Annotated in this window: 52 protein-coding genes (1 of these 52 running past the window's edge); 16 read left to right on the forward strand and 36 right to left on the reverse strand. The window is 41.7% G+C overall.

Translation table 11 applies throughout. The annotated features are described in order from the left end of the window. Positions 1-1550 precede the first annotated feature (1550 nt). The 3 genes from HG263_RS00005 to HG263_RS00015 all read right to left on the reverse strand — a co-directional run bounded on the left by HG263_RS00005 (position 1551) and on the right by HG263_RS00015 (position 4184). Positions 1551-1934: a hypothetical protein gene (locus tag HG263_RS00005; RefSeq protein ID WP_171624046.1), complete on the reverse strand. Its 384-nt coding sequence runs from the start codon at positions 1932-1934 to the stop codon at positions 1551-1553. Between the two features lie 376 nt (positions 1935-2310). Next, on the reverse strand, positions 2311-3024 hold the full coding sequence (locus HG263_RS00010) for a metal-dependent hydrolase (protein ID WP_171624047.1): 714 nt from the start codon (positions 3022-3024) through the stop codon (positions 2311-2313). Positions 3025-3440: 416 nt separating this feature from the next. Further along, positions 3441-4184: a YciK family oxidoreductase gene (locus HG263_RS00015; protein ID WP_171624048.1), complete on the reverse strand. Its 744-nt coding sequence runs from the start codon at positions 4182-4184 to the stop codon at positions 3441-3443. Positions 4185-4370: 186 nt separating this feature from the next. On the opposite strand from HG263_RS00015, the gene HG263_RS00020 reads away from it, so the two are divergent. Beyond that, the gene (locus tag HG263_RS00020; RefSeq protein WP_171624049.1) at positions 4371-6815 is read left to right on the forward strand and encodes a VolA/Pla-1 family phospholipase; all 2445 of its coding nucleotides are present in this window, start codon (positions 4371-4373) and stop codon (positions 6813-6815) included. A 78-nt stretch (positions 6816-6893) separates the two neighbouring features. Beyond that, positions 6894-7898, forward strand: coding sequence for a protease SohB (sohB, locus tag HG263_RS00025; RefSeq protein ID WP_171624050.1), 1005 nt, complete (start codon positions 6894-6896; stop codon positions 7896-7898). Between the two features lie 79 nt (positions 7899-7977). Here the strand turns inward: sohB and HG263_RS00030 are convergent, their stop codons facing one another. The 4 genes from HG263_RS00030 to HG263_RS00045 all read right to left on the reverse strand — a co-directional run bounded on the left by HG263_RS00030 (position 7978) and on the right by HG263_RS00045 (position 11987). Then, the gene (locus HG263_RS00030) at positions 7978-8352 is read right to left on the reverse strand and encodes a PH domain-containing protein (protein ID WP_171624051.1); all 375 of its coding nucleotides are present in this window, start codon (positions 8350-8352) and stop codon (positions 7978-7980) included. A gap of 4 nt (positions 8353-8356) precedes the next feature. Further along, the gene (locus HG263_RS00035) at positions 8357-9259 is read right to left on the reverse strand and encodes an ABC transporter ATP-binding protein (RefSeq protein WP_171624052.1); all 903 of its coding nucleotides are present in this window, start codon (positions 9257-9259) and stop codon (positions 8357-8359) included. Next, positions 9256-10065: an ABC transporter permease subunit gene (locus HG263_RS00040; RefSeq protein ID WP_171624053.1), complete on the reverse strand. Its 810-nt coding sequence runs from the start codon at positions 10063-10065 to the stop codon at positions 9256-9258. The genes HG263_RS00035 and HG263_RS00040 overlap by 4 nt, the downstream gene beginning before the upstream one ends. A 101-nt stretch (positions 10066-10166) precedes the next feature. Further along, positions 10167-11987 (reverse strand): M2 family metallopeptidase, encoded by a 1821-nt coding sequence (locus HG263_RS00045; RefSeq protein ID WP_171624054.1) that lies wholly within the window; start codon positions 11985-11987, stop codon positions 10167-10169. Between the two features lie 146 nt (positions 11988-12133). Between HG263_RS00045 and HG263_RS00050 the strand changes: the two genes are divergently transcribed. Continuing rightward, positions 12134-14398 carry an acyl-CoA dehydrogenase gene (locus tag HG263_RS00050; protein ID WP_171624878.1) on the forward strand — a complete coding sequence of 755 codons (2265 nt, stop codon included), beginning with the start codon at positions 12134-12136 and terminating at the stop codon, positions 14396-14398. A 2-nt stretch (positions 14399-14400) separates the two neighbouring features. Here the strand turns inward: HG263_RS00050 and HG263_RS00055 are convergent, their stop codons facing one another. From HG263_RS00055 to metG, 4 genes are all read right to left on the reverse strand, one after another. Beyond that, positions 14401-14838 carry a hypothetical protein gene (locus HG263_RS00055; protein WP_171624055.1) on the reverse strand — a complete coding sequence of 146 codons (438 nt, stop codon included), beginning with the start codon at positions 14836-14838 and terminating at the stop codon, positions 14401-14403. 127 nt (positions 14839-14965) lie between these two features. Next, positions 14966-18112: an efflux RND transporter permease subunit gene (locus tag HG263_RS00060; protein ID WP_439331976.1), complete on the reverse strand. Its 3147-nt coding sequence runs from the start codon at positions 18110-18112 to the stop codon at positions 14966-14968. A 5-nt stretch (positions 18113-18117) separates the two neighbouring features. Continuing rightward, complete coding sequence (locus HG263_RS00065) at positions 18118-19293, reverse strand: efflux RND transporter periplasmic adaptor subunit (RefSeq protein ID WP_171624056.1); 1176 nt, start codon at positions 19291-19293, stop codon at positions 18118-18120. A 222-nt stretch (positions 19294-19515) separates the two neighbouring features. Then, positions 19516-21543, reverse strand: coding sequence for a methionine--tRNA ligase (gene metG / locus HG263_RS00070; protein WP_171624057.1), 2028 nt, complete (start codon positions 21541-21543; stop codon positions 19516-19518). Between the two features lie 170 nt (positions 21544-21713). Here metG and apbC point away from each other — a divergent pair, with 170 nt between their 5' ends. From apbC to HG263_RS00085, 3 genes are all read left to right on the forward strand, one after another. Beyond that, entirely contained in the window at positions 21714-22787 is a 1074-nt protein-coding gene (gene apbC / locus HG263_RS00075; protein WP_171624880.1) for an iron-sulfur cluster carrier protein ApbC, read from the forward strand. Between the two features lie 3 nt (positions 22788-22790). Further along, positions 22791-23384 (forward strand): dCTP deaminase, encoded by a 594-nt coding sequence (gene dcd, locus HG263_RS00080; protein WP_171624058.1) that lies wholly within the window; start codon positions 22791-22793, stop codon positions 23382-23384. Positions 23385-23526: 142 nt separating this feature from the next. Next, positions 23527-26001, forward strand: a complete 2475-nt coding sequence (locus tag HG263_RS00085; RefSeq protein ID WP_171624059.1) for an EAL domain-containing protein — start codon at positions 23527-23529, stop codon at positions 25999-26001. On the opposite strand, the gene HG263_RS00090 is transcribed toward HG263_RS00085, so the two are convergent. Together HG263_RS00090 and HG263_RS00095 are read right to left on the reverse strand one after the other, a co-directional pair. Beyond that, positions 25961-26755: a CLCA_X family protein gene (locus HG263_RS00090; protein WP_171624060.1), complete on the reverse strand. Its 795-nt coding sequence runs from the start codon at positions 26753-26755 to the stop codon at positions 25961-25963. The genes HG263_RS00085 and HG263_RS00090 overlap by 41 nt on opposite strands. Positions 26756-26757: 2 nt before the next feature. Further along, positions 26758-27351 carry a tRNA-uridine aminocarboxypropyltransferase gene (locus HG263_RS00095; protein ID WP_171624061.1) on the reverse strand — a complete coding sequence of 198 codons (594 nt, stop codon included), beginning with the start codon at positions 27349-27351 and terminating at the stop codon, positions 26758-26760. 115 nt (positions 27352-27466) lie between these two features. Here HG263_RS00095 and HG263_RS00100 point away from each other — a divergent pair, with 115 nt between their 5' ends. Together HG263_RS00100 and HG263_RS00105 are read left to right on the forward strand one after the other, a co-directional pair. Beyond that, complete coding sequence (locus HG263_RS00100) at positions 27467-27811, forward strand: Hpt domain-containing protein (protein ID WP_171624062.1); 345 nt, start codon at positions 27467-27469, stop codon at positions 27809-27811. 90 nt (positions 27812-27901) lie between these two features. Beyond that, the gene (locus tag HG263_RS00105; protein ID WP_171624063.1) at positions 27902-29119 is read left to right on the forward strand and encodes a pyridoxal phosphate-dependent aminotransferase; all 1218 of its coding nucleotides are present in this window, start codon (positions 27902-27904) and stop codon (positions 29117-29119) included. Between the two features lie 32 nt (positions 29120-29151). On the opposite strand, the gene HG263_RS00110 is transcribed toward HG263_RS00105, so the two are convergent. The 7 genes from HG263_RS00110 to HG263_RS00140 form a co-directional block, all read right to left on the reverse strand. Further along, a complete protein-coding gene (locus tag HG263_RS00110) occupies positions 29152-29826 on the reverse strand; it encodes a M15 family metallopeptidase (protein WP_171624064.1) in 675 nt (224 codons plus the stop codon). Between the two features lie 8 nt (positions 29827-29834). Next, entirely contained in the window at positions 29835-30977 is a 1143-nt protein-coding gene (dapE, locus tag HG263_RS00115) for a succinyl-diaminopimelate desuccinylase (protein ID WP_216628320.1), read from the reverse strand. Further along, positions 30974-31321: an ArsC family reductase gene (locus tag HG263_RS00120; RefSeq protein WP_171624065.1), complete on the reverse strand. Its 348-nt coding sequence runs from the start codon at positions 31319-31321 to the stop codon at positions 30974-30976. The genes dapE and HG263_RS00120 overlap by 4 nt, the downstream gene beginning before the upstream one ends. A 20-nt stretch (positions 31322-31341) precedes the next feature. Further along, positions 31342-31842 carry a PTS glucose transporter subunit IIA gene (locus HG263_RS00125; protein WP_171624066.1) on the reverse strand — a complete coding sequence of 167 codons (501 nt, stop codon included), beginning with the start codon at positions 31840-31842 and terminating at the stop codon, positions 31342-31344. Beyond that, positions 31843-32223 (reverse strand): ACT domain-containing protein, encoded by a 381-nt coding sequence (locus HG263_RS00130; RefSeq protein ID WP_171624067.1) that lies wholly within the window; start codon positions 32221-32223, stop codon positions 31843-31845. An 87-nt stretch (positions 32224-32310) separates the two neighbouring features. Beyond that, complete coding sequence (gene pta / locus HG263_RS00135) at positions 32311-34467, reverse strand: phosphate acetyltransferase (RefSeq protein WP_171624068.1); 2157 nt, start codon at positions 34465-34467, stop codon at positions 32311-32313. Position 34468: 1 nt separating this feature from the next. Further along, on the reverse strand, positions 34469-35665 hold the full coding sequence (locus tag HG263_RS00140) for an acetate kinase (protein ID WP_171624069.1): 1197 nt from the start codon (positions 35663-35665) through the stop codon (positions 34469-34471). Between the two features lie 151 nt (positions 35666-35816). Between HG263_RS00140 and yfbV the strand changes: the two genes are divergently transcribed. After that, positions 35817-36263, forward strand: coding sequence for a terminus macrodomain insulation protein YfbV (gene yfbV / locus HG263_RS00145; RefSeq protein WP_171624070.1), 447 nt, complete (start codon positions 35817-35819; stop codon positions 36261-36263). Positions 36264-36286: 23 nt separating this feature from the next. Here the strand turns inward: yfbV and rlmA are convergent, their stop codons facing one another. The 5 genes from rlmA to HG263_RS00170 form a co-directional block, all read right to left on the reverse strand. After that, positions 36287-37096 carry a 23S rRNA (guanine(745)-N(1))-methyltransferase gene (rlmA, locus tag HG263_RS00150; RefSeq protein WP_171624071.1) on the reverse strand — a complete coding sequence of 270 codons (810 nt, stop codon included), beginning with the start codon at positions 37094-37096 and terminating at the stop codon, positions 36287-36289. Continuing rightward, complete coding sequence (locus tag HG263_RS00155; RefSeq protein ID WP_246239848.1) at positions 37093-37701, reverse strand: energy-coupling factor ABC transporter permease; 609 nt, start codon at positions 37699-37701, stop codon at positions 37093-37095. Before HG263_RS00155 ends, rlmA begins: the two co-directional genes overlap by 4 nt. 20 nt (positions 37702-37721) lie before the next feature. After that, the gene (xthA, locus tag HG263_RS00160; protein WP_171624073.1) at positions 37722-38531 is read right to left on the reverse strand and encodes an exodeoxyribonuclease III; all 810 of its coding nucleotides are present in this window, start codon (positions 38529-38531) and stop codon (positions 37722-37724) included. Between the two features lie 445 nt (positions 38532-38976). Continuing rightward, positions 38977-40116, reverse strand: a complete 1140-nt coding sequence (locus HG263_RS00165; protein WP_171624074.1) for a porin — start codon at positions 40114-40116, stop codon at positions 38977-38979. Between the two features lie 14 nt (positions 40117-40130). Continuing rightward, complete coding sequence (locus HG263_RS00170) at positions 40131-40571, reverse strand: substrate-binding domain-containing protein (protein WP_171624075.1); 441 nt, start codon at positions 40569-40571, stop codon at positions 40131-40133. A 444-nt stretch (positions 40572-41015) separates the two neighbouring features. On the opposite strand from HG263_RS00170, the gene HG263_RS00175 reads away from it, so the two are divergent. Then, a complete protein-coding gene (locus HG263_RS00175; RefSeq protein WP_171624076.1) occupies positions 41016-41450 on the forward strand; it encodes an exonuclease III in 435 nt (144 codons plus the stop codon). Between the two features lie 102 nt (positions 41451-41552). Here HG263_RS00175 and HG263_RS00180 read toward each other — a convergent pair whose 3' ends face one another. After that, positions 41553-42842, reverse strand: a complete 1290-nt coding sequence (locus tag HG263_RS00180) for an anti-phage deoxyguanosine triphosphatase (protein WP_171624077.1) — start codon at positions 42840-42842, stop codon at positions 41553-41555. Positions 42843-43053: 211 nt separating this feature from the next. On the opposite strand from HG263_RS00180, the gene HG263_RS00185 reads away from it, so the two are divergent. The 6 genes from HG263_RS00185 to ttcA all read left to right on the forward strand — a co-directional run bounded on the left by HG263_RS00185 (position 43054) and on the right by ttcA (position 49647). Further along, on the forward strand, positions 43054-43872 hold the full coding sequence (locus HG263_RS00185; RefSeq protein WP_171624078.1) for a glucosaminidase domain-containing protein: 819 nt from the start codon (positions 43054-43056) through the stop codon (positions 43870-43872). Next, complete coding sequence (locus tag HG263_RS00190) at positions 43865-44527, forward strand: DUF2987 domain-containing protein (protein WP_171624079.1); 663 nt, start codon at positions 43865-43867, stop codon at positions 44525-44527. The genes HG263_RS00185 and HG263_RS00190 overlap by 8 nt, the downstream gene beginning before the upstream one ends. Before the next feature lie 420 nt (positions 44528-44947). Beyond that, positions 44948-45562 carry a PDC sensor domain-containing protein gene (locus HG263_RS00195; RefSeq protein ID WP_171624080.1) on the forward strand — a complete coding sequence of 205 codons (615 nt, stop codon included), beginning with the start codon at positions 44948-44950 and terminating at the stop codon, positions 45560-45562. Between the two features lie 75 nt (positions 45563-45637). Continuing rightward, complete coding sequence (locus tag HG263_RS00200; RefSeq protein ID WP_171624081.1) at positions 45638-46246, forward strand: PAS domain S-box protein; 609 nt, start codon at positions 45638-45640, stop codon at positions 46244-46246. Beyond that, positions 46209-48401 carry a hybrid sensor histidine kinase/response regulator gene (locus HG263_RS00205; protein ID WP_171624082.1) on the forward strand — a complete coding sequence of 731 codons (2193 nt, stop codon included), beginning with the start codon at positions 46209-46211 and terminating at the stop codon, positions 48399-48401. Before HG263_RS00200 ends, HG263_RS00205 begins: the two co-directional genes overlap by 38 nt. Positions 48402-48753: 352 nt before the next feature. After that, a complete protein-coding gene (gene ttcA / locus HG263_RS00210) occupies positions 48754-49647 on the forward strand; it encodes a tRNA 2-thiocytidine(32) synthetase TtcA (RefSeq protein WP_171624083.1) in 894 nt (297 codons plus the stop codon). Positions 49648-49702: 55 nt separating this feature from the next. Here ttcA and uspE read toward each other — a convergent pair whose 3' ends face one another. From uspE to ccoN, 10 genes are all read right to left on the reverse strand, one after another. Beyond that, positions 49703-50626 carry a universal stress protein UspE gene (gene uspE / locus HG263_RS00215; protein WP_171624084.1) on the reverse strand — a complete coding sequence of 308 codons (924 nt, stop codon included), beginning with the start codon at positions 50624-50626 and terminating at the stop codon, positions 49703-49705. Between the two features lie 101 nt (positions 50627-50727). Continuing rightward, the gene (locus HG263_RS00220; protein ID WP_171624085.1) at positions 50728-51462 is read right to left on the reverse strand and encodes an FNR family transcription factor; all 735 of its coding nucleotides are present in this window, start codon (positions 51460-51462) and stop codon (positions 50728-50730) included. 33 nt (positions 51463-51495) lie between these two features. Continuing rightward, the gene (locus HG263_RS00225; RefSeq protein ID WP_171624086.1) at positions 51496-52167 is read right to left on the reverse strand and encodes a sulfite exporter TauE/SafE family protein; all 672 of its coding nucleotides are present in this window, start codon (positions 52165-52167) and stop codon (positions 51496-51498) included. Further along, complete coding sequence (gene ccoS / locus HG263_RS00230) at positions 52154-52327, reverse strand: cbb3-type cytochrome oxidase assembly protein CcoS (protein WP_070987092.1); 174 nt, start codon at positions 52325-52327, stop codon at positions 52154-52156. Before ccoS ends, HG263_RS00225 begins: the two co-directional genes overlap by 14 nt. Further along, a complete protein-coding gene (locus tag HG263_RS00235) occupies positions 52324-54699 on the reverse strand; it encodes a heavy metal translocating P-type ATPase (protein WP_171624087.1) in 2376 nt (791 codons plus the stop codon). Before HG263_RS00235 ends, ccoS begins: the two co-directional genes overlap by 4 nt. A 5-nt stretch (positions 54700-54704) precedes the next feature. Further along, the gene (locus HG263_RS00240; RefSeq protein ID WP_171624088.1) at positions 54705-55196 is read right to left on the reverse strand and encodes a FixH family protein; all 492 of its coding nucleotides are present in this window, start codon (positions 55194-55196) and stop codon (positions 54705-54707) included. Between the two features lie 115 nt (positions 55197-55311). Then, complete coding sequence (gene ccoP, locus HG263_RS00245; RefSeq protein ID WP_171624089.1) at positions 55312-56277, reverse strand: cytochrome-c oxidase, cbb3-type subunit III; 966 nt, start codon at positions 56275-56277, stop codon at positions 55312-55314. Then, a complete protein-coding gene (locus tag HG263_RS00250) occupies positions 56274-56459 on the reverse strand; it encodes a cbb3-type cytochrome oxidase subunit 3 (protein ID WP_152085754.1) in 186 nt (61 codons plus the stop codon). The genes ccoP and HG263_RS00250 overlap by 4 nt, the downstream gene beginning before the upstream one ends. Before the next feature lie 5 nt (positions 56460-56464). Further along, positions 56465-57088: a cytochrome-c oxidase, cbb3-type subunit II gene (gene ccoO / locus HG263_RS00255; RefSeq protein ID WP_171624090.1), complete on the reverse strand. Its 624-nt coding sequence runs from the start codon at positions 57086-57088 to the stop codon at positions 56465-56467. Positions 57089-57100: 12 nt separating this feature from the next. Next, a protein-coding gene (gene ccoN / locus HG263_RS00260) for a cytochrome-c oxidase, cbb3-type subunit I (RefSeq protein ID WP_171624091.1) crosses the window boundary here: on the reverse strand, positions 57101-57671 show its 3' end. The gene runs 863 nt beyond the window's last position; 571 of the gene's 1434 nt are visible here — the last part of the coding sequence; the start codon falls outside the window, past its right edge — the gene reads right to left on this strand; its stop codon occupies positions 57101-57103.

A 57671-nucleotide genomic window follows, 5' to 3' on the forward strand; every position in this document is an offset into this window, starting at 1 on the left:
TGGTGCTAAATCGTCTCTTGGGATGCTGAGGTTATGCACTTCGATAAAGAGACGAATTAGCGCAAGGTGAAGGTAGCCAGTTTATAGAACGCAGACCTGTTGATGGCTGTGAAGTAAGCAACCTTCATAGTTTAATCACCCTTCACGGTTTTTGCGCTTTTCCAAGCTACCACACTGTTTTAACCCTTTTCACCACGTAGGTCGTGATAAGCGAAGCGCCATCCGACGCTTGAGGCGTGAGTCCCTCAACAGAGTTAAACTGGTTCAGGTGGCGAGTCCCTTAGCAGCGGTTAAACTGGTTCAGGTGGCGAGTCCCTCGGCAGCAGCTAAACCTGCTCATTTCACCTTGCGCAAAGGAAACGCACTCACTGCGTTCGTTGTCGTTAACCCTTTGCACTGTAGCGTCGATGATAGTGTGGCAGCTGCCATGTGAAAGTAGAACATCCTATTCCATAGCGGCTATTCCATAGCGGCTATTCCATAGCGGACCAATGCCCTTATTAAGAGAAAGCCCGATTCGAAAGAGTCGGGCTTTTTTGTGTTTGGTGCTAAATCGTCTCTTGGGATGCTGAGGTTATGCACTTCGATAAAGAGACGAATTAGCGCAAGGTGAAGGTAGCCAGTTTATAGAACGCAGACCCGTTGATGGCCGTGGAATAAGCAACCTTTTTAATCACCCTTCACGGTTTTTGCGCTTTTCCAAGCTACCACACTGTTTTAACCCTTTTCACCACGTAGGTCGTGATAAGCGAAGCGCCATCCGACGTTTGAGGTGTGAATCCCTCAGCAGCAGCTAAACCAGCTCACTTCACCTTGCGCAAATGGAATGACTTCGCTTCGCTCACTGTCATTAAACATTTGCACCTTAGCTTCGCTCATGTCGCTAACCTTTTGCACTATACTTCACCTTGCGCAAAGGAAACGTACTCACTGTGTTCGTTGTCGTTAACCCTTTGCACTGTAGCGTCGATGATAGTGTGGCAGCTGCCATGTGAAAGTAGAACATCCTATTCCATAGCGGCTATTCCATAGCGGACCAATGCCCTTATTAAGAGAAAGCCCGATTCGAAAGAGTCGGGCTTTTTTGTGTTTGGTGCTAAATCGTCTCTTGGGATGCTGAGGTTATGCACTTCGATAAAGAGACGAATTAGCGCAAGGTGAAGGTAGCCAGTTTATAGAACGCAGACCCGTTGATGGCCGTGGAATAAGCAACCTTTTTAATCACCCTTCACGGTTTTTGCGCTTTTCCAAGCTACCACACTGTTTTAACCCTTTTCACCACGTAGGTCGTGATAAGCGAAGCGCCATCCGACGTTTGAGGTGTGAATCCCTCAGCAGCAGCTAAACCAGCTCATTTCACCTTGCGCAAATGGAATGACTTCGCTTCGCTCACTGTCATTAAACATTTGCACCTTAGCTTCGCTCATGTCGCTAACCTTTTGCACTATACTTCACCTTGCGCAAAGGAAACGTACTCACTGTGTTCGTTGTCGTTAACCCTTTGCACTTTAGCTTCGCTCACTGTCATTAAACATTTGCACGAGCATTAGTTAAAGGTGTTTACACTTTGCAAGTAGGCTAGCCATCGCTTCTTTTTTTAGTTGCTTAGACTGAATGTATTCTTCACGAGTGCACTTCACTTTACCGTAGTAGTCTTTTTTGAGCATAGTTTCAGCTAATTGCATTTTAGGCTGATAGACTTTCCGGTAGGTATTAAGCACGGCTTTACCATCTCTGCCAAGCTTGGCTATCACAATACTAATGTCTTGCTCTGTGATTGGCTCGTCTTTCATCAATGCAGTGCGTATAGGCTCAATCGCCTCGTTGAATTCGGCCCTTCTATCCCTACCTATGTTAAGTCTATAGCCAAGCCAGGCGCCAATCACCATTCCAACTAAACAACCAACCAGTAACGCTAATAGTACTTTTGACATTACTAACCCTCATAGCAAGTCGTAAAGAAAATTACTCCTTGGCTACTAAGTTTAATCTGAAAATTCAGATGTCGCTTTTTAATTTCATTAATGACAAAAGTTGAACGTGGTATAGAAACATACAGATAAGTAACTCACTAAGTTGTGTCGGAAAATGTGTATGTGATAAGAGCACAAAAGAACAGTGAGTTCAGTTGCAAGGGAGCGTTATGTTTGAGTGTTATGCTTAGCAGACTTAGTGCATGACTGTTAAGGCTAATTGCAAAGGCAATGGCAGGCAAAATCACATGAGTTCACTTTGGGCTGAGATGACGAAAGAGCAGTATTTCCCAATGAATACTCGTCTAGGCTAAATAATCAACTCAGACTCATTTATTTAAACCCAAATTTTTAGTGCTTCTAAGTTCGGCATCAAAGGCACCGCTGCTAATTTATATTGCCATGATTGAACTACTGTAAGTAATTTTTCTTTGTATGGAACCAATAAATATAGAGCTCCACCGATAATGCATAATTGTATTAAACTTGCCCAAGGTGCACCCAGTGCTATTGGTTTTAACGCACTACCAAATGACGCTTTGATCTCGTTATTACTAATATCCACACTGTAGCATTCATCTAATATAAGGTGGGTTAGCATGCCTATACCAACAGAAAGAGATAATAGCACTGAAAACGACAATGACTTGCCAAGTAGTAGAGCTAAGTGTATAGAAATTAGCGAGCACATAAGCACAAATAGTAATGAGTGCATCGCGCCACGATGCACGGTTAAGCTTTCAAAAAGAGGTTTAACAATATGCATCAATACTGTATATACACATAGAGCGCTACCCCAAAGGGTTAGTAGCGAATCAAATTTGATCATTAATGGTAAGCCAATTGCTGCGCATAAAGAGAGTACTGAAAATAAACTATTTAGAGACCGTGATTTATCAGCGTCTAAGTCTGGCAGTAAGCCCGATAAGCTGCCTATGATAAATAGAATAAAAGTATCAAGGGGATTGGCAAGTGAGGTAGCTAGAACAGTAGAGCTAAAAGCAGCACTTGTGATTATGGACGATTGAAAATGTGTTTCAAAATTAGCCAATGTGAGCCTATATAATTTTGGTAAATAGTTGATTTACTTATTTGTTAATTTTATAGCAAGTTAGTCAAATTATATAGTGGTATTATTTTGTATGTGATCGATAATTGCTCTTGACAAAGCAGGGTACTATTTATTTTAACATTCCGGTTAAAAAAGGAAGGCATTGTGGAAGTTGGGATAAATATATTATCAATATAAAGTACTTATAACTATACGACTAACAGCTAAGCCACTTTTTATAATCCAGAAAGTATGCCAGTAATTTCACGCGGAAAAACTGAAAAGGCGAGTGAATAGAAAAATTATTCAAAGACGAATGATTCGCTTTTGTTGTGACTTATTCGGAAGAAGCGAGATAGCAACGTTGTATTCACAAAGTGATAAGGCTCAAGGCTTATCACTTTGTGAATATCAGCTTATTTAGGCTGGGCGTCGATAGATTGACCGTTTACACCAGACGAATCATCACTCATTAAGTATAAGTACGTATTCATTAGTTCTTCAGGTGTTTTTAGTGCATCTCTATCTTCACCTGGGAATGCAGAAGCACGCATACTTGTGCGGGTTGCACCTGGGTTAATACAGTTGATGCGTATATTGGTTCTGCCTACTTCACTGGCCCAAGTTTGCATCATACCCTCAGTTGCAAATTTTGAAATAGCATATGGACCCCAGAATTCACGCCCTTTGCGACCCACACCTGATGAGGTGAAAATCACGGATGCTTTTGGCGCTTTACGTAACAATGGAAACATATATTTGGTGATCATCGCTTGGGCTGTCACATTCACTTTCATAATGTTTTCAAACGTGGATACACAGAAGTGTTCAAGTGGCCCTAGTGAGCCTAATATTGAGGCATTATTGAGTAATCCATCTAGTTTACCAAATTGCTGCTTAATAGTGGCGGCTAAATCACGATAATTTTGCTTGGTCGCGCCGCGCATATCTAACGGCACAATAGCTGGCTTAGGATAACCATTGTTGACTATTTCATCGTATACACACTCTAATTTTTTAGTTGTTTTGCCAAGTAAAATAACGGTTGCGCCATGTTTTGCATAGGTAAGAGCCGCCACTCTTCCGATACCGTCACCAGCACCGGTTATTAAAATTGTTTTGTTCTTTAGGGCGTCTGCCGGGGCTTGATAATCGTGCATTTTTAACCTCAACTGGTAAATTTTTGGCATTTTATCACAAGTTATCGAATTTATTGTAAATATAGGTGGCGAAAGGCTACACTTTACGTTAAGTTTAACTGGTCTAATGTCTTATTAAAAACACAATTACATAGTTTTAACGAATTAGAGCACTAATAATAATAAGATTATGTCGGAGCCTATAAAATGAAAAAAATGCTACTCTCACTCGCGGTTTCTTCAGTCCTCGTTGGCTGTGGTGGCGGTGAAACATTAGAAGATGTAAAAAAGGAATCTACCCCAGTACTTCCCTCAGCGAGTATTAAATTTGATCCATCCAACAGTGTGATTTCTGTTCCTAACGATTTATTACTTAATGGTACAAAAGATGGCACCCTTAATCTTCCTGGTGAACTTGATCAAAACGGTAATGTAGCGCTTGCGCGTGCTAATTACGCATCACCTTCTTTGTCTCTAGGTGCGTTAGATGGCTGGTCAACGCAGATGCCTTATGTGATTAATTTGGATGTACCTGCTGGACACCCAATCAGTGCACAATCTGCAAGTGATCCTTCTTCGGTTCGAATATTTGAAGTTGTAATGGGCGCAGATCAAAGCGATGAGCAATGTAAGTCTGTTCCTGCGGGCATTGCTTGCCGTGTTGTTGGCGAACTGACCAACGGTATTACGGGCGATTTTATTTCAGTGCTCAATAGCACTAAAGATGGCATTGCCATTCAACCTCTTAAACCTTTCAAAGCGGGTAAAACTTACATTACAGTTTTAACTGACTCGCTAACAATGGAAGATGGGCGCTCGGTACAATCCTCGTCTACGTATACATTATTGCGTCAAGAGGCACCGCTGGTAACCGATACTCAGTTAAAGTTGCAGGCTGTGATTAGAAGCTACGAAAATGCAGTAACTTCTGAGGGTACTTTAAGTAAAGAAAATATTATTTACACCGCAGCGGCAACAATGCAATCGGTTGGCCCAGTTGTTGGCACGGTTAAAAAGTTGATGGCGGCAAGTATAGCGACTGGCAGTAACCCAAAGCTAGCTGTTCCTGAACAACCTATGATGACCGTGGCTGATGTGCTTGCTGCAGTTATTCCTGACCCACAAACAAGAGCGCCGTTCCAAGCGGTACAGTACATGCGCGGCAGTATTCAATTACCAATGTATTCAGCTAAACCGGCTACAAAAAACATCAGTAGTGCAGCAGATACCTACTGGCGTGCTCAGTGTGATAGTGCGGTAATGGTGCAAGGTTACAAAGCGGCGATAGGTGGTACACTTCCAGCACCTCAAGCAGACACAAATGACGCGGCATGTGCGGCTATGTCTGGCGGTGTATTGCGTGATTTTGGTTTAGATCAAACGCGCTTTTTAACTAAATACAACACTATCCCTCAAGTACAATGGTTGGCAAACGTACCAGTTCAAATTACTAAGCCTATTCCTCAAGCGTTAGGAATTGAAATGCCTGCGACAGGTTGGCCTGTTGTTATCCTTCAGCATGGTATCACAACGAGCAAAGAAGCAATGCTTGGTTTAACGCTTGCACTGAGTGCTCAAGGTTTTGCGACAGTGGCTATCGACCATCCAATGCATGGTGAGCGTGGCTTGGATATAGATGGTGACGGTATTGATGACTTCAATGCGACTTCAGGCAAAGGCTCAGTGCTGTCTTACATGAACTTAACGTCATTATTGGCTGCACGTGACAACTTACGTCAATCATCAGTGGACTTACTGGGTCTTCGTTTAGGCCTAAACTTTGTTAATCCTGCTCTGGGTTTAAATCCAACTCAAGTGAGCTTTGTTGGTCACTCTTTAGGCTCTATAGTTGCACCAAGCTTTATTGCTCATGCCAATCTACCACTAGACCCACAAGTCGATTCTTTGTTTAAAGTACAAAGTGCAGCGCTTGCTAGTGGTGGTAGTGGTATTGCAAGTTTCTTAGCTGAGTCGGAAGAGTTTGGTCCTTTTGTACAAGGCTCGGTATTACTTGCTGCGAATAACTTAGCAACGAAAGGGTTTGTTTCGTTTATTGCTACGGATGCGGTGTCACAATGTCCAGTGCCTGATGGCATTGAAGTTAATCCACAAGACTCAACTTACTTATCAGCGGTAGCGCCATGCGCATTTGTTTATTACACAAAACACTTAGCTGAGACGGGTGATACGCAATCTCTAGCAGCGATTAAGAGCATCATTCAGCAGTTTGTTTATGCAGCTCAAACAGCATTGGATAGCGCAGATCCGTTGAATTACGCAGGTTTAGTTCAAGCAGTGCAAACACCAATATACATGAGCGTGGTTACGGGCGGTGTTGATGGAAATAAAGCAGATACTGTCATTCCTCCAACAACAACAAATCCGCTTTCAGGCAGCACACCACTTGCTCGTATGATGGGACTGCAGACGGTTACCGAAACTCAAATGTCACAAACACCAATGAGCTATGTTGTTAACTTTAGCCAAGGTAACCATGGTTCAGTTGTTACTACGACATATCGCGAAAATGCCGGTGGTACGCAACAGGGTCATGCAATGGCAACGGTTGAAATGCAAACTCAAATTGTGTCTTTCTTGAAATCAAAAGGGCTCTATTTGCAGATTACTAACCCTGCGGTTATTGCTAATTGATTTTAATTGCTTCACTATTAAAAGCCGCTAATTAGCGGCTTTTTTATTGGTTTTAAATTAGATATCAGGGAGTCAATATTGGCATTTTTATTTGAATACGGTTTGTTCTTGGCAAAAGCTATCACAGTAGTATTAGCGATAGGTGCAATTATTGCCTTAATAGTCGGCGCAAGCCAAAAGCCAAAAAGCGAGTCAGGAGAAGTCGAGCTTAAAGACTTATCGGCGCAAATGGCGCAAACAAAAGAACGCTTTATCGAACAGGCATTGGACAAAAAGGCGTTAAAAGCGCATAAAAAGGCGCAAAAAAAGCATGAGAAGGAAGAGCCTGAGGGACGAATCTTTGTGGTCGATTTTGTAGGCAGTATGGATGCACACGAAGTAAAAAATCTACGAGAAGAGATCAGTGCCATTTTAAATATTGCTGACAAAAGCAAAGACCAAGTGCTGATTAACTTGGAAAGTGGTGGTGGAGTTGTGCATGGTTATGGGTTAGCAGCTTCGCAATTAAACCGAGTTAAGCAGCAGGGTCTACCTTTAACGGTGTGTATTGATAAAGTGGCTGCCAGTGGCGGTTATATGATGGCTTGCGTTGCTGATAAAATAGTGGCCGCTCCTTTTGCTATTGTAGGCTCCATAGGGGTAATCGCACAGATCCCTAACTTTAATAAGATTTTGAAGAAAAACGATGTCGATTTCGAGCAAATTACGGCAGGGGAATACAAACGCACCCTAACTATGTTCGGTGAAAATACTGACAAAGGGCGTGAAAAATTTAAAGAAGAAATTGAACATACTCATGGGTTGTTTAAATCTTTTGTGGCTGAACACCGCTCTAAGCTTGATATCTCTGAGGTAGCGACAGGCGAGCATTGGTTTGCGACACATGCAAAAACTTTTAATTTGGTGGATGAAATAAATACCAGTGATGATGTACTCATGTCGCTAGATAAAACGCACCAGTTGTATAAAGTGAGTTTTCGTAGCAAAAAAACGTTTGCTGAGAAAGTTGGGCTAGGTTTTAGTGCCGCTATTGAAAAAGTAGGGTTGTCTCTTTGGAGTAAATTAAACAACGCTCGCTTTTAAAGTTTGTTGATAAGCGCAACAGGCTAACAGCAAATAGATACATTTGAAAAAGCACTTGGAACGACCAAGTGCTTTTTTATTAAAGCGCATACGTGCTGATGATACGGTAAACCTCGTTGATATTGTCGCCAGCTTTAAACTCTTTGGCAATTGGAGTTGGATCTGAGCCGACCCAAATTTTTAGTTCAGAGTCTAAGTCGAAGTGACCAGCACTCTCTTTGCTAAACTTCGTGATTTTACTGTAAGGAATGCTCAATATTTCCACTTTAGAGCCTGTTACCCCTTGTTTATCAATGAGCAATAAGCGTTTATTAGAAAAAACAAACATGTCACGGATAACTTGGTAGGCTTTTTCAATATGTTCTCCCTCGACCAATGTATCATTCAGTAGCTTGTCGAGCTTTTCGTTATCCACTTCACTGGCGTTACCTAAAATACCGCTCAATAGTCCCATGATATTAATCCTTCTGGAATAGTTGATTCTCTAATGTATGGCCGTTGACCAATTGACGATACTGCCAGTTATTTTTATAGCAGTACTTAAGTAAGTGTATATCAAATTGATCATGGCTAGCCTGATATTCAATAATAAATTCTTTGTTCTGACTTTGTGACACGTAGAGTACGCCGCTAAGTTGTTTGAGCAGCTCCTTTGCATCTTTATATTGATCTTGCAATTGAAGGGTAAGGTACTTGCTACTACCCGTTTGTTCGTTGCGATTGTGAGTAGTCAATATGCCTTTATCTAAGTACAAAACATGGCTGCATAAACGTTCAAGCTCAGCTAAGTCGTGAGAGCTAAGAATAAAGCTCACGTCATCACTTAAAGAGGAAATCAGCGAGCGAATCTCTCTTGCATTAATAGGGTCAAGTCCCGCAGTTGCTTCGTCAAGTAAGACAATTTTGGGGTTGCCCAACAGAGCCTGTGCAATACAAACACGTTTTCTCATACCATGAGACAACTCGTTAATTTTTGAGTTGTGGTTCTCACTTAAACCAACAAGCTCAAGGACTCTTGTTGTATCTTGTAATGCCTCAACTTTACTCAAGCCTTGTAATAAACCGTAAAAGCATAGTTGCTTTTGAATAGAGAATCTGGGGTCTAATGTTGCATCTTGAGGTAGTGCGGCTAGCTTGCCAAACAAGCTTGGATGGCCAAGTGGTTGTCCGAGTATGCGTACCGTGCCGCTGTCTGGTTGCAGATATCCACACAGCACACTGAACAGCGTGGTTTTACCAGCGCCATTAGGGCCAACTAAAGCGGTGGTGGCTCCTGATTCAATGGTAAAGCTGACATTATTAAGGGCTTTTTTAGAACCAAAAGACTTAGATAAATGATTTACCTCTATTAAGGTGCTCATAGTGAACGTCTCCTAAATACAACAATGCTTAATGCAAGTAACGCGCAAGACTGAAGTAATGGGATCAGCCAGAGGGTAAAGGGAACGTTTGTTTGTGGGGCAATATCCATAAGTTGAACACCAGGGAACGCATAAAATAGCACATCGAGTAAAGGTAAGTAGCTACTTAAATAGGACAACAAAGCATTGCCTAAAGTAAAAAGCAGTATCGCAAGTACGATAGATAAGCGAGAAGAGCTACATATTAGGTTGAGTAAAGACATAAGAGCAATAAAAGGCATCGCAGTGAGGCTCAATTGACAAATTAAAGTAACTGCCAAGCCTAAGCCTGAAAGTGCCAATTCAGGGGCTCGATAAGCCATTACTATAGTAGTTGCCAATGCAGTTAGTGCGATCAAGCATATTATGATTATGAATTGACCGAAGAATCGTCCAAGTAGTAGCTCATCTCGTGTACTACGCAGGCTTAAAAACCGCAAAGTGCCTCTTTGTCTGTCTCCTACGGTTTGATCCGAGCAAACAAATAATGAAAATAGCGGAAAGCTGTACAGTGCAATAAGCCAGAATATGGCAAGTTCTGCTTGTGGCCAACTAACCAATTCGCGTAGTCCTATGTTTCCAGCAAGTTCTTGTGCTGCTTCAGAAAATTGTGGGCTACTCAAAAATGGCACGGCATGCCCGATGGGGTAACGTAAAATCATGAGCCAGACCATAGCAAAGGCTGCTAAGGCTAACAAACCACGTTTTGTTGCAAATAGGCGGGTAAGCTCAAAAAGAGCTAATTGCCACACTCTGTATATATTCATAGATTCTCCTTTGCCTTACACAATAGCTTGTAAAACAAAGGAGATAAACTGAAAATATGTTTCAGAGTGTGGCTATCTGTTACATTTAGAGTACTAGCTCATTACCAGCCACATTGACGGCCTTTGTTTTGCTCATCTAAATATTTTTGTAGCGGTGCAAAGTAATCTAAAATAGCGGTCGCATCCATCTGTTGCTTGCCAGTTACTTTTTCTAATGCTTCTTGCCACGGACGACTACTGCCCATCTCTAGCATGGCATTAAGCTTTTCGCCTGCTTCTTTAGACTTGTAAATAGAGCAACGGTGAATTGCTTCTTTGTTTCCCGCGGTTTCACACAATGCACGGTGGAAGTCAAACTGAAGAATATGAGCTAAAAAGTAGCGTGTATAAGGCACATTCCCTGGTACATGGTATTTAGCACCGGCATCAAAATCTGCTTCTGAACGATCAATTGGCGCTTGAATACCTTGATATTTCTCTCTTAAGTCCCACCAAGCTTGGTTGTATTGCTCTGGCGTAATTTCGCCAGAGAATACTTTCCAGCGCCATTGGTCTACAAGCAATCCAAACGGGATAAATGCAACTTTATCTAAAGCCATACGCATAAGGAGCCCAATGTCTTTCGACTCATCAGGCACCTGATCAAGTAAGCCTATTTTTTTCAAATATCCAGGTGTAACAGAAAGGGCGATAGTATCACCAATCGCTTCGTGGAAGCCGTCATTTGCGCTGTCTTGATAGAAGATAGGCTGCGCTTTGTATGCTCGTTGATAAAAGTTATGACCTAACTCGTGGTGAATTGTTGAGAATTCCTCGCCAGTGCGCTGAATACACATCTTGATACGAACATCGTCCTGATTGTCTAAATTCCATGCAGATGCATGACACTGTACGTCACGGTCGCGTGGTTTTAAGAATAATGAGCGTTCATAAAAAGTATCAGGTAAAGGTGCAAAGCCCATCGAGGTAAAGAATTTTTCTGCACCCTTAACCATATCCATTTCGGTATAGTTATGTTTTTCAAGTAGTTCAGTGACATCGTAACCTGGATCGGCATTTTCAGGCGCGACCACATCGTAAATGTTACCCCATTGCTGTGCCCACATATTACCTAACAAATGTGCAGGAATAGGCTGGTCTTGAGGCACTTTGTCTTCGCCATATTGCTCACCTAGCTTTGCTCTAACATGGCAGTGTAGTGCATTGTACAGCGGCTTAACCTGACCCCACAGTCTATCGAGTTCATTAGCAAAGTCATCAGCAGGCATGTCATACTTACTTCTCCACATTGCGCCAGTGTCTTTATAACCTAGCTCTTGTGCACCTTCATTTGCCAATACAACTTGTTTTTCAAACAGTGGACGCATTGGTTTTGAGATCTGGCGCCAGCCTTGCCATGCATCAAGTAACTCATTGTAGTCACGACTTGTTGCCATTTTGCTGGTTAAATCACCAAGACTTGCGCAATTATCACCATCTTTACAGTATTTGCCTTTTGCATATAGACCATCAAGTTCTGCAAGTAGCGATGCTAACTCAGCTGATTTTTCGGCATTTTGCGGCGCAGCCATTGTGAGAGACAGTTTAAGTTTATCCATTTTTCTACGAGTGTCTTCGCTTAGATCTGCTTTGTCAAAGCGAGCGGCTTCACTTGCTAAGCGCACAACCGTATCTGTAGATTCTTGGCCAACACTTGCTGCAAGGGCTGCAGTATCTTCGGTAACAAAGTTTGCGTAAATCCACTGTGCTCGGTTGCCTCTAATACTTAAATCTTCAAGGGTAGTTTGTGCATCAGCAAGGAATTTTTCAGCGTCTTTTTCAGTGACTGCTGGTGATGAAGCTGAAGTTGTATTACAGCCAGACAGAGAAAGTGCAGTCGCTACAACACAGGCTCCAAGGCTTAGTTTGAATAATGGTTTCATTTGATTATCACTTGTTGTTATTGATGCAGGTCATGATATCAGCGTGGTACAAAAGGGACAAATAAACTGAGGCCATCTGAGTCAATAAATTGAGTTTGTGTGATTTTTAAGCATACTTAAAGCGTTACGAACAGGAGGTCTATATGATGGGCATTATCGTTTTAGTAATCGTTTTGATATGTATCGTGTTTTCGGTGCAAACATTTCGATATAGGTTTATAACATTGCCAGTAATGCGTTACTTCAAACGCGCTTTACCACAACTGAGCCAAACTGAACAAGAAGCGATGGAAGCGGGTGACACTTGGTGGGATTCTCAACTCTTTTCGGGTCGCCCGAATTGGCAAAAATGGCATCAAATAGATGCACCAAAACTTACCAGTGACGAGCAAGCATTTATAGATAACGAGCTCGAAACGTTACTATCAATGCTTGATGAACAGCAAATTAGGCATGATAAAGACTTACCAGAAGCGGTTTGGACATTTCTCAAAGAGCATGGCTTTTTTGCATTTATAATTCCTAAAAAGTTTGGCGGGAGAGCGTTCAGTGCTCAAGCTAATTCTACGATAGTTGCTAAGATAGCGAGTAAAAGTCTCTCAACAGCGGTTACTGTAATGGTGCCAAACAGCTTAGGTCCGGCGGAACTTTTACTGCATTATGGTACTTCTGAGCAACAGCAGCAGTGGTTGCCTAAGCTTGCAACGGGGGAGGCGTTACCCTGTTTTGCATTGACAGCACTAGAAGCAGGATCGGATGCGGGGGCAATTGATGATTATGGCGTTGTATGCCAAAAGACCATTAAAGGTGAAAAAGTACTTGGCCTAGAACTTACGTGGTCAAAGCGTTATATCACATTAGCACCGGTAGCAACATTACTCGGTTTGGCTTTTAAAGCTTATGACCCCGAAGGTTTACTTGGTGGCAAACATGCTTTAGGTATAACTTGTGCACTTATTCCAACAAATCACAAAGGCGTTAAAGTGGGACCACGGCATAACCCATTAGATCATGGCTTTATGAATGGCACAACGCAAGGCAGTAAAGTTTTCATTCCTCTGGGTTGGGTTATTGGGGGGCAGGCAGGAATAGGCAAAGGTTGGCGAATGTTAGTTTCTTGTTTAAGTGCCGGAAGAGGAATTTCGTTACCTGCGTTAAGCGCTGGCACCGCTCACTTGTGTACAAGAACCACAACTGCATACAGTTTAATAAGGGAGCAGTTTGGTCAATCAATCGCTGATTTTGAAGGCGTACAGGAGAGCTTGGCGCGTATTGTCGGTTTGACCTATAGCATTGAAGCATGCCGACAAACAACGGCTCAGGCCATTGATATGAAAAAAAGCCCAGCGGTGATCACTGCCATTGCCAAGTACCACCTTACTGAAATGTCGCGCACAGTTATGAATGACGCACTCGATATTCATGGCGGCAAGGGAATACAAAAAGGGCCTAACAACTATTTGGCGAACAATTACACTGGGATCCCAATTTCAATTACGGTTGAGGGGGCAAATATATTAACGCGCAATTTGATGATTTTTGGGCAAGGTGCAACAAGGTGCCACCCGTACATTTTTCAACAAATCAAACTTATTCAAGACTCTGAAGGGACGGAGCGAGTGAGAGAGTTTGACAAATTACTTATGGCGCACTTGCAGCACACCAGTATCAATACACTGAAAATGCTATGGTTGAGCCTGACAAGAGGGCATGGTTTGTCTGTAAAAACGTCTGGTCCAACGCAGGTGTTCTATAAAAAGCTAAATTGGCTGAGTGTGTGTTTGAGCGTGTGTTCAGACATAGCAATGCTGAAGCTTGGTGGAGAGTTGAAGCGTAAAGAGATGTTATCAGCCCGTTTAGGTGATGTGTTGAGCCACTTATACCTCGCATCATGCGTGCTAAAAAAGTATGAACACGATGGCCGTCAGCATGGAGATTTTAACGCGGTCAATTATGCAATTTCCCATCATTTAAAAGAGGGGTTTAATGCACTTGATTGCTTTATAGATAATTTTACTAACCGAGTAGTGGCACAAATAATAAAGCGAAGTTGCCATTTATTTGGGCATGGTATGAAAGGACCTTCGAATCACATAATAAGTATACTTTGCAAAAATACTTTATCTGACAAAAGTGCGCGAGAAAGAGTAAGTCACTTGTGTACAGTTGAAGCGGGTGGAGCGATACAAGAGCTAGAGCAGGCTTATATTGAATACAAGCTAACTCAGTCAGCTCGCAGCAAATTTAAACAGTGGCAGAAGCGTTTTAAAATACTCGATTTTGATAAATCATTTGCTGAGCTAGTTAAAATGGCACAAACAGATCAAGTCTTAACAAGTGAAGAAGCGCAATCACTTGTCGAAGCGCAAGATCTGCGTTTGAAAGCGATTGCGGTTGATGTTTTTGATTAACATTATCTGGCAAATGGATCAGGGTTGATTTTATCAATGTACCATTTGCCCTTCTTCCGAAGCATTTGCACACTGCGCATGTCATCCACTTTTTCGCCATTAAAATAGCCTGTAAAGACCATGTTTACTTTGGCATGGTCGCCATATTGTTCTCTTAAGCTGGCATTTGTCATATCAATTTCTATGGTCACTTCATCAAACTGCATATTAACAAGGTTTCTTGTAAATTGTGATGCAGTACCGTAAGAGCGCATTATCCGTGCTAGCCTTGGAGTAGCATGTTCCAGCGCCAAGTTAATATTATTCTTGTTGTACAATGCGTCAAAATAGAGAGTTGCAGTGTATCCTGGCGTATCTTCGTCACCGCTGGGTTTATCTTCCCCCCCACATGCGACTAAAAATAAGCTAAGCGCTACTAGAATGGTTTGTATAATTTTCATAATAAATTGAAATAGTTCTAGATTGCCTAAGTTTGTAATCAAATTAACGATATGTAAAGGTAAGAGAGGGGTTGAAATAAAAAAAGCTCGCATTTAAACGAGCTTTTTGGTTGGGTAAATACAAAGTTTAAACTTGTTCTGTGACAGCTGTGTTTATGTCAGCTTTTTTTGAACGTCTTTTTAAAAGCGCTTTGATGTCTTCCAACATCACGTACTGACATGGAATAAGTATCAAGGTGATCACCGTAGCAAAAAGTACACCAAAGGCAAGGGATACAGCCATGGGGATCACAATCTGTGCTTGTAAGCTAGTTTCCATAATGATGGGTACTAGGCCCATAAAAGTTGTTAAAGAAGTCAGTAAGATTGCTCTAAAACGCAAGCATCCCGCGTCTACAACCGCTTGTTTAATAGAAGCCCCTTCTTTGCGCGCTCTATTAACGAAGTCAACCATCACTAGGGAGTCATTGACTACCACACCGGCTACTGCAATGATGCCGAAAAATGATAGGCTGCTCATGGTCATACCCATAACGATATGACCGATAACAGCACCAACTACGCCAAATGGTATCACTGACATAATTAATATTGGCTGTGAATATGAGCGAAGTGGAATCGCAAGCAGAGCAAAGATAATCATTAGCGATAATGCGAAATCTCTGACTTGTTCTGCTACGCTGTTCATTTCCTCTTCGATACGGCCAGCCACGTTACTGGTTACGCCAGGGTAGTTTTTAAGTAGTGCTGGCAGATATTCATCTCTAATTTCTTCTGCAATTTTAAAGGGTTCTGCTTGGTTAGTATCGACAGAGGCCCATACGTTTACGGTACGTTTTGCATTTTCACGACGTATGCGATTTACACCATCAACTAATTTAACGTCAGCTACCTCAATCAACGGCACTTCAGCACCTGAAGGACTAATGATACGCACATCCTGAATATCGCTAATCGAGTTGCGAGCATCCTTTGGATAGCGGATCATTACTTTAACCTCTTCGCCATTGCGCAATATACGCTGTGCTTCAAGGCCGTAGTAGCTAAAGTTAACTTGTGAAGCAACGTCAGACAATGTCAGTCCCATACTGTAAGCCAGAGGCTTAAGCTCTAGTTGCACTTCATCAGTTGCACTTTGCATTGAATCATTTACATCACCGACACCGGCAATACCGTTTAACTTCGCCTTCAGTAAATTGGCAACTTCTTTAAGTTGGTCCTTGTCTTTGCCTTCTAAGCGGAAGTTAATATCGCCATCGTCGCGACCGCCATTCATAATGCTGTCTTCGATATTGAGCGTTTTAACGCCTGGCAACGGTGGCATTTGCTCTCGCCACATTGCACTGAGCGCAAATGTATCAATAGGGCGTAAGTCAGGCTCAACCAATATTGCCATAATGTTTGCTCTAGTACGACCACGTAAACTAACAGACAAGTCTCTTACCATACCTGTTCCGTACTTAGCTTCAATTTGTTTATCAACGGCTAAGATCAAATCTTCCACTTTTTGTGCAGTTTGCAATGTTGCAGTTTCAGATGATGATAAATTCATCTCAATATTAACTTGTGGAAAATCATGTGGGATCTTAGGGTTAGCAACAAACTTAACTAACCCGCCAGCAAATAACCCGGCAGTAACAATGATTATGCTCAAGAAACCGATAATGACGGTATAACGATAATGTATACAGCGTACAATGAATGGGCGATACAGGTTATCGATAAAGTGTTTTAATCCAGCATCTAATGAAGCACGTAAGCGATGGAATGGATTTTTGGGATTACTAGGCTTGTTTTTCATAGCTGCCAAGTGAGCTGGTAAGATCAACTTAGACTCAACTAAAGAAAACAGTAGGCATAAAATGATAACACCGCCAATTGCTTTAGAAAACGCTGCAGCTGGGCCTGTAGCAAAAGTTTGCGGCAAGAATGCAGCAACGGTTGTTAACACGCCAAATGTGGCTGGAATTGCAACACGTTTAACTCCTCGAACAACATTGTCTAAAGTGTGACCATTTTTTTCAATCTCAGAGTGTACTGATTCTCCGACGACAATGGCGTCATCTACCACAATCCCCAGTACGAGAATAAAGGCGAACAGAGAAGCCAAGTTGATGGTGATATCAAGGGAACCAATCGGCATCAGTAAAAATGCACCAAGGAAAGAGACTGGCAAACCCATCATTACCCAAAATGCCAATCTGACGCGTAGGAAAAGTGCTAACATTAACATGACTAAAATGCCGCCTAAGATCATGTTTTCTATCATCATGTTCAAGCGGCCGTTTAGGTAGTACGTCAAGTCGATAAGAGGTTCAATCTCAACACCCGCAGGAAGCGTTTTATTACGTTCAGCAAGGTAATTTTTAATGGTCGTAGCGACTTTAGTGATATCTTGATCTTTTGAGGCTTGAACTTCAAAAGTGAGTGAATTCTTACCGTTGTATTTAGAGTACTGAAGCCCTTCTTCGAAGCCATCATGTACGGTTGCAACATCACCTAAGCGGATTTGTGCACCATCTTCAAGCGTTAGTAATGGTAGATTTTCAAACTCTTTACCACGGTACGCTTGGTTTTCAACACGCATTGAAATATAACCATTTTCAGAACGAATCTGGCCAGCCGACATATTGGCTGAGAAGGCTTTAACTGCCTGTGAAATATCCCTAAAGCTTAAGCCATACTCTCTTAGTTTATCAGGGCTGATCTCAATACCAATTTCATAATTTAGGCCGCTATGAAACTCAAGCAAGTTAATACCTGGCAATGCAAGCATTTCATCGTGGATCGTGTTGCCAAGCTCTTTTAACTGTTTATTGTCAAGGTCGCCATACAAAGATAACCACATAACTTCTTGTTTGAATTTATCGTAGCTTACGATTGGTCGCTCCATACCCACTGGAAAACTCGGTATCGAATCAATTTGCATTTTTACTTCGTCTAATACGACCAGAGGCTCATAATGATCCTCTACTTCAATCCAAGTTTGTGAAAAGCCGCGGTTGGAGTAGGTGATCATACGTTTGATCCCCTCCAAACCTTCCATTGCTTCTTCAACTTTAATCGTGATCCCTTCTTCAACTTCTTGAGGAGCGGCACCTGGATATATGGCTTGAACACTTAACCAGTGGCTTTCAAATTGCGGAAACATCTGTTTGCGGATCGAAAATGCAGTCAGTAATCCTCCGATTAAAATAAATATCATCAGCAGGTTGGCTGCAACAGGGTTGCGTGCAAACCACGCAATCAAGCCTTTTTCAGTTGGCATACTCATATACCTTACTCCTCTTTCAACGCAAGCTGAGTATCCGTTACAGGAGCCATTGCATCATTTAATCTAAGCTGCATGCCTTCTGTAGGATATTCAAGCGCAGAGGTAATAAGTTGCTCGCCGTTGTTTACACCAGCATCAACAATGGTATGACCGTTATATTCTCGAACAATATTGATTGGCTTGAAGCTTAATGTTTGGTCGTTGTTAAGGATTGCGATGCGGTTATTTTTCACTAAATGTTGAGGGATCGCGGCGGCGCTATCAATGGTCTTACCATCGATTGTAGCATTTAAATAAGCGCCAAAACGAAGCGCTGTGCGCTTATCAGAGTAGGGTTTATCTACCTGTGCAACAAGGTATGTCATACGGCTTCGTTGATCAATGACGCCTTCGCTGCGAACGATCTTCCCTTGCCATTTTGCAGGTTTACCTTCAACCTGAGCAGTTAAGGTAACGTTTGCATTAATGCCGCCGTTCACTAAATATTGTAATTCGTTATCAGCAACAGGAAGACGAATTTCTGCAACAGACGTTGCATTTAAAACACCAAACTGGCTGCCTGCGTTAACCACGCTGCCTAAACTTAAGTTACGGCTTTCAATAATAGCATCATAGGGCGCTTTAATATAAGTGCGCTCAAGGTTACGTTTAGCACGTTTGACACTTGCTTGCGCAGCTCGAAAACTTGCTAACTTTTCTGCTAACTGTGGTTTACGTAAATATAGCTCAGACGGAATTGTTGCGTTGGCATTATCTTTAATGCGTTGCCATTCAGTTTTTGCTACATGGGCTTGAGCTTGTTCAATTTCTAAAGCTGAACTTGCACGAGCGAGGTTTGCTTCAGCTTCTATTAGTGCAGCTTCATAGTCGTTAGGATCGATACGGGCAAGTACATCGCCTTTTTTTACAAATCCACCTTTTACAAAAGCATCTGATACGGCAATAACTTGGCCACTCACTTGTGCAACCAGTTCAGTGCTATATTTTGGCTTGACGAGTCCATACGAGTCGACATTCAGTTGCATCGGAGCAACTGTGATGGGTTTTGCTTCAACAAGTGGGTGGACCACTTGTTCAGATTTCTTTTCAGGGGGCTGTTTCATAGCAGAAAAAGCGACTGCTGCACCGATGCCTCCCACTAATACCGCAAGGGGTAAGAATATTTGTTTTTTACTAGCCACGTTATCTTCCTTCCAACTGTTGATGTTGTAGGTATCAGGTATAAATTGATACCGATAGCTAGGATAATAAACTATAAGATATGTCTAGTTGTTTATTTAGGTTCCTAAGTTGTAACAAAGCATTACATAATGACGAGTTTTGTAATATTTAAGACAAATTTCAATAGACAGATATGAAAAAGGCCCTCAGCGGGCCTTTTAATATTTAATAATGATACGATGTTACATGACTCGCATGCCAGGCTCCGAACCCTCGTCAGGATTTAGAATGTAAATTTCTTTTCCGCCAGGCCCAGCCGCTAAAACCATACCCTCTGACATACCAAAACGCATCTTACGTGGTTTTAAATTAGCAACCATCACCGTCAGCTTACCTTCAATATCTTCTGGTGCATAAGCTGATTTTATTCCGGCAAACACTTGGCGCGTTTCGCCACCCAAATCTAAGGTCAGTTTAAGCAACTTTTCTGCACCTTCCACATGCTCTGCTTTGGCTATTTTAGCAACACGTAAGTCAACTTTAGCAAAGTCGTTAAATTCTATTTCTTCGCTGATTGGCTCTTTTGCAAGTGGGCTGTTTGGGTCTAGTTTTGGCTTATTGCTCGCTTCTAGGCTCTCTTTAGACTCTTCAAGCATTTGAGTTACTTTATCCATATCAACACGTTGCATGAGCGCTTTAAACTTGTTGATAGAATGGCCAGTTAGCAATTCTTGGGCACTTTCCCAAGTAAGTTGTGTATTTAAGAACTGCTCAACATTTGCTGCCATACCAGGTAATACAGGTTTTAGGTAAGTCATTAATATCTTAAACATATTAAGACCAGCAGAGCATACATCATGCGCTTGACCTTGTGTTTGTTCATCCTTGATAAGCACCCATGGAGCTTGGGCATCGATAAACTGGTTTGCTTTGTCGGCAAGTGCCATGATTTCGCGGATAGCTCGGCTATACTCTCGTTGCTCATAATATTGAGCGATGGTATCTGAGGCACTCTTAAACTGCGACATCAGTTCAGGCTCAAGAATGTTTTCACTCATTTTGCCGTCAAACTTTTTGCTGATAAACCCGGCACAGCGAGAAGCGATATTAACGACTTTGCCCACAAGGTCTGAGTTTACTCGCTGAGCAAAATCTTCTAAGTTCAAATCGAGATCCGTAATGCCACTGTTGAGTTTAGCGGCAAAGTAATAACGCAAGAACTCAGGGTCTAAGTGATCTAAATACGTACGGGCCTTAATAAATGTCCCTTTAGACTTAGACATTTTAGCACCATTTACGGTTACAAAGCCGTGTGCATATACATTCGTAGGCTTGCGGAACTGAGCACCATCGAGCATTGCAGGCCAAAATAAGCTGTGGAAGTAAATGATGTCTTTACCGATGAAGTGATAAAGCTCTGCATCTGAGTCTTCACCCCAATAGGCATCAAAATCTAAGCCTTTTTTGTCGCATAGGTTTTTAAAACTTGCCATGTAACCAATGGGAGCGTCTAGCCATACATAGAAGTACTTACCCGGCGCACCTGGGATCTCAAAGCCAAAGTATGGTGCGTCACGGCTTATATCCCACTGCTGTAAACCATCTGCGAACCATTCTTCCAGTTTATTTGCCATTTCTGCTTGTAATGATCCTGAATGCAACCACTCTTTAAGCATGCTTTCAAATGCTGGCAAATCGAAAAAGAAGTGTTCAGAGTCTTTTAATACAGGAGTTGCACCAGACATCACTGAACGTGGGTCTTTTAGTTCCGTTGGGCTGTAGGTGGCGCCACATGCATCACAGCTATCGCCATTTTGGTCTTGTGCATCACAGGTGGGGCAGGTACCTGTTACAAAACGATCAGGTAAAAAGATATTCTTTTCAGGGTCGAATAATTGTGAAATGGTACGCTTTTTAATATGACCTTTAGCGTCTAAGCGTTTATAAATAAGTGCACTTAGCTCGCGGTTTTCTTCACTGTGTGTACTGTGGTAGTTATCAAACTCGATGTTAAAATCAGCAAAGTCGCGCTGGCGTTCAATGCTTACATTTTTAACCATTTCTTCTGGCGTGATCCCTTGTTTTTGGGCATTGAGCATAATGGGGGTGCCATGAGCATCATCGGCACATACATAGTATGTCTCGTGACCACGCAATTTTTGAAAGCGAGACCAGATGTCGGTTTGTATGTACTCTAACATGTGACCAAGGTGTGTTGGTCCATTTGCATAAGGCAATGCACTCGTGATGAGAATTTTTCTCTTCGTCATAACTTTTCCAAAATTGTCGCGTGGCTGTGATTAATTATCAACCAAAGCGCTTAGTTTAAGCTTACACTTTCCATTTACTCTGGATGTAAAGCATCAATAGACTGGTTTTAATGGGTTGAATGTTACATAATTCCGAGGCCTTTTTCATCACCAGAGTACGTTTTATTTCTATGTTTGGTCTCAATAAACTTTTTAAAAAAGATAATCCAATAGAGCAGCAGATCATCAGTGAATTGACGTCGTTTAAAAACAGTGTGTTTCCCTTAGGGATTCAAACTGATTGGATAAGCTCTATTGATGTGCAAAAAAGCCCGATAAAAATAGTGTTGCAACTGCCGTTTGCCGCCAGTTGTATGGCATATATGTTAAGCGATATGTTGTCTAAAAGACTTAATAAACATATTGATGTAACAATAACTTGCAGCTTGCCAAAGCAATACCAGTATAAAAAGATTAAACACATTGTACTCGTTGCTTCAGGGAAAGGTGGGGTAGGAAAGTCGACAACCGCTGTTCACATTGCGCGCGCATTACAAGCACAAGGCGCACAGGTTGGAGTACTTGACGCGGATATTTATGGGCCATCTATCCCTTCATTATTTTCGGTGGCTGATGAAAAACCAACAACACAAGATAACAAAACGCTTAATCCAATTATTAAAGATGGAATTAAGGTACAATCAATCGGATTTTTAGTCTCCCCAGAAGATGCAACGGTGTGGCGTGGGCCGATGGCATCGCAGGCGCTTAGCCAATTGCTTAACGAAACACAGTGGGGTGAGATTGATTACTTAATCGTCGATATGCCACCTGGCACGGGAGATATTCAGCTTACCATGACGCAAAAAGTGCCCGCAAGTGGTGCACTGATTGTGACGACACCACAAGATCTTGCCCTGTTAGATGCACAAAAAGGCATAGCCATGTTTAACAAGGTGAATTTACCAGTTTTAGGGATAGTAGAGAACATGAGCCACTTCATCTGCACGCATTGTGGTGAAAAGAGTCATGTTTTTGGTAAGCACGGCGCAGAGCAACTCGCTCAGCGACATGGTGTGCCACTGTTAGCTGAAATACCGCTTAACGTTGAAATTAGAGAAGCATCGGAGCATAAACAAGCAATGTTAGCTCACGATGCAGGCATTTTTGAACATTACATAGCATGTGCTCAGATTCTAAGTAGCATGCTTTATTATCAAGCGCTGTCGACGTCAACTGTTGACATCGTCATAACGGATGACTGATTAATGAGATTGTCAGATAAACATATAAAACAAGCAATTGAAGAAAAGAAAATTCTAATAGAGCCGGCTCCCAGTGATGACATGATTTCGGGGATCACGGTAGATTTGAGACTCGGCAATAAGTTTAGAGTGTTTCAGGATCATGGTGCACCCTATGTTGACTTAAGTGGCCCTAAAGACCAAATCAATGCGGCAATGGAGTCGATAATGAGTGACGAAATTGTGCTCGAAGACGGTCAAGCATTCTTCCTTCATCCAGGTCAGCTCGCACTCGCGATTACCTACGAATCCGTGACTTTACCTGCTGATTTGGTGGGGTGGCTGGATGGCAGATCATCATTAGCCCGGCTCGGGTTAATGGTACATGTTACCGCACATCGTATCGACCCAGGCTGGTCAGGCAATATTGTGCTTGAGTTTTACAATTCAGGTAAATTGCCTTTAGCTTTGAGGCCAAAAATGAAAATAGGGGCATTGAGTTTTGAAACAATGACAAGCCCTGCAGAGAATCCATACAATATTCGCAAAGATGCAAAATATAAGGGCCAGAATAGTGCTGTTGCCAGTCGTATAAGTGCTGATAATAATAACGATTAGTAACCTCAGGCAATTGGTGGCGTATAAGAGCGTAAGGCAATCGCCACCATTTTATATTTAATTAGTTAGCAATAACTCAGAAAGCTTCCATACTAATTAGTAATCGTGTGCAAAGTGCGTGATGAATTTTAAAGGAGTTAAGATGGGTATCTGCAAAGCCATTCGGGGCATTGTGCTCTGTCTGACAATGGTAATGAGCTGCTTTTCGCAGGCTTCGTCCACATCTACTTATCTTGATGTTAGCAATCTGAAGTCAATTGACGACATAATTAAAATCCAAAATGATTTCACACCGTTACAAGAGCAGCAACCTATTGCGCCTAAGTTGGTGTCAACTTGGCTAAAGGTTGATGTTTCTCAACTAACAGCATCAAAATCTTCTCAAGTGATATATTTAGATAAGCCAATTAATAGCCTTCTTGAACTTTATCTAGTAAAGCAAGGCAAGGTGGTCCAAAAGGTCAGTGTTCCCAAAAATAATTCTTCAGTCTCTCGGTTGCAAAGTATCTCTCCTCACATCACGTATCAAAGCGCAGAGCCTAACACTCAAGTTTATATTCATTTGCGAGCACCTTATACAGTTAAATTTGATTACCATATTATGTCTGAGGTGGATTTTAAAGAGCACAGTCAAACACTGCTGTTTTGGTATGGTATTGAATTAGGGTTATTGTACTTTGTTGCATTGTCTTTAGTGTCTATGGCTTTACTAGCAAAGGGGAAACACTTAGCCTTACTCGGCGTTTATATAAGCCTGCTAGCGATTCAATGCAGTGTTAATAATGGCAGTATTTACTTCTATTTACCTGTGGGGGTCGGGAAGGCTATTGCGTCATTTAATGGTAGTTGGCTGATATTAGCGTGTGCTAGTTGTTTGGCGTACCAGCAATCATATTTCTCATCCATGAGAGATAAAAATACACTTTCGTACGTAATTTGGGGAATTACTGGCTCGCTTGTAGCGATCGCGGTGATCTCTTTTGGTATACAAGCGTCTTTATCAAATCAATTTCAAGCATTGGCTTGCCTAGTTACGAGCGCTGCGTTGATAGCGATGTACTACCATATGAGACGAGAATTTAAAGAAGATATTTGGTTGATGGCAGGCGCTTGGTTACCAATGTTAACACTGGGCCTTGTATGGATTGGTGTGCAATTAGGTATTATTGCTAATGGGAAAATGTTGGAAATCAGCAGACTAGCAATTGCTACTCATATTTTACTATTGATGTTTCATGTTTTTATAAATGATAAAAAACACAAAGAGCGCATAGTATTTTACAGTCTGCATGACCCTGACACAGGGTTGTCGAATCGTTTTGCTTTGAATCAACACTTACGGAAATTAGCGCAAGGCAATACGCATCATACCTTGTTACTTTTTAGGCCTTTGGTGATCAAATCGATACGTATGAACATCGGTATTGAGCAAGCAAACAAACACCTAAATGAATTAATCAGTAAATTGTATTTGCAACTGGATACCTATGGCACAGTCACACTCAGCGACACTACGGCAACTAAAACAGAGATATTTCGTTTGGATGACACCACGTTCGGCATAACCTTGCTTGGAAAGCTGTCTTTGAGCCAAATAGAGCAATATGTATGCATTTTATCGGGGGTATTTGAAGATGGAATAGAGTACAAAGGCACTCGGCTTGTGGATGAGATAGAAGTCGGCGTTGCTCACTCTCCAATACATGCTAAAACAGCAGAGGGTTTAATACAACGAGCGATGTTGGCGCTGTCAACAAAAGCAGAACATAGTGACCGTTGGCAAATATTCGACCTTGCTAATTCTGTTATTTCTGAGCGACGAATGAGAATATCATCGGCTATAAAAGAGGCGATTGATGATGACCAATTTAGTTTGTATTTGCAGCCTCAGGTAAATCTGGCGACGGGTAAAGTGTTTGGAGCAGAGGGCTTATTACGCTGGTTTCATCCTAAATTAGGGCAAGTGCCACCAGATGAATTTATTCCTATTGCAGAATCGTCGGGACTGATTCATGCTCTGACGGAGCTAGTAATTGAAAAAGGCCTTAACTACCAAAAGCAACTGATAGAACAGTATCCGGGGCACGTTTTATCTTTGAATATGTCAGGTAAAGACTTGGCAAAAAAAGAGTTGTTAGTGCATTTGATTACGTTAGTTAATGAGCTTAACTTGAACCCGTCACAAATAGTACTCGAAATCACCGAATCAGTGACTATTGCTAATGAAAGCAACCTGAAGAATGTACTTGACGATTATCGTAGTGTAGGCGTTAAGCTGGCAATTGACGATTTTGGTACTGGCTATTCATCATTGGCTTATCTAAGTCGTTTGGGGTTTGACGAGCTAAAAATTGATAAACAGTTCATTATGGATATTGAAACCTCCACAAGTAACCAAACTATTGCTAAAGCTATGTCAGATATGGCGCATAGTTTGGGTTTGAAAGTTGTTGCTGAAGGTATTGAAAGTGTTGAAAGTTACACTCGTTTGCAACACTATGGGTGCGATTATGGACAAGGCTACTTTATTGCAAAACCTCTAGCATTTGATGAGTATTTGCAATGGTTATACAAAGTCAGCCAGAGTGATGATGTAAAGCGATACCTAACGCTTTAAAATAGTCAAAGATTGTTTCTGAAAGGACGGTGTTAAGCGCTAAGTCTGGGAATCCACCTAGCTGTTGTAGTTCGCTGTTTTTAACGCCACTGACTAAATACTCATTGCTGATTGAAGTATTGTAAGCAATACATGATTCAAAAGCCCGAGCACTCAATTCTTGAGGGAGACTGAAATAAAGCAGGCCATATTGGCTATCTAGTTGCTTAGCATGCTCAAAGAATTGACTTGGTTTATCTCCTTTGCTCGATAAAAGAATCATTTTGAAAAACTTGGCAAGTTGCAAATTGAGTGGGTGGTTATTGCTCAAGGGGTGTTGTAGCCATAAACTTGATGCAAATGAATGAGCGCTAGAATGTGAGAAAACATGTTTACAAATATAGTGATCAAATGCGTGCCACCATTCATGGGCAAGTGCGCCAGCCCCTGCATTTTTTGCCAGCGCTAAAGTTCTTGTTGACGCATTATAATGCGCTTGCACGCCAAGTTGGCCACCAGTTCCGAGTGCAAAGTTTAATGTACCTTTAAGGCCGATCACAAATGGAGGTACTTGAAGTATTTGTGCAAGATCTGCCAAGGCATCATAAATTAAATTTGCGCCTAGTCGTTGCTCTGTAGGAGTAACCCAACTACCAATTGTAATTGTCTTGAAACCAAACGTGTGCTTAATTTCATGGAAGTCTGTCTGATCTCCAAAGCGATACTCTGGGCCTTGTCGTTTAAACCCTGAAGTTATCCGAGGGATATGAGCCATTATTATTCATACCTAGCTTTGACGTGACTGGGCATAAATTTAATTTGTTCAGCAATCATACCATCTAACAAGGCTAACAGAGGTTGTTGATCTATACGTTCATATTCATTTAAAAACAAAGCGACGGCCTCTAGAGAAGACAAACTGTTTTCCTGCTCAGCTTTACGAATTCGATACTGATTAGGCGGAAGTTTTGCAAATGTCACTGCGGGAAGTTTCATTAGCCATGGATTAAGCGCCAGAATTTTATGTGCCTTTTTCCAAGTACCGTCAATAGCAACCAACGTATCAATTTGTTTGGGTTGATTGCTTAGTTGTTGAACTGAAATAGCATGTTCACTGGGATATAACAGAGCACATTGGCGATTTTCGATAAGTTGTTTTGCGTTTTCAAAATCCGCGGGACTTTCACCAGTGAATACGTCAATGTTGGATAGTTGCAGGGTAAGCAGCCGCACGGTGTTCTTGGCAATAGATACTTCACTTGGATGCTGCAACACGACAATCTTGGTATTGTTCGCTATGAGGGGGCTGATATATTGGCAAACACAAGTGGTGTTTGGGTAATGGCATTTAGGGCAGCAACTTCTTTTCATTGTTTGTTCTAAATCTAAGTCATGTAATAAATGTTATCATAAATATCAAATTGTTTTGCTAAGCAAAGGCGAATTGTCTAGCATTAGTAACAATAACCTGTTGGAAGGGAACTTTATGAGTGTAAGTATTGATAATGAGGCATTGGAAAGTATGCAATCTTTGCTAGGGGAGCAGTTTGAAGATACTTTGATTTTTTGTTGTAGTGAGTTTGAAAGGCTGGAGAACGATCTTAAACTTGCACTAGACTCAGACAAGCAAGAAGCGATTCGTCATGCCCATAGCTTAAAATCGAACGCCGCCCAATTTGGCGCAATAAGTTTGAGTAGTACAGCAAGAGCAATAGAGCTGGGCTTAATCAAAGGAGATGAGGAGACTGTAACTGAAAATATGGAGATAATTACTGAACAAGTGGTTGGCTCAAAGTCTCAATTATTACAGTGGCTTTCAATGAATTCATAACTTTTAAAAATATCATCAATATCTTGTTTTATCCCCCTAGTTTTCATAAGCCTAATTGGGCTATGCTAAGCGGTGGAAATGGGGGGATAAATGACAAAAATCACAAAAAGTAACAAACTTCACGGTGTTTGCTATGACATCCGTGGACCGGTGTTAACTCAAGCAAAAAAAATGGAAGAAGACGGGCTTAAAGTATTAAAGCTCAATATAGGTAATCCAGCCGCGTTTGGCTTTGATATGCCAGAGGATATGCATCGCGACATCATACGTAATTTATATTCAGCTCAAGGCTACTGCGACTCAAAAGGGTTGTATTCTGCCAGAGTCGCGGTATATCAACATTACCAACAAAAATCGTTACCACATATCAGTGTAGACAATATTTACATTGGCAATGGTGTGAGTGAACTGATCCAAATGACCACGCAGGCATTGCTCAATAATGGCGATGAAGTGCTTATTCCAGCACCAGACTATCCTCTTTGGACTGCCTCGGTAAAACTTGCAGGTGGCACACCAGTGCATTATCGCTGCGATGAACAACAAGACTGGTTTCCTGATTTAGAGGATATCAAGAAAAAGGTAAGCAACAAAACCAAAGCATTGGTATTAATCAATCCAAATAATCCAACCGGTGCGGTGTACGATAAAACATTGCTTCAAGGGTTAATTGATATCGCACGCGAGCATCAGTTGCTACTTTTGTCTGACGAGATATACGAAAAGATCTTATACGATGGCGCTGAGCACACGTCCATAGCGGCAATGTGTGACGATTTACCGGTGATCACGTTTAATGGTTTGGCAAAAACATACCGTGCTGCAGGGTTACGTATGGGTTGGATGATTTTAAGTGGCAAAGTGAGCGCAATGAGCGACTTAGCTACTGGGTTAGACATGCTCGCATCTATGCGTTTGTGTGCCAACGTTCCGGCTCAATTTGCAATTCAACAGGCACTTGGTGGGGTTCAGTCGATTGATGCTCTGATTGAGCCAGGTGGTCGCCTTTTTGAGCAACGTAACATTGCATATGAAGGCCTAAATAACATTGATGGTGTGTCGTGTGTAAAACCTAAAGGCGCACTATACGCTTTTGCCAAAGTGGATACAGCTAAGTTTAATGTTAAAAACGATGAAAAAATGATGCTGGACTTGCTACGAGAAGAGAAAATCTTGTTAGTACATGGGCGTGCCTTTAATTGGCCTGAGCCGGACCATTTTAGGTTAGTATTTCTACCCCATAAAGATGAACTAGAGCCTGCAATGGCACGTATGCAACGGTTTTTCGCAAGTTATCGTCAAGCATAGGAAAACGACAGGCATCTGTATGCTGCGACCCGTTAAGCGGGTCGCGTGATATTGCAAATATACTGACGATATAGCTCAGGCAAGTGGTGCAAAATACATTGTTTGCCTAAAACATCATGAGCTGTTAGCGTCGCAGCTATATTGTCAATGCTCTGGTATTGCTCTAGAAGTGAGGCGACGCTGAGGTGGCTGATGTGCCATGGTTCACGAGCGACTCCTCCTTGAAAACACGCATAAGGCCGAAAAAAGCCATACTCTAGTATGTGTTCATCTAGCCAGAGGTTAAACTCGGCAAAAGGGCCACCAGCATCATATTCCCAAGGTTCAAGTTGCAAAGATTGAGTCGGCTCTAAACAGTTTTTAGCATATACATCTAAGTCACTACCAAAATGATGCCTACTGGCTCCAGGTAGGGCGGAGAACAGCATAATTGCTTGGCATTTTTCAAACTCGCTTAGTTTAGTTAGCGTTATTTTTCTTCCTTGTAAATCGAATACAGGTCTTTGCCCGGCAAACTTACCATTCCAAATAGCCGCTTGACGTTCAAAGTTTCTGTGACCAGAGGCAACACGCAAATCGAACCCAGCCTGCTTCGCAGCTTGTGTCAGTTCAGACAAATCATTGACGATATCACGATGAACTGATTTACCATGCCAATCGGTTAAATGGCTTTCAACGAGCCCACATGCGATTTGGGAATAGTCCATACTTCTCCTCAAGTGAGCAATTTTTCAAGTATGAGTTCATAGATAAGCGCCAGTTTATCTAGATCTTCAATGCTCACACTTTCATCTACTTGGTGAATGGTTGCATTGAGCGGCCCTAACTCAATAACTTTACAGCCAGTTTGCGCAATGAAACGCCCATCAGAGGTACCACCTGATGTTTCTGGCGTTGCAATGGTCCCTGTCACTTCTTTGATTGCAGCCAGAGTGACGTCTAATAATGGGCCGGGCTCTGTCAAAAAAGGCAGACCATTTAATTTCCATTCGATTTCGTATTCGAGTTGGTGGGCACGCAAAATATCGTGGACTTTGTCTTGTAACTCTTGCTCAGTTACTTCTGTACTAAAACGGAAGTTGAACTGTACGTACAAAACACCGGGGATTACATTGCCTGCGCCAGTCCCACCTTGAATATTGGAAATTTGAAAGCTGGTGGCAGGGAAGTAGTCGTTACCATGGTCCCAAACTGTTTCACTTAGCTGGGCTAAAGCAGGCGCAGCTTTGTGGATCGGGTTGGAGGCTAAATGAGGATACGCGACATGGCCTTGTTTGCCTTTTATCTTTAGATGACCAGTTAGAGAGCCTCTGCGTCCATTTTTAACTACATCTCCAAGGGAAGAGCGCGATGACGGTTCGCCCACTAAGCACATATCTATCTTCTCGTCACGCGCTTCGAGCACATCAACGACACGCGTTGTCCCATTGACAAAAGGCCCTTCTTCATCTGAGGTGATTAAAAAAGAGATAGACCCTTTATGGTCAGGATGCTTTTCAACAAAGCGCTCTGTCGCGACAATCATTGCAGCCAAAGAGCCTTTCATATCTGCAGCCCCTCGTCCATGAAGCATACCCTCATGAATTTGACCGTCAAATGGCGGATATTGCCATGCAGACTCATCGCCCGTTGGTACAACATCTGTATGGCCTGCAAAGCAAAAATGGGGGGCCGAGTTGCCTTTTCTTGCCCAAGTGTTAAGGGTATCTACAAAAAAATGCTCTTCTATATCAAAGCCAATAGCACTTAAACGTCTATTCATCAGTTTTTGACATCCCGCATCCTCTGGTGTTACCGAAGGAAGCTGGATCAAGGACTGGGCGAGTTTTACAACGTCACTCGTTATATGTTTACTCATAGAGAAAAAATCTCTTGATACTGCTCTTTTTTAAAGCCTAGGTAATATTTGTCATTATGTATGAGTATAGGGCGTTTAATCATGGCTGGGGCTTCTAGTAAAAGTGCCTTTGCTGTGTGCTCATTGAGTGTTTGCTTTTGTTCTTCAGTTAAAGCGCGATAAGTCGTACCGCGTTTATTAAGTACATTTTCCCATCCTAACTGTGAAAAAAAAGTATCAAGCAAGGTTTCATCTAACCCGTTTTTTCTATAATCATGAAAGTTAAATGCAATGTTGTTATCGGTAAGAAATTTTTTTGCTTTTTTTATTGTATCGCAGTTTGGGATACCGTACATGATGGTCATTGTTTATGGCCTTATGTTGGTTACTTTCTGGTTAGGGTGAGTAGGGGGTCTTGCCCAGCACTCACTTGTTTTAAAGGATAATAACATGGTCCTAGCTTATCTGCATTGAGCACTATGAGCGTTCCCAATATTTTTATTTGCGATGTTGGTAAGTCGAAATAAGTAAGGACTTCTCCTTGCTCGACCTGCTCTTTGCCAAATGCATTAATAGGCTGTCTGTCAACAGATGCGTATTCACTGGGGAGTTGTACGTGAACCAGCAGCTTTAGACCGTTATTTGCAACGATAATAAATTCGCACCCTTTTCGCTTTATTTGTTCAATAGTTCCGCTAACTGGCGATGTCACTTTGTTGCCCGTCATTTCGACACACACGCCTCTTCCTAGTATCCCGGTTGAAAATAGGGGTTCTGGGTGTACGTCAAGAGGGAGGACCTTACCGGTAAAAGGGCTTGCTAGGTTCATAAAGAGATTGTTAAGCGATGTGATGGGGGCGTAGGCGACTGCTTTAGAAAATTGCATTTATAGAACCAGATATCCGTCTTTTTTGAGCGCTTTTATAGCGGTGTCAATTTGCTGCTGCTTTACCAGTATATAGTCTGTATCGTAAGTTGACACGGAAAAGATTGATACTTGTGCCTTTGCCAGCACACCAGAAATATTTGCCATAATACCAGTTAATGAAAACCCGAGCGGGCCTATGACTTCCAATACTCGCCAATCATTCTCCGCTGCAAAGCTGTCGAGTTTGATGGTACTTGGGCATACAATAGATAGCTCATCCTCTGTTTTGGCAATGAAAAAAATACTGGCATTTACCACCTCGCGAGGAATATTCGCATCACAATCAAGGCTGTGAATGGTAAACGTTTGGCTGAGCAGTTGTAGCGTTTGTTTTGACATGCTCTAACTCTTTCCAATAAGTTTAATCTAAATAGTATAGCCAAGAGTTTAGTAAGTTTAACCTTAAAAACCTTGGCTTGTAGATAATTATCTTTGTTGATCAGAGATTTGTTGTGCTTGTATTGCTGTAAGCGCAATTGTGTAGACAATATCTTCTACTAGTGCACCGCGGCTCAAATCATTTACAGGTTTGCGCATACCTTGCAGCATTGGGCCTATGCTGATCAGTTCGGCACTTCGCTGTACCGCTTTGTATGTTGTATTACCCGTATTTAGATCAGGAAATACGAAAACGGTGGCTTTACCTGCCACTTTGCTATCAGGTGCTTTTTTCTTGGCAACATTCTCCATGATTGCTGCGTCATACTGTAGTGGTCCATCAATTTCGAGATCAGGCCTTTTTTGCTGCGCTAACTTTGTTGCTTCGCGAACTTTATCAACATCGGCCCCATGACCAGATGTACCTGTGCTGTAGCTGATCATTGCAACTCGAGGCTCAATCCCAAATGCTGCAGCTGAATCAGCAGATTGAATAGCGATATCAGCCAATTGCTCTGCACTTGGATCTGGATTTATCGCACAGTCGCCATAAACCAACACCTGATCAGGTAGCAACATAAAAAATACTGAACTGACTAAGGAAGAACCTGGAGCTGTTTTTATTAACTGCAAAGGCGGTCGAATGGTATTTGCAGTAGTATGCACCGCGCCCGACACCAAACCATCCACTTCATCTAATGCGAGCATCATGGTGCCAAGGACCACGTTATCTTGTAATTGCTCTTGCGCAACAACTTCAGTTAAACCTTTGCCTTTACGCAGTTCAACCATAGGTGCTATGTATTTATCAATATGCTGTTGCGGCTCTAAAATAGTTACATTGTCATTTAGTTCAACACCTTGTTGAGCTGCGATACGTTCGATTTCTTCGCGCTCGCCAAGTAGTACTGTTTTTGCAATGCCTCGCTCACCACATATTGCAGCTGCTTTAATTGTACGGGGCTCGTTGCCCTCAGGTAAAACAATTGTTTTATTGGCTTTACGTGCCAAATCAGTAAGTAAGTAGCGAAATGCTGGTGGTGATAACTTGCGTGTTTTGGCCACCCCGACTGCTAGTTGATCTAACCAATCTGAGTCGATATGGCTTGCATTATGCTGTTTTACTTTATCGATGCGTTGTTCATCATCACTAGGTACTTCCATATTAAAATTATGTAATAACAGTGACGTTCGCCAAGTGTCGGCTGTTGTTGCAAGGATTGGTAAGCCAGTTTCCATTGCTTGCTCACATAAAGTCATAATGCGAGGCTCTGGTTTGAACCCGCCTGTTAGCAGTATGGCGCCTATCTTGGTGCCATTCATTGCTGAAAGGCAAGCGGCAACTAGTACATCTGAACGATCTCCTGGCGTGACGAGCAAAGCCCCAGGAGTAAAGTGATTAAGAATATTTGATACCGTTCTTGCACAAAATGTGACGCGGCGTAAACGTCTATGTTCCATATCGCCAGCGTTAATTATCTCTGCCTTGAGATAGTTACCTAAGTCAATCACTCGTGGTGCAACTAGGTCAAAATCCCATGGTATACACCCCAGCAGCATGAACGGGTGTTTACGAAAAATAGGTAACGACGCAAGGCGATGCATTTCGTTTTCAAGTGCTTCGGGTTGATGCTGATCCACCAAGTCGGCACGCGCTCTGCCTTGCTCGTCTAGTGGTGCATTCACTTTATTAAAAATACAGCCCAATACGCGCGTATGATTCACCGTACCATAATTACCGGCGGCAATTTCTAAGCGATCTTCGAGTTGTTCATTGCTGTCGTTCCCTGGTGTGAGCACAAATACGATATCTGCTCCGAGCGTTTGTGCTATTTCACGGTTCACTCTCCCAGCATATGGCTGTAATCGGGTAGGGACCATCCCCTCAATGATAGCCACTTCATCGTCGGCTATAGCACTTTCAAAGCGTTCTACGATTTCTTCAAGTAAGTCATCGCCTTTACCATCTCCGATCATTTGCTCTGCATAGCTTAGTTCAAACGGTAGCGGGGGATTGACGGCTGAACCCTGCTTAACAATCAGGGTAGATTTTTCTGGCCCCTGTTCGTCTTTACGAGGTTGAGCGATGGGTTTGAAAAAGTTAACTTTAACTGCTTTTTGTTCAAGCGCTCTAACTAAGCCGACCGATACAGATGTCAAGCCGACTCCAGTTGATACTGGGATGAGCATAATACGACGTCCCATATTATTGCTCCTTTGCTATGGCTGCGGAATCTGTTGCAATGACCCACTCTTCGTTAGTAGGGATGACAATTGCGCATGGACTATTGCTTGAAGTGATCACCCCTTGCTGGCCAAATCGCGCAGCAAGATTTTTATTATTATCTAACTGCAAGCCTAAAAATTCTAATTGGGATACAACATTGCTGCGGATCACGTCTGAGTTTTCACCGATCCCACCGGTGAAAATAAGCGCATCAAGGCCCGCAAGAGGTACGGCAAAAGCGGCGATTTGCTTAGCAAGGCGATAGCAAAATATGTCTAGCGCCAGTTTTGCCTGCTCGTGACCATTTGTTGCCGCTTCCTCAATGGTACGACAGTCGTTAGAAAGCTCGCTGATCCCAAGCAATCCGCTTTGTTTGTTCAGCAAAAGGTCTACTTGCGTTGGCGAGTATTTTAATTGATTCACTAAAAACGCGAATATTCCGGGGTCTATATCACCACTGCGAGTGCCCATCATCAACCCTTCTAATGGTGTGAGACCCATACTTGTGTCTACCGACTGACCATTTTTAATAGCTGTGACTGAGCAACCATTTCCTAGGTGGGCACTTACAATGCGAGAGTTATTTTTATCTAGCCCTAAGATTTGATGCGCTTGGGTCGATACGTAATAGTGGCTAGTACCATGAAACCCGTAGCGGCGAATACCGTGATTTTTGTATAGAGAGTAAGGCAAGGCATACAAAAAGGCTTGCGGTTTCATTGTTTGATGAAATGCCGTGTCGAAAACTGCTACCTGTGGCAATGTTGAGAATGCAGTTTTTGCCGCTTCAATACCCAAAAGGTTCGCTGGGTTATGAAGTGGTGCCAGCGTACTAGTTTGTTTAATTGCTTGCAGTACGTTATCGTCTATCAATACTGAGTGGGTAAAGTGCTCTCCGCCATGAACAACACGATGACCCACGGCAATTAGCTGCTCATCTAGGCCAAGGTGTTTAACGAGTTCAACCAATCGAGCTATTGCGATTTGGTGCGCATCACCTTCATTTAAAGTGATCGTTTGTTTGGCGCCGTCGTATTTGTATTTGATTAACGGATGTTGCTCGGCAAGGCATTCAGCCAAGCCACAAAGCACTTCAGCGCCAGATTCAATATCAATGATGGCAAATTTGAGACTTGAACTACCACAGTTTAAAACCAGAACATGGGAAGATGACATAATGACTTTCCGTTTTGACAATAACAGTAAACGCATATTAAGCTTAAGGCATAGTGGCGAATAAGCTACACGCTATACAAAGGTATAATTGACTTAGTGATTAGTAATTTTACCCGAATTTTTACTTAAAAGTTAGCACCTAGGAGTGATGATGCAAAATAGTCTTATTTCACAAGTGCAGCTTGGACGCCAATACGCAAAGGAGTGGCCTATGCGCAAAGAGCTTGCGCCTATGTTTGCGGAATTTAGAGTAGTTAAAGCGACAGAAATGTCGTTGTCTGTGATGCCCATTTTGGCAATTTTTACGGTGTTTTTTCAAACCAGTCAGCTGGGAATGCAATACCTTCCACAAGCAATAGCAATCGCTTTGTTTTTTTTATCTTTACCTGTTCAAGGGTTACTGTGGCTTGGGAAACGTTGTGAGACACCACTGAACCCGTCACTGTGTTTTTGGTACAATGAGCTTTATGACAAAATGGTTGCCAATGGTTACGACAGGCCCATATCGTCGAGAAAACCTCGTTACAGAGATCTTGCAAAATTACTTACAGATATGTTCGATAAAATGGATAAAGCATTCACAAAAGAGCAGCTCTAATCAGCAAGAGCTGCTGAGAGTGTTCAGATTCGTTTGAATTCGCTTAGATAAAAAGACAGTGTAACATCTTGGCTGGCATGCTGATTGAGCATTTGGTAATGGGTATCTTTAAATTTCCATGCGAAAGGGGTCATTTGTATTAAGTGTTCAATAACCTGTGACTCGATTTTTTGTTTTTCTTCAACTAGCGTGTGATTAGTTAAAACGAAGCCTTTAGGCGTTTCTATCGGCTCGTGCAGCTGCACTTCATCATAGATAAACTGTTTTAATTCAAATAAATGCTTAGGCCCTGGACTTACAATTAATACTGTGCCACTGGCGGCACATAGCCTATGTAATTCGTTTGCAAAAACGGGCGCGAATACACTCAGTAGAACATCTGCTGTGCCGCTTGGAAAAGGGGCTTGTTTAATTGATGCGACACTAAAATTCACATTTTTATAGCGTTTAGCGGCATATTTAATCGCTGATTTGGATATATCAACACCATATACTTGGCTTTCTGTTTGGTTGGCTAGTGCGTTTGCAACAGCCTGTGTATAAAACCCTTCTCCACATCCTAAATCTATAACCATATTAGGCTGATAGCCTTTTATCAGGTTTACGATGGCTTGTTGTAAAAAAACATAGTGATCAGTGGCAAAAAATGCCCGTCGAGCCTGCACCATCTGCAAATTATCTCCCGGCTGCTTAGATTTTTTATTCTGTACTGGGAGTAGGTTAACGTAACCTTCTTTGGCAAAATCGAATTGGTGACGATTTTCACAACATAAGCTTTGTTTATGTTGTGAAAGTGCCGCTGAGCACAAAGGGCACTGATACAGTAAAGTCATTTGTTAAGGTATTCCTGATCGTAAAAAGTTTTAACCCAATGAGGGCGATAGGTAATAAGTAATGTAATGGACATGCCATTTAGCATAGCTTCAGGGAACCACATGATAACAGCATAGAATATGTAATTCTCTTTTAGTGTGGTTAGGTCATACAGGCCAGATAAGTAATAGTAACCTCCGCTGATAAGTATTTTAGTCGCACCTACTGCACCTGCACACAAAAATGCACACACAAAAATATAGACAAAAAAATGCCTCGGCAGAAACTTATAGCACAATAAATACAGGCCATAGCTTATGTAAATGGGGATAAAAACACTTAAAGTTAGAAACTCCGGCAGTTGCTCAAAAGACATTTTAGTAAAAGAGATAAGCAACAAGCTGGCCATGAGTCCACTTAGACAAGCCAGTCGCCAGCCCATGATTAAAGTGACTGCTGTGAGCCCTAGAATATGAATGTTGAGGTGTTCTAATATGCCTGCTTTTATTTGCCACAGCAATGCCAAGCACAGCGCACAGGCAAACACTCCGGTTTGTCTAGCAGGGCGAGCAAGTAATGTAGAGTAAGCTTGTTTGTTGATTGTGGCAGCAAAAAGGGCTGCCATCACTATCGAGAACCACATTATTAAATATTAAATGTTGCCCAAATAGGTGCGTGATCAGATGGCTTTTCTATCCCACGCAGTTCATAATCGATATCGCTTTCTACACAATGCTGCATTAATGTATCGGTGGCTAGGATCACATCTATACGAAGCCCTCTGTTGTCGTCAAAGCCGCGAGAACGATAGTCAAACCATGAATATTGCTCGGTATCATCAGGTTTGAGCTCTCTAAACGTATCTTTAAAACCCCAACTTAAAAGTGTATCTAGCCATTGGCGTTCTTCAGGTTGGAATGAACATTTACCGGTTTTTAGCCAGCGTTTACGATTGGCTTCGCCAATACCAATGTCTAAGTCTGTCGGAGAAATATTAATATCGCCCATTACGACAAGTGCTTGTTCATTATCACATTGGGTATTTAAATGGCTCATGAGATCGGCGTAGAATTGGCGTTTATACGGAAATTTTGTCTCATGATTGATGTTATCGCCTTGGGGGAAGTAGCCATTCATAATGGTTACTTCTTTACCTGATGGGCTATCAAAAGTACCAATAATCATACGCTTTTGAGATTCATCAGTATCACTTAAAAAGCCTTTTTGGATTTGCTTAGCTGGCATTTTTGAGAGTAAAGCGACGCCGTAATGTGCTTTTTGACCATGGTAATGAACGTGATAGCCCATCGCTTCTACATCTTCAACAGGAAAGGCTTCATCGTGTACTTTGATCTCCTGTAAACCAATAACATCGGGTTGATGTTTGTCAATCACAGCTTGAAGTTGATGGAGTCTCGCTCTTAGTCCATTGATATTAAAAGAGATAATTTTCATTTTTAACTACCTTATTATACTAGTGATATTGCTGTCATTGGTGCATTAGTTGTATTTAGAAGATTTTGTTTTGCTGTTTCAGTCAAAGTTAGCCTGATCAAGACTAAGCGTTTGAATAATATCATTCATTGACTCACAGCTAAATAACCATAGCTTTGGATGCGTGAAATTACATGTGAAGCACTTTGGTAAAGTCAGGGGGAGCTTTGTAACACCCAGTTATTAATGCGTAAAGAAGCTTGAATTTGAATGTTGAACAAAATAGCGCCATGAGATAGACAGACATATCAATGCTGGAATATTTACTACCGCAAAGCTTGTATATAAATCTGAGGTTAATAAATATTTCGTGTGCAATAAGTGAGGCGTTATTGTGAATAATTCTGGGTGATAAAAAGCGCCACTTTAAACTTTAAAGGGCGCTTCAGTTGATAGGGCAATGAATTTAGAATACAAAGTCTACGCCGAACGTGATAGCACGTGAATCACCATGGTAGGCCCAACCCGTAGGTTTATGTCCTTGGTCAACAAATTTATCATACTGGATTTTAAAAGCGGCATTAGGTAAGAAGTTGTAGCGTAAGCCGTAGCCAAGTACATAATGTTCTTCTAAATCTTCAGTTGGCACACCCTTAGTCCGCTCATGATCTGCCTTGGAATATGAGATATATGGCTGGTAGTCACCCCAGTTGTATACCAAAGAGAGTAAATAGGTCGGAAATTCGGTTCCTACATTATCGTCATAATCTACCATATTGATATCAAAGAGTAAGGTAAACTGGTTAAGTGAAACGTTACCACCTAATCCCATAAACGTCTGAGAAAACGGTGTATACGGGTCTATGCTGCCGTCTTGTTGAATGGTTTCTCTATCACGGTCGTTTGTAAAATATACGAAGCGCAAATCAAAACTATCACCGGAGATATTCCAATTCATACCGGTAATGTCGGTCCAAAATTCGTTGACTGTACGAGCATTACCGCCATATAACTTGTTATAGTAAAGCATTTCAACGTTATCATCCGAATACTCATTACCATAAAAGAAGGTTACAGTGTTTGAGAATCCTCCCATTTCAAAGTCATACATTGCACTTATGCCATTGAACTGGGTCACTTGCCACCAATATAAATTTGAAGGCGGACGCATCCAAGGGTATGCATAGCCGACTTCAGAAAACTCCGAAAAGTAGTACATTGGTATATTACGCCGACCAGCCATAAATCGTAGATTTTCTGAGGCTTGATAGGTGACATAGTACCAATCAAACTCTGGCTCAAAATCATCAACCCCTTTTGCTACAAGTTGGGCAGTTGCAGAAAAGTTATCAGCTAAATCTATAACCGCTTGCACTGCAAACATTGATTCAGCTTTAAAGGTTAAATCGTTTTTATATTGTCCCACGTCATAAAAGTCAGCTGTGAAGATTTCATCACGAGTTTGTCCGGGCTTTAATGGGTCGTCAACCGTACCGAGTGTTTTTCCCGCAATAATTGAACCATAGCCACTGATATTTACATCTGCGAGTGCACAAGTTGACACAAGCATCGCGATGGTGGACGTAACAGTTAATAAGTTTTTCATATTTATACCCCTGCTTAAAATGTTGCTACGACTTTAACTGCATCGGTGGCAGCACCGGCATCGACGTAACCAATGGCATCTGGATTGGAAGAGACAGCAGAAATAATATCACTCGCTGAGTCCATCTCTTGAGGCGGGGTGCCTTTACCCGTAAATAAGATTTTTGACCAGTATGCTTTTACTTGGCTGCTCGACTTACCAATGACTTTGGTATTGAATTCGTCAGTTGCGGGGTCTCCAGAACTAGAGCTGATCAGAATTGCAGCTCTGCCATTTGAAAATGACTTAGATTTACCCAAGAAGATTTTTTTAATCGTTTCTTGGTCGAAGGTGGATGCATTACTTGGGTGAACAACAATTGCTACCTCGGCAAATGCACTTGAAGCATTAAACAAACTAAAAGCTGAGACTGCTAGAACGACTTTCCACGTTACTTTTTTAACAGACCATAACATAGTGAGTTCCTTATGTGAGTTACAAAGAATATAAATTATGTTGGATAACAAAATTAAAAATAGTCTCTGCATTTGTTAATGCAAGTATTTGTAGTGAAAATGTAAATTGTGTTTGTAATGTTTTAATTGAGCGGCTCATTGCTGAGTATTTAGTTTGATATGCTATATACTTATTAAATACTTACCCATAAAAGGAACTTTAATTGGATAAGGTAGTGCTTTTGTATGGTCAAAAATTTGAGAATGAACATCTCCAATGAGACATGGGAGAGGTTAACAATTGAACTTTCATTGTAAAAATATAGATAGTTGTTAGCGGAGCTCGCTGAACAGTTTGCTTAGATGTAAATAGCCTATTAAATGAGCAAAAAAGAAAGCATTTATCATTTACAATGCAAAAGTTGGCTATATAATGCGCGCAAATTCGTTCATATTGGGTATATTATGTTTAAGTCTCTATCACTAATTGTTGCACTTTCTACGGTTACTTCAGTATCTGCTCAGGTAGAATACACACCAGCCAATGCCTCGGCTGAATCAAAAGTTTGTGTAATTGCAGCCCAACAAGGACTTAGCGCTGCTCGTACGGAAGCACAAAAGCACGGTATTTTTATCTCTCGTTTTTCACAGACTTTGGTTTGTAATGGCAAAGACGTGCGTGAGATCGCAAAACAAGCAGATCAAAGCATCCAAGAGCTAGCAGAAAAGAAAGTTGCACTTATTGCTAAAACACCTTCTGCAGAAACTGAATTATGTATCAAAGCAGCTAAAGATGGTGTTGCAAGCATCGCTGTGCACGGTCATAAAGCGCGTAGCTTACGTTGTAATGACATGCCTGTTAAAGAGTTTGTTAAGCAGTACGGCAAAACAGCTATCTAATTTGCTTGTAATAGCATGCACCATATTTTGACGGCTAAGATTGAATACAATATCTGCAGCTGTTCAACAAAAAGCCGAATCATATGACTCGGCTTTTTGGTTTTACTCACTAGCAAATAGTCGTTTATGTGTTCTTCGAGCATGTTCATCGGTCATGCCACACAGATAATCCGCTAAAATGCGCATCTGCATTTGTTCTGATTGTGCAAGTTGATATTGTTCTTGTGTAGTGTAAGGTAATAACCTCATAGGATCACTGGCCAACGCTCGAAACAAGTCAATCAGTAAATTTTGCCCACTAAACTCAATTTGCTGCATTTTTGGTTCTCTGATCAGTCGCTCAAACACAAATATTTTCAATATATCCAGTATGTCTGAAAACTCTTCATCTAGGGTGACACTGTACTTCAACAACGGAGATTCAAAATCTTGATGTTGGACTGACAGAGCACTGTTAACTATGAATAAATTAACTAACTCGCCAATAGCGTCCTTTCGCAAAGCTTCATCTCGTGAAAATAGTCGCTCACTTATATTATCTAGGTTTTCATCTATCCAGGGAGAGCTAAGAGAAGCCAGTTTAGGCTGGGCGTAAAGTGTCCAATCAGAGTATGTTAAGGTGTCTGTCGCTATGGCATCTTCTAAATCGTGAACCGCATAGGCAATATCGTCAGCAAGCTCCATAATAGCGCAATCGAGGGATTTGAATTGCGTTTTACAGCGGTACTGATCAATGACTTGATGTTGTTGTAACAACACTTGATCTTGTTCAGAAAATGGCAAAATTATCCAATCAAATACGTCTTTATCACATCGATACACGCCTTTTGCAGGCAGCCAATCGTTTGCCTTTATAAAACGTTGCTTGCTATCGTGTGTGGGCTTGTTGAACCATAGTGTGTCAATGATTGCTGGGTATTTAACAAACCCAAGCAGTGTACGGCGAGTGAGATTCATGCCAAACCCCTTACTGTAGGGCTCAAGCTTAGAGACGATTCTTAATGTTTGCGCGTTACCTTCAAAACCGCCGTGATCTCTCATCAAGTAATTTAACGCAGTTTCACCACCATGACCGAAAGGCGGGTGACCAATATCGTGGGCCAAGCACAGCGTCTCAATTAAGCTTGTAGAGGGAAAGTGAGCAAATTCAGGGTTTTTAATTTTCAAATGTCGAAGCAAACCACTTCCGATTTGCGATACTTCTAAAGAATGGGTCAGGCGCGTACGATAAAAATCGTTAACGCCAATACCCATGATCTGCGTTTTTGCCTGCAAACGTCGAAATGCTGCGGCATGAATAATTCGTGAACGGTCAACTTGCCAAGGAGAGCGGTTGTCATTTGGACGATGTTTATGTTGCTGAGATAATCGTTGTTGCCAAACTGTTTGCATAGATGCTCCGTATTGCAATGATCAATAGGCTATACTTTTATACGATGAGAAAACAGAAATTCGCGTTTAATTATAAGTTTAAGTATAATCTGGCGCTGATTTATACGTTAAAAATATAGCTATGTGCTTGTATACCGATACTAACAAGCTGGTTAGGTAACTTACAGTCTAAATAATGGATTTGACTGGCACATTAGCCAAGAGGACAGACATGCAAGTCAGAATTATTAAATTATTGATAGCCTTAGTGTCTATTTGGGCACTGAGTTATCCTTTTATTTATCCAACAAACTCGTTACAAACGGCAAAAGAAAAGTTGCCGACAAAGCAACCCGCTAAACCAAAGGTGATTGAGAAGCCTTTACACAATGTGAACCTCCCTAACTTTGCGGCGATTAGGGATGTAAAAGAGAAGAAAAAACGTTTTTTTGATTTTATTAAACCTCATGTGATTGCAGAAAATAAGCTGATCAAACAACAAAGGGCAACAGTTGAGATTGCGCTTATGATGCTGCAAGCTGATGAGTCTTTAACAAAAGCTCAGCTTAAAAAGCTACACACCATATTTGACTACTATCGTTTAGATAGTACTGAAATATCAGTGGTGTCGTTACAAAATGCCTTAGAACATGTTGACGTCATTCCAAAGGAGCTTGCGTTAATGCAAGCTGCAAATGAATCCGCATGGGGTACATCTCGTTTTGCTCGTATCGGGCTAAACTTTTTTGGGCAGTGGTGTTACAAGAAAGGCTGCGGAATGGTGCCAAAACACAGAGATGATGAAGCTGCACATGAAGTTGCTGCTTTTCAATCTGTACGAGATGCCGTTAAATCTTATTTTCGGAACATAAATACTCATGGCGCGTATAGTGAGTTAAGAGCTATGAGAGCACAGCTAAGAGCACAAAAGTTACCGATTGAGGCGACAACTTTAACGCCTGGGCTCGTTGCTTACTCGGAGCGTGGTGATGCCTACGTTGAAGAGTTAAATGATATGATCCGCCATAACAGAGATTATTTTGATGAATAAAAAGTATTTAGCCGTTGCTTTGGTATTGCTTGGCTATTTTCATAACGTAAGCGCAAAAGAGTTCGTGGTCTCATACGATGGCTTTTACGATAGACTAAAAGTGCTTGAAAAAGGCAACTTCGAGTTCGCTCGTGTTAACTTTTATGTTGTTGATATAGCGACGCTTGAGCCATGCACAATTGCAAAGGGCGAAATTGTTACCGAAAATAACAGTGCTCCTTTGACCTACACCCAAGATGCTCAGTTGTTATTGCCATATGACAAAAAGCTCGACAAAGATAAAGCCGTAGTGGTTATTGAACCGCAAAACCCTAAACATGATTGTCAGCTTAAGTTTCAAATTGAGGCTGATCACTTTAGTGCGAATAATTTGAATAAAGCCGATATTTATCAGCTTCATACTGAATTTGAAGAACTGCTTTCAGGCTTATCGGGCTTTTTTATTAGTAAATTAATGGGCTTTTTACTACCTGAACAAAAGGGTATAAAAGTCGCATTTACCCATCCTGTTACCTTTGATGATGAGCAAGTGCAATGTATTCAACAGAGTTGCACCTTTGAGGTGAATGAAACATGGCAAGATAACGCTGTGATGCTCAATACACCCAATGCAACTATCACCATTGAACAAGTCACTCCTTGGATCGTTAAGTAACAACACGCACTGGCTCAATGTTTGTTGAGCCAGACACCTACCTTGAAAGCAACTCTTCAGTCAAGCCCTGTTTAATTTTAACCGACCAATCAATTGCAAGGTTTTATTCTTTCTGCTAGACCTTATGTAGGCTGATGAATCAAAGGACGGCCCTACCATGTTTAAGTTTCTAAAACATATGAGTAGATTTAAAAGGTTATTCAAACATCGTACGTTTGGGGTGTTTGTAGTGTGTGTCATGTCGCTTGGCGTGGTGCTCGTTATTATACTTGATCACCACACTAAATTAGACGTAAAGAGAGAATTTCACAGTGAAATAAGCAGCCAACTCTCTTTGCGGCATAACTTGCTTATAAGCCAATTAGATGACAAAAAAAGAGAGCTGCGCTTTTTGTATGCAACACCACCAGTAAAGGAATAATGCGCGCTGCGAGCAATAATGATGTTGACCCCCTTGATGGTACTGTTAAATCGCAATGGATCGCTAGACTGCAGACAATATTTAAAAGCTATATTGATAATCATTCTGATATTCTCCAATTAAGGTATGTGGGTGTCGCTAATAATGGCAAAGAGATTGTGCGTGTTGAACGGCGAGATGGAATTGTCTCGATAGTTGATGACAGTGCGCTTCAAAGCAAGGCTCAGCGCGCTTACTTTAAAGTTATAACTAAGTTGCACCCAGGAGAGCTATACGTATCAGACCTAAATTTAAACCGCGAATTTGGCAAACTTGATTTTCCTTATCTACCCACCTTACGAGTTGCCATGCCCGTATTTGATCAAACCCAAAAGATTTTTGGCTTTGTCATTATCAACATAAAAGCACAAGTTTTGCTGGACGAAATACAACAAGATCTCAGTAAAGAATTAGATTTATATTTAATTAATGAGCGTGGGGACTTTAAAATTCACCCTAATAATGCGATGACGTTTGGAGAAGACCTCGGAAACTCAAATGCTTGGGATGATCTATTTGAGCCATTAGCAGCTGATAACGGTTTTTCAGTGGCTTATGATGTAAGCGCTGGGTGAGATATTTTATATTTACAAAAGCGCTTATTGTTCTCTTACTCTGGGGCTCCTGATTACCTTAACATGGTGCTTGCAGTGCCACAGCCACTGTTAGAGCAGATAGTCGCTGATCGACGACAACAAACAATTGTGCTGATCGTTATATTTACTTTGATCGTGATACTGGTGGGGGCCGTGTATCAAAACAATGCAAATAAGAAAAACGCTTTGCTTGAGGCAAAATATAAATATGAAGCCATTATTGTAGGATCATCCGATGCAATCATAGGCATGGATCGGAATGGTATTGTCACGAGCTGGAATCAAGCTGCGCAGAAAATATTTGGTTTTAGCGAAGATGAAGCAATTAACAAATCGATTTTTGAATTATTTGTGCCGCCAGAGAGCTCGCGGATCTCACTTGAAGGAATACAAAATTTAAATGATGACTTGATGGTGCCTTTTGACTTTATTGCCCGTGATGCACAAGGTAACCCAATTGATGTATCTGTGACTCTTTCACCGTTTACGGTTAGAAACAATAAAGCAATTGGTGCTGCGGCCATAATTAGAGACATAACGATACAAAAAGAAACTCAGGGTTTATTAAGTGAATTAAACGAATCACTAGAAGAAAAAGTAGAAACACGTACGAAAGAGCTGGATTTTGGCCCGTCAAAAGGCAGTAGAGGCCAACGAGGCTAAAAGTAATTTTGTGGCCAACATTAGCCATGAAATAAGAACACCGATGAATGCTATATTGGGTTTGACCTACTTACTTCAAAAACAACCACTTTCACCGACTGTGCTAAATATGGTGCAGAAAATTCACCATTCAGGGGAAAACCTGCTTGGTATTATCAATGATATTTTAGATTTTTCAAAAATAGAGGCACACCGCTTAGATATTGAATGTGTTGCTTTTCAATTGGCTGATGTTATTGATAACGTTGCCAATATAATGTCTTCATCGGTGGGAAATAAGCCTATCGAAGTGATTATGTCTGCCATCCCTCAAGGCGCTGAGAGCTTAAAAGGCGATCCGCTAAGACTTGGACAAGTGTTAATTAACCTAACAGGTAATGCGTTGAAGTTTACAAAGCGTGGTGAAGTAGTGGTTGGCATGACACGGGTTAATGATTATATACACAATGAAAAGGTCAGGATCCGCTTTTCAGTTAGAGATACCGGTATCGGTATTCCACAAGAAAAACAGAAAACCATATTTAATGCATTTTCTCAAGTTGACGCATCAACCACCCGCACATTTGGCGGAACAGGTCTGGGTCTGACAATCAGTAAGCAATTAGTTGGGCTAATGGGGGGCGATTTACAATTATTCAGTGAGGAGGGCGTTGGTAGTGAGTTCTACTTTGAACTTACCTTCCCGTTATCAGACCCTGCTACTAACTCTATGCCACATATGCTACATCAAAGGATACTAATAGCAGATGATCATGACGTAGCGCTGTCTTTGATTGTAGATACAGCAATGAGCTTAGGTTGGCGTCCTGAGTCAACATCATCTGGTCAAGGAGTGTTAGATAAGCTAGAAAAGCTTGGCATGTCGACGTTTGATGTATTGCTGATAGATTGGCGTATGCCAGGCATTGATGGCTTGTCTGCTGTGACCTCAATTCATGAGCAAATGCCTGATTTTGATACTCCGGTCATATTAATGGTTAATGCTGCTGATAGAGATAAACTGTATGACAACCCTGCAAGTAAATTGATAGATGCGGTTATCACAAAACCTGTTACAAGTTCGAGCTTATACAACAGCTTATTGGAGATTAAAAATCGCCGCGGTGGAATTAAAAATAAAATAGTGCGTTCACAAGCAAGGCGAGTAGAGGGGTTAACAATTCTTGTGGTTGATGACAACGAGATTAATCGAATGGTCGCAGAGAATATCTTAAGCAGTGAAGGTGCTCAAGTTGAGCTGGCTGAAAATGGCTCGATAGCATTTTCAATATTAACCAAATCTCCTCAGAAATTTGATGTAATACTGATGGATGTACAAATGCCAGTGATGGATGGTTACGCGGCTACACGAGAAATTAAACAAAATGGTGAACTGCGAAATATACCCGTTATCGCTTTGACCGCGGCGGTGTTCAAGGCGGATAGAGATGCGGCAATTCGCGCTGGTATGGATGATTTTGTTCCAAAACCATTTGATGTTGAGGAGCTTATTGGCACTGTTTTGCGTTGTACAAAAAAGCAAAACAGTTCAGGGGTGAGCAAAGCTAGAATTAGTTACCGCGATGAAACACTTAATGACCCCTATTTTAGTGAAAGTTTGGGTCTTGAGAAGTGGTCAGATAAGAAAAGCTATCAAAGTCAGCTTGCGGTATTTTTAGAACATCATGAAAATGATATCCAAAGAATGACGGATGAACTGGAAAAAGCTCATTATGTGGAAGCACAAAGGCTGTGTCATAAGCTAAGAGGCTCTGCGGGCGCACTACAATTAAAGCCCTTATGGGAGCTATCAACTCAGTTAGAGGTTTTATTAGAAGAGGAGAGCGAGGATTATTTAGAGCTATTGAAAGAGCTTGCTCAATGCATGAGGGAGACTATTGAGCTTATAAGGGAATACTTATCTAACAACCGAGAACTGGATCCGACTATAAAAGCGCGTGTTGTAGAGTTTACCCATCAAACAGAACATGCGTGTAAAAGTGTACTTAAAACACTCAGCAGCAATGATGCTGATAAAGTTGAAAAAGCGCTCAGCAAAGTTGATAAATGGCTTCCCGAAGAATTGGTGGGCAATATAAATAGCTGTTTGAACGAACATGATTTTCGTCGCGCCGAGTCAATAGTTAAAGAGTACATAGACTCACAGAATAGCTAGATGCTTTTTTAAGCCCAATCCTAGCGAGTAGTAAAAGTGATAAACGGTATTTACAGCTAGAGTCAGGACTTTTACAGTTTGAAAAGAGCGCTTTAGAGTGTTACGCCTGAGTGCTCGCAGCATACCAGTAAATCGTTTTATCATAGATAGATACAACGGTGCCCGCTGTGTTATGTCCATTTACATTACGCTACAGTGTAAAGAAAACTCACCATTTTTTAGACAATTATGGCAATATCTCTGTTATTAGAAGTAGATTAAGCTAGTTCGTTACGCAAAAAATCCGTATAATTGCCGCCCTTGAATTTCCATTGCAAATTTAGTCAGCGCCACTGACTATGTGGGTAGGTAAATGAGTCAAACAGATACGCGAAAAGAAGCTTTTGAATTTAATAAGCTACAAAAACGACTGAGAAGAAACGTTGGTAACGCCATTACAGATTACGGCATGATTGAACAAGGTGATGTTGTTATGGCCTGTATCAGCGGTGGTAAAGACTCCTTTGCTATGCTTGATATTCTACTTCAGTTGCAAAAGGTCGCGCCGATTTCTTTTGACGTTGTGGCGGTTAACCTAGACCAAAAGCAGCCTGGGTTTCCTGAACATATACTACCCGAGTATTTTGACTCGCTGAATATTCCTTATTACATTGTAGATAAGGATACTTACTCAGTAGTAAAACAGAAAATACCAGAGGGAAAGACGACCTGTGGTCTTTGCTCACGTTTACGTCGTGGCACCTTGTACTCGTTTGCGGAGAAAATTGGCGCAACTAAAATTGCACTGGGCCACCATATGGATGATATGGTTGAAACATTATTTTTGAACATGTTCCATGGTGCACGTCTCAAAGGGATGCCACCTAAGTTACGTTCAGATGACGGACGTAATGTGGTGATACGTCCTCTCACTTATTGTCGTGAAAATGATCTTATCAGATATGCTGAACAAAAAGAGTTTCCAATTATTCCGTGTAACTTGTGTGGTTCTCAGGAAAACTTACAACGTCAAAATATCAAATCTATGCTAGTTGAATGGGATAAGAAAACCCCAGGACGCGTAGAGAATATCTTTAAATCAATGCAAAACGTAAGCCCAAGTCAATTGGCAGATAAAGCATTATTTGATTTTGAAAACTTGCCACTGGATAGAAGTGAAGAGCGACAAGAATATGAGTTTTCAGAAGCGGTTGTTTCTTCGACCAACATTGACGAGTCGCTGTTTATTGACGTGACCAACATTTAGTCAGAGACCATGAATTGAAAAGCCCCTCGTTTGAGGGGCTTTTCAATTTGCATGATTAGTTTTCTAATGGACTTTTATAACCATCAGGTTTTAGCGCTAACACATCGCAGTCAAGACTGTCGATTACATGTTCTGCGGTATTACCAATTAGGGCTGCGCTAATGCCTGTTCTGCCAACGGTTCCGATCACCACAAGCTCAGATTTTTTATCTTTTGCGACCATGGGGATCACATCTTCTGGTAAACCTTCTTTGACAATGCAATCATCTTGAGAGATAGAGAAAGAAGCTGCTAACGCAAAGGTTTCTTCTTCATGGTGCTTTTTCACCGCTTCATTGTACTGAGTTGGATTAAACTCAGGAATTTCAATGGCAATGTTAACTGGGGTCGCAGGGTAGGTGTTCACTAAACTTAGTTTGGCGTTAGCGAGCTGGCAGATAAACTGCGCGTCGCTAATGATACGTTTATTTAGCTCCAAATGCTGGTCGTTATCACTTACAGCATTCACTGCAGCAAGGATATGACCATGAGCTGGCCAGTCTTGATCTTTTACCAGTAATACGGGAGCAGGACATTTGCGAATAAGGTGCCAATCGGTTGGCGTAAAAATCACAGATTTTAATGTGTCGTGTTGATGCGTGCCTTTAACAACAAGATCATAGCCATCGTTTATAACAGTTTTTATAATTGCTTCATACGGGCGGTTATGCCATAGCACTTGGCTATGAATGTTGATGCCATTCACGTTTTGTAAAATTTCATCTATCCATGCTTCTCTATCTTTAACAACCGCATCTCGCATAGCTTCGCGCTCATCTTTAGAGAGCATAGTGGTCATTTCATAGGAAAAGTCATAAATTGATAAAAACGCGGTCACTTCAGCACCGGTTTTTTTTGCAAGTGTAATGGCGCGCTGTAAGCTGTCTTGTTGCGCTTTGGTTGGGTCTATAACGGCTAAAATGCGTTTAATCTTATCCATCGCAAATTCCTTAACGTGCTTTGTTAGCTAAATCAGTTAACTTTAAGTGTAACTGATTTAGCGCAAGGTTAAAGAATTTACCCGTAATTCGTTGTTTTAGATCAAATGGAAATGGCTGCAGTTTTTGCCAGCGCAGGAATATCCAAAATGGTAATAAACTTACCTTCAACTTTGATAATTTCAGATTTTTGAAAACGACTGAGTAAGCGGCTAATTGTCTCAACGGTTAAGCCAAGATAGTTGCCAATTTCACCTCGAGTCATGGTGAAGCGAAACTCTTTGCGTGAAAAGCCACGTTCCCCAAAGCGATTTGAGAGGTTGAAAATAAATGTGGCCAAACGTTCTTCGGCGGTTTTTTTATTTAATAGCAATAACATTTCCTGATCGTAATTTATTTCATTACTCATCAGGCGCATGATCTGTTGGCGTAACTTAGGGAGTTTACCTGCTAGGTCATCTAGCGTTTCGAATGGGATTTCGCACACCATGGATGTTTCAAGAGCTTGGGCAAAACTTTGATGCTGCATTTTGTTAATTGCGTCAAAGCCAACTAAGTCACCAGCTAAATGAAAGCCAGTAATTTGCTCATCACCTTGTTCTGAAAGCGTATAGGATTTAAATGAGCCAGAGCGAACAGCAAAAATAGCATTAAGTGGTGCGCCGGATTCAAATAAGTAATCCCCCTTATGCAATGGTTTTTTGCGCTCGATAATTTCATCGAGTTTGTCCATTTCGCTGCCATTGAGTGTGAATGGCAAACACAGCTGACTGATGCTGCAGTTATTGCAGCTGATTGTGCATTGGCTTTTGCCACGCTGTTGGTTGCTTAAATCCATAATAAATCCATTCTTTAATACGTTTTACCTAGGTTAATGTACTAATCTATCGGTTGCAATGATTAGGAGATAAATACCATACCAGATGAAAATACTCCCAAATGCCAATCTTACCAGATTATGATTTAAAAAGCGGTTAAGTTGTTGCGCCGATTGGCCAACTACGAGCATTGCTGGTAGCGTACCAAGTGCAAAACACAACATAATCATTGCACCATGAAGCGAAGAGCTGGCTTGCAAAGTCCAAGTTAACGCTGAGTAGACGAGTCCACATGGTAGCCAGCCCCACAACATGCCATAAACAAACACTCTTGGATAACTTTTTACTGGCAACAGGTGTTTATTTAACTTAACTAAGTGCTGCCAAATCACGGTTTTAGCTAAGCTTTCAAGCCACTTAAGTGAGCTTGCTAGTCGCATGACGTAAATGCCAACTAGCAACATAAACACACCACTGAGAAACTTGAGGCTAAGTGCAAAGGTGGTATTTTGTTTGGCAAATGTGCTGCCCAAGGTGGCAACAAGTGCGCCCGCGACCATGTAGCTACTTGCTCTGCCTAGATTATAAAGAGCGCTAACGAGCCATGATTTAAGAGAGTGGGCCACAAGTTGCAAGCTAGAAGCAACACCGCCACACATAACTAGGCAATGGCCACTACCGACCAAGCCCATAATAAACGCACTGAGTAAACTAATCTCGTTCATTGGCGTTTTTGTGTTGCTCTTTATCGTCTTCAAACAAAATGCTATGCCCTTGCTTTTCTAAGTCTGAAAATTGCTCGCTCTTTACCGCCCAAAAAAAGATACCAATGGCAATTATCACAAATAAAATAGCGATAGGGATTAACACATAGATGATACTCATAATTTTAATAACCTTAGTGAATTACCTATCACTATTATAGAGCTTGTTGACATACCAATAACTGCAATCCAAGGAGGTACCAGTCCGAAAGCGGCGAGAGGTAGAATTGATGCATTATAAAGCAATGAAATCGCTAAGTTTTGCTTGATGATACGCCGAGTTTGCAAAGCCACCTTGTGTAAGTCCAATATGGCACTGAGGTTACTTTTTAGTAGTACCACATCCGCAACATTTTTAGAAATGTCGGCACCGGTTTCCATCGCAATCGATAAGTGGGCACTGTTAAAAACAGGGCTATCATTTACACCATCGCCAACCATGGCAACGACAGCGCCTTGCTTTGACCAAGACTCAACCGCTTTTAGTTTGTCTTGTGGAGAACAGCTGCTTTGGTATGAGTTTAGCGCTAGACGCTCTGCCAGTTGTGCTCCAGCACGACTACTATCTCCTGTGAGAAGGTGACAAGTTAAGTTGTTACTTTGTAATGCGTTTATAACTGCTTCAGCGTTGTCTCGTACTTTATCGTCGAGGTGAAAGTCAGCAATGGCATGCTCATTAATAAACAACGTCGCTTGAGCCTGACTTTTAGTACCGCCGAACCAAGTACTTTTCCCAATAGCAATGGTGTCATTGCCATGTTGGGCACTGATCCCAACACCTGGGTGAACAGCGACATTGGTTAGTTGATGGTGCTGCGTTAAGTGCTCTGCAAATGCCGCTGCGATTGGATGTTCGGAATAGCGTTCTAAACTTGCTGCTAGGGCAAGTGCTTCTTGTTCGCTGTAACTGTCATTGATTAACACAGTATGGTTAATCGAAAATCGCCCTTCGGTCAGCGTACCTGTTTTATCAAAGGCAACGCGAGTGAGCTTAGTAAGCGTTTCTAGTACGTGTGCTTCTTTTATCAGCACCCCTTTTTTGGTGAGGGTTGCAACTGCGCAAGTAAGGGCAGTGGGGATAGCTAAACTCAAAGCACAAGGGCAGGTGGCAACCAGCACCGAAATAGTGACCCAAAATGCTTGTTCAGGAGAGATAGAATACCAACCAATTGCCGTTAGAGATGCAAAAACCAATAAACATGCAACAAACCATTGGGCAACTTTATCGGTTATTTCCACTAACTTTGGGCGCTTACTTAAGGCTGAGTGCTGCAAGCGAATAATTTGGTTAAGTAGAGTATTTTGACCAATTTTGTTGATCTCTACACTGATAACCCCATCATGGTTAACAGTTCCGGCAAATACTTGTTGACCAATATGTTTATTTACAGGTAAATGCTCACCCGTCATCATGGACTCGTCGACACTGGTGCTACCTTCAAAAACGATGCCATCCGCAGGAATCGTTTCGCCTGGCTTGATTAAAATCTTATCTGCTAGCTTTAGATTTTTCGCCGCAACAATGTGTTCTTCACCCACGTGCGAAATTTTGCGTGCGGTGAGGGGCAACAACTTTTGCAAGTTTGCGGTAAATTCACTGGCTTTAAGCCTTGCTCTAAACTCGAGATATTTACCCAGCAGCAACAAGAAGGTGAACATACAAATTGACTCAAAGTAGACTTCACCTACTGCCATTACTGTAGCGTAACAGCTTGCGCCATAAGCCCCAAAAATTGCAAGTGAAACAGGTAAGTCCATGTTCAGCTGTTTGGCTTTTAAACCCTTTATGGCATTGGTTAAGAATGGTAATGCAGAGTATAAAATTACCGGGGAGGCGAGCACTAAGCTTATCCAGCGAAAATATTGCTCGAAATCTTCCTCCATTCCCGAGAACATGCCAAAGTACATGGCAAACGCAAACATCATGACTTGCATGGTCATCAGGCCTGCAACACCGAGTCGGCGAATATAGGCTTTTGCTACAGCTTGCTTTTGCGCTGCTTCATCATCAGCTTGAAAAGGGTAGGCCTTATAACCAATTTGCATCAGCGATTTGATAATATCACTGAGCAAAATTTGTTTAGTGTCCCAAATTATCATAGCGCGATGTGTGGAGGTATTAACATCAACACGCGTGACACCGCCAAGCGCCAGCAACTGCTTTTCGATTAGCCACGCACAGGCGGCGCAGCTAATACCCTCAACACTCAGTAGTACTTCACTAAGCTCACCCTGATGGGTGACGAAATCCTGTTGCACATCTTCATTATCATAACTTCTGATAAATGAAAGCTGTTCGGGAACTAACTCGTCAACCTTGCCCGCAGAGGTGGTTCTAAATTTGTAATAATCACTCATCCCTTGCGAGAGAATAGTCTCCGCCACTGCTTGGCAGCCAATACAACATACACTTTGCGGTTCGTTTTGATAGAGCACTTCGCCAGAAAACCCTGACGGAATCGGCTCTAAACAATGAAAGCAGGTTCCGGCCATAGCGTTTACTTATACTCAGGAGATATTTTTATGCTTTCTTGGGTCGGGAGCTGAATGTTTTCTTTGAGCTTCCAACTACCATCCATAGGCTCTAAGAATACGGTATATGCGCCTTGTTGAATGGGCTCTAATACCGCAGTAAATTCACCATTGGCATTAGGAAGTAAGTTGGTGTTGAAATCATACTTTTTAATCGTTCTGTGATAAAACGATGCTTTTAATGCTTTGACTTTACTATGGTCACCTTTGGTAAATACAAATTTAATATAGTCGTTATCAACTTGCAGGTCGCCATGTAAATACAGTGCTTTAGCTTTATTGAACTTGGTCAGCTCTAAATTAATGGCTTTGCCTTTTTTGTAATAATCATCAACCACCATATCGGGGCCATTGCCTACAGCTACCATCACTAAAACGACGCAGGCAACAATGGTTGCAAGCGGGAAAAACATTAAAAACCAAGGCCAGAAATTTTTATACCACGGAGTAGGATTCATAACGACTCTAATGCTTGAAAAGTGTGGCGATATTTTATCGTATTTGTTGTTAAATACCTAAAAAAAAGCCTCCAAACGGAGGCTTTTTTGATCTTAATTAACTATTAAGTATCTATTACTTATCTTGTGACAAGCTATATACGTAAGCTGTTAATAAGTGAACTTTGTCTTCACCTAAAATATCTTTCCAAGCTGGCATTACACCAGCGCGGCCGTTGTTAAGTGTTTCTTCAACAGCACGTTGAGAGCCACCGTACAACCAGATATTATCAGTTAGGTTAGGTGCACCGAATGGTAAGTTATGGGCTACTGAGCCTTTACCGTCCATACCGTGACACGCAGCACACATAGCAAACTTAGCTTTACCCGCATCAGCGTCTTTTTGGTTAACTTTACGACCAGAAAGACTAAGCACGAAAGCCGTCATTTCTTTTACGCCTTGCTCACCAAGTGCTGCTTTCCAAGGTGGCATTGCAGCAATACGACCGTGTAGTAGGGTTTCTTTGATCTTGTCAGGAGTACCGCCGTATAGCCAGTCTTTATCTGTCAAGTTAGGGAAGCCAGTACCACCACGTGCATCAGAGCCGTGACATTGAGCACAGTTTTGCGAGAACAAACGCTGACCAATTTCAAGGGCTTTTTCGTCTTTAGCAAGCGTTTCGATGTCTTGCTTAGCAAACGCCTCAAAAATCGGGCCAAAACGCTCTTCAGCAGCGATGATCTCTTGGTCTAATTGAACCTTTTCACCAGCGGCTAACGCTTCTTCCGTTGCTTTTTTAGATTCAGCAAGAGACGTAACACCTTGGTTTGAACTTGTCCACTTAGCAAGACCTTGCCAGTTACCAAGACCAGGATAAGCTGCTAGGTAATACACAGCCCAAACAAACGTTGCGAAGAACATATAAGTCCACCACTTAGGTAGTGGATTATTGATTTCTTCAATTCCATCAAACTCGTGACCACAGCTTTCGCCTTCTTTAACACCTACGTAGTTCTTTAGGTTCCAAAGCAATAAGCCAAAGATCAGAGCAAGACATGCAAGGGTTAATACGATAACCCAAATACTCCAAAAGCTAGTCATTTTTCAGACTCCTTTTCCTCGTTAGAGATTGTTTTCTTGTGCTCTTTTTCATCTTCAAAGATGGCATTAGCTGCATTATCAAAACGATTTTTAGTGCGTTTGCTATATGCCCAAGCAACAATCACAATAAATAGTACCAAAATTACCAGAGTCAAAATGCCTCTGTATGTGCCGTAATCCATAATAATTACTTCAAGTGTGTGCCAAGTTGCTGAAGGTAAGCAATAAGGGCTTGCATTTCTGTTTTGCCTTTTACTGCTGCTTCTGCGCCTTGAATATCCTGCTCGGTGTATGGCACACCAAAGCCTTTGAATACTTCAAGTTTCTTGGCGGTTAACTTACCATCTAGTACATTTTCATCTAACCAAGGATAAGCTGGCATGTTTGACTCAGGTACCACTGAACGAGGGTCCATTAAGTGTGCATAATGCCAGTCATCAGAGTAACGTTGGCCTACACGTGCTAAATCAGGACCAGTACGTTTAGAACCCCACTGGAATGGGTGATCCCATACTGACTCACCAGCAACAGAGTAGTGACCGTAACGCTCAACCTCATCACGGAAAGGACGGATCATTTGTGAGTGACAGTTGTAACAACCTTCACGGACAAAAATATCGCGGCCTTCCATTTCAAGTGCGGTAAGAGGGCGTAGACCATCTACAGGCACAGTTGTGTCTTTTTGGAACATCAACGGTGTGATTTCAACAAGTGCACCAAAGCTAATTGCGAATACCGTTAGAATAGCCATCAGGCCGACGTTCTTTTCAACGATTTCGTGTTTGTTATTGGCTGAATTATTATTGCTCATAATCTACACCTCTTAAGCCATTTGTGCGTTTGCATCAGTGGTGATTGAACCACTCTTTGCAGTAACAGTGCGGAACACGTTATATGCCATAACTAGCATACCGACAACGATGAACACACCGCCTAAGAAACGCATGATGTAGAACGGTTTTGATGCTTCAAGAGATTGTACGAAGCTGTACATTAAAGTACCGTCTGCGTTTACTGCACGCCACATTAGACCTTGCATTACACCTGAGATCCACATTGCAACAATGTATAGAACAACACCCACGGTGTGTAACCAGAAGTGTGTGTTAACCAGCTTAACGCTATACATGTTACCTTGAGCGAATAGTGCAGGGATTAGGTGATAAATTGCACCGATAGAAATCATTGCAACCCAACCTAGTGCACCTGAGTGTACGTGACCTACAGTCCAGTCAGTATAGTGAGAAAGCGCGTTTACTGATTTAATTGCCATCATAGGGCCTTCGAACGTAGACATACCGTAGAAAGACAATGAAACAACTAAGAAACGAAGTACTGGGTCAGTACGTAGTTTGTGCCATGCGCCTGAAAGCGTCATGATACCGTTGATCATA

This window comes from Pseudoalteromonas caenipelagi (assembly GCF_013140855.1).
Classification (GTDB): domain Bacteria; phylum Pseudomonadota; class Gammaproteobacteria; order Enterobacterales; family Alteromonadaceae; genus Pseudoalteromonas; species Pseudoalteromonas caenipelagi.

Excerpts from the sequence above, each read along its gene's own strand:
- HG263_RS00005 (WP_171624046.1), bottom strand. The coding sequence starts at position 1,934 with ATGTCAAAAGTACTATTAGCGTTACTGGTTGGTTGTTTAGTTGGAATG.
- HG263_RS00015 (WP_171624048.1), bottom strand. The coding sequence starts at position 4,184 with ATGCACGATTATCAAGCCCCGGCAGACGCCCTAAAGAACAAAACAATT.
- HG263_RS00020 (WP_171624049.1), top strand. The coding sequence starts at position 4,371 with ATGAAAAAAATGCTACTCTCACTCGCGGTTTCTTCAGTCCTCGTTGGC.
- HG263_RS00030 (WP_171624051.1), bottom strand. The coding sequence starts at position 8,352 with ATGGGACTATTGAGCGGTATTTTAGGTAACGCCAGTGAAGTGGATAAC.
- HG263_RS00035 (WP_171624052.1), bottom strand. The coding sequence starts at position 9,259 with ATGAGCACCTTAATAGAGGTAAATCATTTATCTAAGTCTTTTGGTTCT.
- HG263_RS00040 (WP_171624053.1), bottom strand. The coding sequence starts at position 10,065 with ATGAATATATACAGAGTGTGGCAATTAGCTCTTTTTGAGCTTACCCGC.
- HG263_RS00045 (WP_171624054.1), bottom strand. The coding sequence starts at position 11,987 with ATGAAACCATTATTCAAACTAAGCCTTGGAGCCTGTGTTGTAGCGACT.
- HG263_RS00050 (WP_171624878.1), top strand. The coding sequence starts at position 12,134 with ATGGGCATTATCGTTTTAGTAATCGTTTTGATATGTATCGTGTTTTCG.
- HG263_RS00055 (WP_171624055.1), bottom strand. The coding sequence starts at position 14,838 with ATGAAAATTATACAAACCATTCTAGTAGCGCTTAGCTTATTTTTAGTC.
- HG263_RS00060 (WP_439331976.1), bottom strand. The coding sequence starts at position 18,112 with ATGAGTATGCCAACTGAAAAAGGCTTGATTGCGTGGTTTGCACGCAAC.
- metG (WP_171624057.1), bottom strand. The coding sequence starts at position 21,543 with ATGACGAAGAGAAAAATTCTCATCACGAGTGCATTGCCTTATGCAAAT.
- apbC (WP_171624880.1), top strand. The coding sequence starts at position 21,714 with ATGTTTGGTCTCAATAAACTTTTTAAAAAAGATAATCCAATAGAGCAG.
- dcd (WP_171624058.1), top strand. The coding sequence starts at position 22,791 with ATGAGATTGTCAGATAAACATATAAAACAAGCAATTGAAGAAAAGAAA.
- HG263_RS00085 (WP_171624059.1), top strand. The coding sequence starts at position 23,527 with ATGGGTATCTGCAAAGCCATTCGGGGCATTGTGCTCTGTCTGACAATG.
- HG263_RS00090 (WP_171624060.1), bottom strand. The coding sequence starts at position 26,755 with ATGGCTCATATCCCTCGGATAACTTCAGGGTTTAAACGACAAGGCCCA.
- HG263_RS00095 (WP_171624061.1), bottom strand. The coding sequence starts at position 27,351 with ATGAAAAGAAGTTGCTGCCCTAAATGCCATTACCCAAACACCACTTGT.
- HG263_RS00100 (WP_171624062.1), top strand. The coding sequence starts at position 27,467 with ATGAGTGTAAGTATTGATAATGAGGCATTGGAAAGTATGCAATCTTTG.
- HG263_RS00105 (WP_171624063.1), top strand. The coding sequence starts at position 27,902 with ATGACAAAAATCACAAAAAGTAACAAACTTCACGGTGTTTGCTATGAC.
- HG263_RS00110 (WP_171624064.1), bottom strand. The coding sequence starts at position 29,826 with ATGGACTATTCCCAAATCGCATGTGGGCTCGTTGAAAGCCATTTAACC.
- dapE (WP_216628320.1), bottom strand. The coding sequence starts at position 30,977 with ATGAGTAAACATATAACGAGTGACGTTGTAAAACTCGCCCAGTCCTTG.
- HG263_RS00120 (WP_171624065.1), bottom strand. The coding sequence starts at position 31,321 with ATGACCATCATGTACGGTATCCCAAACTGCGATACAATAAAAAAAGCA.
- HG263_RS00125 (WP_171624066.1), bottom strand. The coding sequence starts at position 31,842 with ATGCAATTTTCTAAAGCAGTCGCCTACGCCCCCATCACATCGCTTAAC.
- HG263_RS00130 (WP_171624067.1), bottom strand. The coding sequence starts at position 32,223 with ATGTCAAAACAAACGCTACAACTGCTCAGCCAAACGTTTACCATTCAC.
- pta (WP_171624068.1), bottom strand. The coding sequence starts at position 34,467 with ATGGGACGTCGTATTATGCTCATCCCAGTATCAACTGGAGTCGGCTTG.
- HG263_RS00140 (WP_171624069.1), bottom strand. The coding sequence starts at position 35,665 with ATGTCATCTTCCCATGTTCTGGTTTTAAACTGTGGTAGTTCAAGTCTC.
- yfbV (WP_171624070.1), top strand. The coding sequence starts at position 35,817 with ATGCAAAATAGTCTTATTTCACAAGTGCAGCTTGGACGCCAATACGCA.
- rlmA (WP_171624071.1), bottom strand. The coding sequence starts at position 37,096 with ATGACTTTACTGTATCAGTGCCCTTTGTGCTCAGCGGCACTTTCACAA.
- HG263_RS00155 (WP_246239848.1), bottom strand. The coding sequence starts at position 37,701 with ATGGCAGCCCTTTTTGCTGCCACAATCAACAAACAAGCTTACTCTACA.
- xthA (WP_171624073.1), bottom strand. The coding sequence starts at position 38,531 with ATGAAAATTATCTCTTTTAATATCAATGGACTAAGAGCGAGACTCCAT.
- HG263_RS00165 (WP_171624074.1), bottom strand. The coding sequence starts at position 40,116 with ATGAAAAACTTATTAACTGTTACGTCCACCATCGCGATGCTTGTGTCA.
- HG263_RS00170 (WP_171624075.1), bottom strand. The coding sequence starts at position 40,571 with ATGTTATGGTCTGTTAAAAAAGTAACGTGGAAAGTCGTTCTAGCAGTC.
- HG263_RS00175 (WP_171624076.1), top strand. The coding sequence starts at position 41,016 with ATGTTTAAGTCTCTATCACTAATTGTTGCACTTTCTACGGTTACTTCA.
- HG263_RS00180 (WP_171624077.1), bottom strand. The coding sequence starts at position 42,842 with ATGCAAACAGTTTGGCAACAACGATTATCTCAGCAACATAAACATCGT.
- HG263_RS00185 (WP_171624078.1), top strand. The coding sequence starts at position 43,054 with ATGCAAGTCAGAATTATTAAATTATTGATAGCCTTAGTGTCTATTTGG.
- HG263_RS00190 (WP_171624079.1), top strand. The coding sequence starts at position 43,865 with ATGAATAAAAAGTATTTAGCCGTTGCTTTGGTATTGCTTGGCTATTTT.
- HG263_RS00195 (WP_171624080.1), top strand. The coding sequence starts at position 44,948 with ATGCGCGCTGCGAGCAATAATGATGTTGACCCCCTTGATGGTACTGTT.
- ttcA (WP_171624083.1), top strand. The coding sequence starts at position 48,754 with ATGAGTCAAACAGATACGCGAAAAGAAGCTTTTGAATTTAATAAGCTA.
- uspE (WP_171624084.1), bottom strand. The coding sequence starts at position 50,626 with ATGGATAAGATTAAACGCATTTTAGCCGTTATAGACCCAACCAAAGCG.
- HG263_RS00220 (WP_171624085.1), bottom strand. The coding sequence starts at position 51,462 with ATGGATTTAAGCAACCAACAGCGTGGCAAAAGCCAATGCACAATCAGC.
- HG263_RS00225 (WP_171624086.1), bottom strand. The coding sequence starts at position 52,167 with ATGAACGAGATTAGTTTACTCAGTGCGTTTATTATGGGCTTGGTCGGT.
- ccoS (WP_070987092.1), bottom strand. The coding sequence starts at position 52,327 with ATGAGTATCATCTATGTGTTAATCCCTATCGCTATTTTATTTGTGATA.
- HG263_RS00235 (WP_171624087.1), bottom strand. The coding sequence starts at position 54,699 with ATGGCCGGAACCTGCTTTCATTGTTTAGAGCCGATTCCGTCAGGGTTT.
- HG263_RS00240 (WP_171624088.1), bottom strand. The coding sequence starts at position 55,196 with ATGAATCCTACTCCGTGGTATAAAAATTTCTGGCCTTGGTTTTTAATG.
- ccoP (WP_171624089.1), bottom strand. The coding sequence starts at position 56,277 with ATGACTAGCTTTTGGAGTATTTGGGTTATCGTATTAACCCTTGCATGT.
- HG263_RS00250 (WP_152085754.1), bottom strand. The coding sequence starts at position 56,459 with ATGGATTACGGCACATACAGAGGCATTTTGACTCTGGTAATTTTGGTA.
- ccoO (WP_171624090.1), bottom strand. The coding sequence starts at position 57,088 with ATGAGCAATAATAATTCAGCCAATAACAAACACGAAATCGTTGAAAAG.